Source organism: Cupriavidus sp. GW822-FHT03E04 (assembly GCF_058801495.1).
This window is the reverse complement of sequence record NZ_JBXANI010000046.1, coordinates 1-49,842: the sequence shown is the minus strand read 5'-3', so window position 1 is coordinate 49,842 and position 49,842 is coordinate 1. Positions and strand designations below refer to the sequence as shown.

The window sequence follows — 49,842 nt, the reverse complement described above, 5'->3', positions numbered from 1 at the left end:
GCTTTCTTCTCGTTAGTCTTCTTTGCCGACGCAAAGAAGAGTGACCGGCAGCCCCCGCAGGGGGATGTCGTATGGCTCTTGGGTCCAAAAACCAACGCCGTACAAAGAAAAAGCGAAAACCCCAAAACAGCGACCACCGCCCCCCCTCCCCCTACCCCCTAATCCCCCTAATCTTCCACCGATACGCCAACTGCGGCCGCGTAATCCCCAGCAACCGCGCCGCCTGACTCATATTCCCATTGGCGCGCTGCATGGCCGCCTCCATCAACACCGTCTCCACATCGCCCAGCGCGAGCTGCTGCTCAGCCATATGATCGAGCAAGCCATGCACGGCGGCCTCCCGCAGTTCGGGCAAGGTGCCCTTGACGCCAAGGCGCGGCGCGGTGTCCATGCCAGGCGGCGCGCTGGTCGGCAGGAACAGGTGGTCCGCTGATATCTGCCCCCCGTTGCTGGCCAGGATCACGCCACGCTCGATCACGTTCTCCAGCTCGCGCACATTGCCCGGCCAGTCATAGCGGCGCAGCTCGGCCAGCGCGCGGTCAGTGATGCCGACGATCTTCTTGCCGTGGCGCGCGCCGTAGCGGGCCACGAAGCGCTCCACCAGCAGGCGGATATCGTCGAGCCGCTCGCGCAGCGGCGGAATGGTGACGGGGTAGACGTTGAGCCGGTAATACAAGTCCTTGCGGAAGGTGCCCTGCTTCACGGCCTCGGCCAGGTCCACGTTGGTGGCCGCCACCAGCCGCACATCCACCTTGCGCGGCTCGGTGCCGCCCACGCGCTCTACCTCGCCCTCCTGCAGCACCCGCAGCAGCTTGGACTGCGCCGACGCCGACAGCTCGCCCAGCTCATCCAGGAACAGGGTGCCGCCATGCGCCCGCTCGAAGCGGCCCGGGCGCGACTGGTGCGCGCCCGTGAAGGCGCCCTTCTCCACGCCGAACAGTTCGGCCTCGATCAGCTCATCGGGAATCGCGGCGCAATTGACCGCGATGAAGGGCTTGTCGGCCCGGGCGCTCACGCCGTGCAACGCTTGCGCAAAGCGCTCCTTGCCAACGCCGGTCTCGCCCAGCAGCAGCACCGTGACGCTGCTCCCGGCGGCGCGTTGCAGCAAGCCCCAGGCAGCGCGGAACTCGGGCGAGCCGCCGACCAGGTCGGCTGGCTTGTCGGTGCTGCGCTGCAAGGCACGCAGGTGCTCGACCTCGCTTTGCAATTCCAGGATGGTCTCGATCACCGGGTCGGGCTGGTAAAGCGCCAGCACTTCGGCGCCGTCCTCCCACGCCTCCAGCGGCTTGCCGACGATGCGGCAGTGATCAGCGCCGCAGGCAATGCACTCGACCTCGCGGTAGAGGATGGTGCGGCCCATCAGGGCCGAGGTGTAGCCCGTGGCGTAGCCGATCTGCATCCAGCAGGCAGGCGCGTCGACAATGCCGAACAACTGCCGGTGCACGTCGCCTTCGAAGGAGTCCTCCCACAGGAATTCGCCGTCGTAGATGCCCGCGGCGATGTCGATGTCCACCTTGACCGGCGTCACCCGCACCACGCCTTCGATGGTGTGCAGGCAGGGCCCGATCTCGAGCAGGCCAAAGTCGCTGTCGCCCGGGCGCAGCTTCTTGGCCAGCTCCGCGTCGCGCATGCCGGAATGAAAGCCCATGCGCATGAACAAGCCGCGCGCGCGCTCCATGCCTAGGGTATCCACCAATTCCTTGCGCAAGGCGCCCAGCGCCGCGGTATGAATCAGGATCATGCGCTGCTCGTCCAGCCAGATGGAACCCTCCTCCATGGCAAAGCGCAGGCGCCGCGCGAGATGGGCCAGGCCGTCGCGCATGGTGGCCGAAAACTTGTCGGTTGAACTGCTCATTGTCTCCTCTCTTGGCGGCCAGGACACCCTCGGCGCGCGTGCTTTTCCTAGCACTGCACGCACATTATGTGCCATCCGCGCCCACCGGCCCCACGTGCGCCTGTCATGCCGGCGCAATGTCGCCTATGCTTTCCTTGACAGGGATCCCCGGGGCTATTGCACCGCACCACAAACTATGGAAAAAACCGCATTTGTCTTTGCAGGCGGCGGCAGCCTCGGCGCCATCGAGGCCGGCATGCTGCGCGAGCTGGTGGCGTGGGGCGTCAAGCCCGACCTGGTGATCGGCGCCTCGGCCGGCGCCATCAACGGCGCCTACTACGCCTGCAACCCGCATGTGGCAGGCACCAACCAGCTCGAGACGCTCTGGCGCGGCTTGCGCCGGGCCGAGGTGATGCCGTGGTCGTGGCGCAGCCTGTTTGGCATGCTGCGCGGACAGCGCGCCCACCTGGTCGACTCCGCCGCGCTGCAGCGCCTGCTGTCGCGCCACTTTGGCGATATTGCACTGGAGCGCGCTGAAGTGCCGCTATACGTGGTGGCCACCGATATGGCAACCGGCGCGGAGGTGGTGTTGTCCTCCGGCAGCCTGGTCCAGTCGGTGCTCGCCAGCGCAGCCATCCCGGGCGTGTTTCCGCCGGTGTCGCTGGGCGGGCGGCAACTGATAGATGGCGGCGTGGCCAACAACACGCCGGTGTCCACCGCCATCCGCCTGGGCGCCACACGCGTGGTGGTGCTGCCGGCAGGCTTTGCCTGCGCGCGGCGGCGCGAGCCGCGCGGGCCCATCGACCATGCCTTCAACGCGCTGTCGCTGCTGGTGGCGCGCCAGCTGGTGCAGGACCTCGAGCGCTGGGCCGATCACGCGCATATCTCGGTGGTCCCGCCGCTGTGCCCGCTCGACGTCTCCCCCTACGACTACACCCAGTGCGGCACGCTGATAGACCGTGCCGCCGCGGCCACGCTGGCCTGGCTCAACGCCGGCGGACTCGACAGCCGGCACATCCCCGGCGCGCTGTCCCCGCATTCGCACGACGAAGCCAACCCGAGCTGCGACTACGATCCGCACCAGGCGCACCCCGCGCACCCGGCACAAGGGTCCGACCATACGCATCAACCCCACGCCGGCCACACGCACGCTTGCGCCCCGCAGTAAGCTGGCTTTGGCATTGGCGAATTGCAAGGCCGGCCGATCCGGCGAATGATGCGGGATCTCAATCCTCCGGGTGGCAAGCACATGAGCGCAATTCTCGACGGCATCAAGGTACTCGACCTGACGCGGGTGGTAGCCGGCCCATGGGCCACGCAGAACCTGGCCGACATGGGTGCCACCGTCTACAAGATCGAGAAGCCCGGCGACGGCGACGACACCCGCAAGATGGGCCCGTTCCTGACCGATGCGCAGGGCGCGGCCACCAACGACTCCGCCTTCTACCTGGCCTGCAACCGCGGCAAGCAGTCGCTCACCATCGATATCTCCCGGCCCGAGGGCGCCGAGCTGGTACGCCAGCTGGCCGCCCGTTGCGACGTGGTGGTGGAGAACTACAAGGCTGGCAGCCTGAAGAAATACGGCCTGGACTACGAGTCCATCCGCGCGGTGCGCCCCGATGTGATCTATTGCTCGGTCACCGGCTTCGGCCCCGATGGCCCCTACGCAGCGCGCCCGGCCTATGACTTCATCCTGCAAGGCATGGCCGGCCTGATGAGCACCTGCGGCCAGCCGGACGGCAGCCCTGGCGGCGAGCCGATGCGCACCGCCATCCCCATCACCGACATCCTCACCGGCCTGTACGCCACCGTCTCCCTGCTAGGCGCGCTCTACCACCGCCAGGCCACCGGCGAAGGCCAGTACATCGATGCCGCCATGCTCGATGCCTCGGTCGCCGTCAATGGCCACCTGGCGCTGGGCTACCAGATGACCGGCAAGCTGCCCCGGCGCGCCGGCAACAGCAACCCCGTGGCCGCGCCCTCCGAAGTCTTTGCCTGCCGCGACGGCCACCTGATCATTGCCTCCGGCAACAACGGCCAGTTCGCTGCGCTGTGCAAGCTGCTCGGCATGCCCGAGCTGGCCGCCGATCCGCGTTACATGCAGAACGCCAACCGGGTTGCCAACCGCGATACGCTGCGCGAGACGATTGCCGAGCGAGTGGCCACCTGGAACGCGGCCGACCTGCTGGCGTCGCTGGAGCGCGCCGGCGTGCCGGGCGGCCCGATCAACGAGCTCGACGAAGTGTTCGAGGATGCGCAGGTGAAGCATCGGGGCTTGCTGGTGCAACTGCCGCACGGGCGCGGCGTGAATGCGCCGAGCCTGCGCAGCCCGATGCGCTTCTCGGCCACGCCCGTGGCGATGCGCTGCCCGCCGATGCTGGGCGAGCACACGGATGCGGCCCTGCGGGCGGAATTGGGCTTGAGCGACGAGGACGTTGCGGGCTTGAGGGAGCGGGGAATCCTGTAGTTGGCCGCTCGGTTGGCCATTCGGTTGGCCGCTCGGTTGGCTGCCTTGCGTGCGGCGCGCAACGCCCGGAATTGACGCGCCCCGGGAACGGGTACATCCTCTGGACATACTCTTCCCATTAGCGGAGCAAGCCATGACCTCAAACGAATTCGCATCGTTCAAGGCACACTTGTCCATGTTGCTGCGCGACCTCCCGGTCGGGACCACGGCGGACCTCGCCGACGTGGCGGTGGCGGCGTACTGGGATGGCACGCGGATCGTCGGCACCTACCTGCGCGACGGCGGGCACCTGGACGAGGCCTTCGACTTCGACGAAAACGCCTGGGAGAACTGGCACGACGACTTCGTCGGCTGGCTGGCCACGCCGAGTTTCACGCAGCGCGATGAACTGAGGGCTTCGCTGGCAGGCGCGGGCTGACGAGCGCAGGCGCGCTCGCGACCGGGCATGCGACCGGGTTCGCGACCGCGCTTACGACCGGGCTTACGACCGGGCTTACAACCGGGCTTACAACAATACGCACCGTCCTCCAGCCGGAGGACCGGCGCCACCATCGCACTGCGAGCCCATCCGACGCATGCCTTACTTCGGCTGCGACACCACCCGCAGATACGGCTTGAGCGTCTTGAAACCCTGCGGGTATTTCTTCTTGGCGTCGTCGTCGGAGACCGAGGTGGGGATGATCACGTCTTCGCCCGGCTTCCAGTTCACTGGCGTGGCTACCGTGTGCTTTGCATTCAGCTGCAGCGAATCCAGCAGCCGCAGCACTTCGTCAAAATTGCGGCCGGCGCTCATCGGATAGACCAGCATCGCCTTGACTTTCTTGTCCGGCCCGATCAGGAACACCGAGCGCACGGTGGCATTGTCCACGGCAGTGCGCGGCCCGCCACTCGCGTTCGGATGGATCATGTCGTAGAGCTTTGCGACCGTGAGGTCGACGTCGCCGATCATGGGATAGTTGACGGCGTGGCCCTGCGTCTCCTCGATGTCCTTGACCCACTTCTGGTGGTCCGCGACCGGGTCCACGCTCAGGCCGATGATCTTGGTGTTGCGCCGGTCGAATTCCGGCTTGAGCCGGGCCATATAGCCCAGTTCCGTGGTACAGACCGGGGTGAAGTCCTTCGGATGGGAAAACAGGATGGCCCATTTGTCCCCAATCCATTCGTGGAAACTGATTTTCCCCTCCGTGGTATCGGCAGTGAAATCGGGCGCTTCGTCACCGATGCGAATCGACATGTTCAACCTCCATGGGATTAAGTGGGGGCGAGACAATGACCGGCATGGTAGCGGCTGTCGTCCCGACGCTGCCGTGACTTTCGGCGCGCTAGGCTCAGTATAGTGGGCTGTGACGCTGCGCAAAGGTGGATACGAGAGGTAATGCAAGCGCGCCTCCAGTACCATGCGCCACACGCCCGGCAACCGATCTCGCGTACTTCGTGAATCACCTGCGCCAGCCGGATATTCCGTTGCGGCATTGCGCTAACGATCCAGCGCGCCGCGTACAGCCGCCTCGAACCTGGGATCCAGCACCGCGCCCACATTGAAGCGCGACCACGGCGATGTCGCCTCGGAGTCCACGCGGAAGACGCGGCCCGGGGCGATCACGACCTTCTGCGGCAGCAGCCTCTGCGCCAGCACCAGCGAGTCGTCCACGTTCGGCAACGCCCCCCACAGGTACAAGCTCTGCCCGGTCCGCGCAAAGATGCGCGCATCCAGCCGCTCGAACAGCGCCAGCGCCTTGTCGGTGGCCTCCGCCAGGCGGGAGCGCAGCTTGGTGATGTAGCGCTGGTAGTGCCCTTCGCTGAGGATCACATCGACGGTGCGCTCGCAATACTCCGAGCTGCTCACGTGGATCAGCGCCTTGAGATCGGCGAGATCGCTTGCCAGATCCGCGCCGCAGGCAATGAATCCCACCCGCAACGCGGCGGAGACGGACTTGGAGAAGCTGCCGATATAGATGGTCCGCTCCAGCTGATCCAGCGCCGCGAGCCGGGGCAGCGTGGTGGGCTTGAAATCCGCCAGCGCATCGTTTTCCACCAGCAGCAGGTCGAACTTCTGCGCCAGCTGCAGCACGCGGTAGGCCTTGGCGGCGGAGAGGTCCGAGCCGGTGGGGTTGTGCGCGACGGACTGGGTGAAGAACAAGCGCGGCCGTTCCTGGATCAGCAACTGCTCCAGCGCCTCCAGGTCAGGCCCATCGGCAAGGCGCGGCACGCCGACAATCCTGACGCCAGCCAGCTTGAGCTTGCCGAACAGCGGGTAATAGCCGGGATCGTCGACCAGGACCGTCGCGCCGGCCGGCAGGAAATACCGTATCACCAGGTCGATGGCATCGTTGGCGCCATGCGTCAGGACGATCTGCCGGGGATCGGCGCCGATGCCAAGGTCGCCCAGCTTGCGCACCAGGTGATCGCGCAGGGGCCCGTAGCCGAAGCGGTTGCCGTAGCGGAACAAGGCGCCCAGGCCGGTGCGCACCACCTTGTGGTGGTACTTGTCCAGGCGCGCTTCCGCTAGCCACGCCACCGGCGGAAACCCATCGCCCACCGCCAGCACGTCCGGGCTGCTCTTCAATTGCTCGCGCATCAGCCAGACGATGTCCATCGCGCGCCGCAGCGAACCGGCATCTTCGTCCCGCGGCGCTTTGGCGGGCCGCGCGAGCACGAAGTAGCCCGCGCCGCGCCGGGGTTCCACCAGGGCGCGCCCCACCAGGATCTCGAACGCGGCGACGACCGTGTTCTTGCTGTACCCGTGCAGCTGCGCCAGCTCCCTGAGCGAGGGCAGCTTGTCGCCGGTGCGGTAAGCGCCTTCGACAATCTGCCGCTCGATGGCATCGGCCAGCACGGTGGCAATCGAGGGGGATCTGGGGTTCGTCATCGGCTTGTGCTCCGGAAGGCTGGATCAAACTGTCCTGCCCAACTGTACCTTTTTATGCTGGTACAGTGTACCTAAACTGTCTCCATTCCAAACCCACTCACGGAGACACCGATGGTGACCGATTCTCGCCTGCCCAATTTCCGCGCCATGACGCCTGCCCAGCGCCTGGCCTACGTAGGCGATGCCGCCGCCTTGTCGGCGCACGACATCCGGCTCGTGGCCGAGCCCGGCGCCCTGAGTGTCGAACTCGCCAACGGCATGATCGAGAATGTGATCGGCACGTTTGAGCTGCCATTTGGCGTCGCGGGCAACTTCCAGGTCAATGGCCGGGATGTGCTGGTGCCGATGGTGGTGGAAGAGCCGTCGGTGGTGGCCGCGGCCTCGTTCATGGCCAAGCTGGCGCGCGAATGCGGCGGCTTCGAGGCTTCCAGCACAGGTCCGCTGATGCGGGCGCAGGTGCAGGTCCTGGGCGTCACGGACCCTTACGGCGCCCGGCAGGCCTTGCTGAAGCAGCGGGCGGCGATCCTGGACGTGGCAAACAGCCGCGACAAGGTGCTGATTGGCCTTGGCGGCGGCTGCAAGGACATCGAGGTCCATGTCTTCCCCGATACGCCGCGCGGGGCCATGGTTGTGATCCACCTGATCGTGGATGTGCGCGATGCCATGGGCGCCAACACGGTAAACACCATGGCCGAAGCCGTTTCGCCGCTTGTGGAGAACATCACCGGCGGCTCCGTGCGGCTGCGCATCCTCTCCAACCTGGCCGACCTGCGGCTGGCGCGTGCCCGCGTGCGGCTGACGCCGGCGGTGCTCGCCACCCAGGAGCGCAGCGGCGCCGAGATCATCGAGGGCGTGATCGACGCGTATACCTTTGCCGCCATCGACCCCTACCGGGCCGCCACGCACAACAAGGGAATCATGAACGGCATCGACCCCGTGATCGTGGCGACCGGCAATGACTGGCGCGCGGTCGAGGCCGGCGCCCATGCCTATGCCTGCCGCGGCGGGCGCTATACGTCCCTGACGCACTGGGAGAAAGACGCCAGCGGCGCCCTGGTCGGCACCATCGAAATGCCGATGCCGGTGGGTCTCGTCGGGGGTGCCACCAAGACGCATCCGCTGGCACGCCTGGCGCTGAAGATCCTCGACGTCAAATCCGCCCAGGAACTCGGCGAGACCGCGGTCGCGGTGGGCCTGGCGCAGAATCTTGGCGCGCTGCGGGCGCTGGCTACCGAGGGCATCCAGCGCGGCCACATGGCGCTGCATGCGCGCAATATCGCGCTGGTGGCCGGCGCCACCGGCGACGAGGTCGACCGCATTGCAAAGCGCATGGCCGAGGAGAAAGACGTGCGCACCGACCGGGCGGTAGCGTTGCTGGCGGCGCTCAGGAGCAGGTAAGCAGGAACATGCGGCACAGCCGCGGCGAACAACAAGAACCAGAGCTGGCATCGACGCGCGCAAGCATGCAAGCACCGGGATGCCAGCCACATCCGGAGACATGTCAATGAACACACAGCAAGCGCCCTCGGCGCGGCGTCTCGTCGAGGTTTGGGGAGACACCGCGGATACCCGGCACCTGGCGTGGTCCATCGCCATCGGGGCCGTGGTCAGCCTGACGGGATTCCTGCTCGCCAGCCGCGTGCTCAACGGGCTGGTCAAGACACCGGAGCTGGCGCGTGCCTACGCCATGCTGGCCGGCCTGGCAGGCTGCCTGCTCGCGGGCCTCATCTGCGCCTGCCTGTTCCGGCCCAAGCGGGAAGTGATCGAAGGCGAGGCCGCCGATCCGACCTGGCGCGAGCAAGTGCTGGACAAGCTCGCGGAGGAAGCCGGCGGGCTCGGCGCCATCGCGGACCTTCCCGCGCCCGTGGTGCAGGAGCTCAAGGAGCTGCAACTCTTCGAGCTCTTCGCCGCGCGCGAGCGCCGCAACGGCGTGCCGCAGCCGGCGCAGGACGTGGCGCTCTCCACGCTCTCCACGCCCACCACACACACCACGCCCGTCAGTCCCCGGTCCAACCTGGCTTGAACGCCGGCCCACGGATATCCAGGATATCGAAGGCTCATCATGATCGAATCTGCACTGCTTACCCACATCCTCATTGCCGCCGGCATGGGGCTGGCCGGCGCCGTCGTCTTTGCGGCGATCGGCCTGATCTCCGGCACCGATGAAACCACCACGCTGGCGCCGCTGACGCTGCTGGTGGTGTTGCTGGGCGTGCCGCCCGAGGGGGTCTTCACGTTCTTCCTCGCCGGCGCCGTCGCCAAGCACATGACCCACGCCATCCCGACCGCGCTGCTCGGCATCCCCGGCGACACGATGGCCACGCCGCTGCTGCAGGACGCCAACCACCTGCGCAACCTGGGCGTGCCGCATATCGCGCTGCGCAAGATGATCTCGGGCGCGCTCATCGCGGCGTTTATCGCCGTGCCGCTGGCGGTGCTCTTCGCCGTCCTGCTCGCGCCGTTCGGCTCGGCGATCACCAAGGCCGCGCCGTGGATCTTCGTGGTGGCCGCCGTGATCATCGCCTACAGCTCCGCCGGCAGGTGGGCTTCGGTGGCCACGCTGGTGCCCTTTGTCGTGGTCATCGTGGCGTTGCAGACGCTGACGGCGAAGTTCGGCGTCAAGCTCAGCATCAGCTACTTCCTGGGCATCGCCATCGGCCCACTCATTGCGGATCTCTTCTCCTCCATCTCCCCGGTGGATCGCCCGCGCATGCAGCGGGACCGCGTGCGCACGTTCGCGCTGGCGCCTGACGTCAAAGGCTGGTCGGGGTACTTCCCCAATCCGTTCAAGGTGCTAGATCGCAGCCAGGTGAAATGGACCGTGGCCACCGCCACCGTGTCGAGCGCGACGTTCGTGTTCAGCCCGGTCGCCATGACCGTGGTCCTCGGCGAGATCGTGGGGGCACGGGTCAAGCACGCCTATCACCGCCTGACCACCGTGCTCAGCGCACGCAATGGCATCACGGAAGCCACCTATATTGCCGAGGCCCTGATCCCGCTCATCGCCTTCGGCTTGCCGCTCAGCCCGGTTGCTGCCGGCCCCGCCGCGCCGCTGTTCAACGCGCCGCCCGTCTACACCGTGGACGCCGGCGCCGGCCAGACCCACAACCTGCACAACCTGCTGAACCACTGGGAGTTTCTCGGCTACGGGCTGCTGGCCGTGCTGCTAGCCGCGCTGGTGTCCTACCCGTTTGCCATGAACTACGCGCGCAGCGCCGCCCTGTTCGTGTCGCGCAAGGTGTCGCATGAAGCCATCATCGCCACCTTCGTCGGCCTGATCCTGGTCATCAGCGTCTGGGAAGGCCAGTTCCTTGGCCTGCTGGTCATCCTGACCATGGGCTTGCTGGGCGGGCTGCTCTCCAGGGCGATCGGCTTCAATACCGGCGTGCAGTTCATGGGCTACTATACCGCCGTGCTGACGGTGCCCGCGCTGCTCAAGCTGATCGGCTAGCCCTGAAGGACCAAAGGACCAAAGGGCCAAGGCGGCGCGCCATGACGACGGCGGCCTCTGCCACCCGTCACTCGACGTGGATGCCGCCCTTCTTTACCACCTCGCCCCAACGCCCGGCCTCTTCCTTGATGAATGCCTGGAACTGGTCGGGCGTCCCGCCCACCGGATCGATCCCGTACTCGATCAGGCGCGCCTTTACCTCCGGCTGGTGCAGCACCGCATCCATCTCGGCCGAGAGCTTTGCCAGCACCGGCCTGGGCGTCCTGGCGGGCGCGATCAGGCCGATCCAGCTGCTGGCCGTCACCGCCGGATAGCCGGCCTCGGCCATGGTCGGCACATCGGGCGCGGCCGGCCAGCGCGTGGCGCTGGTGATCGCCAGCGCCTTGAGCTTGCCGGCTTTCACCTGCGGCATCATGGTCTGCACGGAATCGAAGATCATCGCCACCTGCCCGGAGAACAGGTCCGGCAACGCCGGCGACACGCCCTTATAGGGCACGTGGGTCATCTTGATGCCGACCGCTTGCGAGAACAGCTCGCCGGCCAGATGCGCGCCGGAGCCGTTGCCGCTGGAGGCGTAGGTCATCTTGTCGGGATTGGCCTTGCCCCAGGCCACCAGCGCCTTCACGCTGCCGGGCGGCAACTGGGCGCTGGACACCAGCAGCAGCGGGATGCGCCCGATCTGGCTGACGCCCGTGAGGTCCTTGACCGGGTCGTAGCTCATTTTGGGGTAGAGGCTGGGGTTGATGGCATGCGCGGCCACCACCACCAGCAGCGAGTAGCCGTCGGGCGCGGACTTGGCCACATTGTCAGAGCCGATCATGCCGTTGGCGCCGGGGCGGTTCTCGACCACCACGGGCTGGCCCAGGCGCTCGGCCAGCTTTTGCATGACCAGCCGCGTCACGGCGTCGGACACGCCGCCCGGGGTGTAGGGCACCACCACGCGCACGGGCTTTGACGGATACGGCGCCTCGGCGCGCGCCGTGGCGCTCAGGCCGCACGCCAGCGCGGCGGCGATCAGGCATGCGTTCATCCACAGGCCACGGGCACGGGGCTCCCTCTCCCACAAGTGGGAGAAGGGAGCAAACCGGCCATATCGCAGGTTTGTCAGCAAGCCGGGGGTCATGGGGTTTTTCATGTCTGCTCCATCAGGTCGGGATGGCTTCGGTCCGCCGTGTTTGCCTGGCGGCCGATGCCATGGAATGGCAGCCGCCGGTCTACGCCCAGTCTTGCGGCACCGTGAGCGGAAAATCGAGCAGCATTTGCGCGTAGCTCTTGCCGAGCGGGTCGGAGCGCAGGCTGGCCACGCCCCCGCCGCCCAGCGCGCGGTGCAGCAGGAAGTTAAGGGCGTGCAAGCCCGGCACCTCGAAGCATTCCACCTCGCCCTCGACCAGATGCGCAAAATACCCGCGCACCGCGGCCGGGGTGAGCTGCTCGCGCAGCAGTGGCAGATACGCTGGCTGGCGGGCGATCACGGCGATGTTCTCGTCGTCGCCCTTGTCGCCGCTGCGCGCATAGGCCAGCGTGACCAGCGGCACGGTGACGCGCGGCCCGCCGGGAATGGCGGGCGCCGGCACCACCGCCAGCGCGGCCGGCGCCGTCAGATCGCCCACGACGGCGGCGCAGGCAAGCGCCTGCGTCTGGCCGTCCAGCGCGACCTGCATCCGTACTTCCGCCTTCGGCACCAGGAAGGAGAACACCTTGACCACCGGCTGGATATCGACACGGCCGGCGAAGGATGACCGGGTGCCGGCGGCCATCGAGGTGCCCGCCGACGAGCCTTCGCGCTGCAGGAAGCGCAGCGCCTTGGCCTGCGCATGGCGCGCGCCGATGCGCAGCACCACCTCGCGAGTGGGCAAGACGCGGGCGTGCGGGCCATATTGCGACTCGCAGCCGAGCAGTTCCACCACGGTGCTGCTGTAGTCCGCCAAGCCGTTGGCGGCCAGCATGGCGCGGGTGCGCGCCAGCAGCGCGTCGGCGGTGCGGCGGGCCTTGGCGGGTGCGTCGATACCGCGGATCGCCATCATCAGGCTGAGCTGGTAGCCGTCCTGCCAGGTGCCGTTGGCCTTGTAGCTCGCGCCGGGGGCGCGGCCACGGGCGCCATGCACGCGCACCTGCCCGGGGGCCAGCAACGCCGTGCGCACCATGCGGAAGTCGCAAGTGACGTCAGGCATCAGGTAGTTGCCGGGGTCACCCACCTCGTACAGGACCTGCTCCGCCACGGCCGCGGGATCGACCAGGCCGCCGGTGCCCTCGGGCTTGGAGAGCACGAAGCTGCCGTCCTGCGCGCAGTCGATCACCGGGTAGCCGATGCGGTCCCAGTCCGGCACGCGCTGCCAGTCGGTGAACAACCCGCCGGTGGCCTGCGCCCCGCACTCGATGACGTGGCCGGCCAGCGTGCCGGCGGCGAGCCGGTCCCAGTCGTGCCATTGCCAGCCGAACTCGTGTGCCAGCGCGCCGACCACCACCGCGCTATCGACGCAGCGGCCCGTGATGACGATATCGGCGCCCATCGCCAGCGCGCGGGCGATGCCTTGCGCGCCGGTGTAGGCGTTGGCGGACATCAGCTCGGCAGGCGGCGTGGCGCCGGTATGGAGATCGGTAAGGCCCGCGGCGCGCCAGCCCTCGAAGGCGGGCAGTACATCGTCGCCGCTGACCACCGCCACCTTGGGTGCCAGCCCTTGCCGCGCGGCGGCGGCCATCACCGCGTCGCGGCAGGCCTGGGGGTTGAGGCCGCCGGCATTGGCAATCACGCGGATGCCGCGCGCCAGGATCTGGCCGAGGTGCGGCGCCATCGCGGCCTGCACGAAGTCCGTGGCGTAGCCCAGCGCGGGGTCCTTGGCGCGGGCGCGCGCCAGGATCGACATGGTGGTCTCGGCCAGGTAGTCGTAGACCAGGTATTGCAGGCCCGGAACGGCCAGCAGTTGCGGCGTGGCGATGGCGGAATCGCCCCAGAAACCGGAAGCGCCGCCTATGCGCACGGTGCGTGCCGTATTGGGTGTGCCGTTTGTGGTGTTCATGCTTGCGCACCTGCGTCCACCTTCACCAGCAAACTACCCGCGCGCGCCTGCCCGCCCTCCCGGGCATGCAGCTGCGCGATCACGCCGTCGAACGGCGCGACGATGGCGTGCTCCATCTTCATCGCCTCCAGCACCACCAGCACCTGGCCCGCCTGCACCGGCTCGCCCGCTGCCGCCTTCACGGCCACGATGCGCGCGCTCAGCGGCGCCAGCAGCTCGCCGGCGCGCTCAGCGGCGCCGGGCTTGCGCTTTTTCTGGCGCGGGTCCAGGCGTGCGAAGCGCCATGCGCGGCCCGCGCTGAACAGATGCACGGCACCGCCCTCGGTGGCGAACAGCAGCGGCAACGCCATGCCGTTGCACTCCACCAGCGCGCTGCCTTGTTCCTCGTCGGCGCGCAGCACGCGGACGCGGACGATCTCGGCGGACGTGCCGCCCTCACCCTCACCCTCACCCTCACCCTCACCCTCGCCCCCGCGCACCACCACCTCCCAGCCTTGCGCGACGGCACGCAGATCCACGCGCCACTGCTGCTCTCCCGCCTGCAAGCCAAGGCTGCAACCCGGCGCCACCAGTGCGGGGCGCGCCGATGCCGCCAGCAGCCCGGCTGCTGCCAGCGCCGCGCAGGCCACCTGCGCCACCGCTGGCCGCGTTGCACGCAGTGCCGCCTGCATATGCGTGTCGACGAATCCTGTATGCACCTGGTTGACCGCAAAGGCCTCGTGCGCCAGGCAATCGGCAAGAAAGCCCTGGTTGCTGGCCACGCCCAGCAGCACCGTCTGCTCCACCGCGCGCAGCAGCTTGCGGCGTGCTTGCTCGCGGGTGGCGCCATGGGCCACCAGCTTGGCCACCATCGAATCGTAGTGAACCGGGATCTCCCCGCCCTCCTGCAGCGCATGATCCACCCGCACATCGTGCCCCGCGCCCGGTGCGCGCCAGCGCAGCACCGGGCCGCCTTGCGGCAGGAAGCCGGCGGCCACGTCCTCGGCGGTCAGCCGCACCTCGATGGCGTGGCCGCGCAGCGCGACCTGCTCCTGCGTGACCGGCAGCGGCTCGCCCGCTGCCACGCGCAGCTGCCACTCGACCAGGTCAAAGCCGGTGATGGCTTCGGTCACGGCGTGCTCCACCTGCAGGCGCGTGTTCATTTCCATGAAGTAGAAATTGCCGTCGCCATCGAGCAGGAACTCCATGGTGCCCGCGCCCACGTAGCCAATGGCCTGCGCGGCGCGCACCGCCGCGTCGCCCATGTGGGCGCGCAGCGCGGGCGATACCGCCGGGGACGGCGCCTCCTCGACCACCTTCTGATGGCGGCGCTGCACCGAGCAGTCGCGCTCGCCCAGGTGGATCACATGGCCGTGCGTATCGGCAAAGACCTGGATCTCCACATGGCGCGGCGCGATCACCGCGCGCTCCAGGATCAGCTGGCCGGAGCCGAAGGCGGCCGTAGCCTCGGAACGGGCGCTTGCCAGCGCGCCGGGCAAGGCATGGGCGTCGTGCACCAGGCGCATGCCGCGTCCGCCGCCGCCGGCCGCGGCCTTCACCATCAGCGGAAAGCCGATGGGCGCGGCGGCCTGCAGTAGCGCGGCATCATCCTGCGCCTCGCCCTGGTAGCCGGGGATGCAGGGCATGTCCGCGGCCAGCATCAGGCGCTTGGCCTCGGCCTTGTTGCCCATGGCGCGGATGGCGGTGGCAGGCGGGCCGACGAAGACCAGGCCCGCCTGCGCCACCGCGTCGGCGAACTCTGCGTTCTCCGCCAGGAAGCCGTAGCCGGGATGCACCGCATCCGCGCCGCTGCGGCGCGCCGCCTCGATGATGGCGGCGATGTTCAGGTAGGACGCGCGCGGCGCGGCGTCGCCGATGCGCACCGCCCGGTCGGCGTACGCCACGTGCGGGCCATGGCGATCGGCCTCGGAGTAGACCGCCACGGTGGCAAGGCCAAGGCGGCGCGCCGTGCGCATGATGCGCATGGCGATCTCGCCGCGATTGGCGACGAGCAAAGTGTGGAAGGGTCGGCTGGTAGCGGACATGAGGCGTCTCGGGATGCGGAGTATCTGGATAAGGTTGTGTGCGTTCAGCCCTGCGTGGCCTGCGCCGCGCGCACGGCGGCGGCGTCAAAGCGCACCACCCACGCGGCATCGCGCTTGTCGCGAAAAGCCTGGATGCCTTCGGCGCCTTCGCTGCGCATGCATTGCGCGAACAGGTGCGAGGCTTCGTCCAGCAAGGCGCCCTGCGCAACCTGTCCGGCGCGCGCCACCAGCGGCTTGAAGGCGCGGTTGGCTTGCGGCCCGCAGCGGCAGATGCGCGTGAGCCACTCGGCCAGCAACGCATCGAGGGCGGCGCTGTCCTCGGCCAATGCATCGGCCAGCCCCAGCGCCACCGCCGTGTCGCCGTTGACGCGCTCGCCGGACAAGCCGAGGCGCCGCGTGGCCGCCGCGCCGATGCGCGCCACCACGAAGGGCGCGATCTGCGCGGCAATGATGCCCAGCGACGTTTCCGACAGAGCAAAGCGCGCGTCGCGCGTGGCCAGCACGATATCGGCGGCGCAGCTCAGTCCCATGCCGCCGCCCATGGCCGCGCCCTCCACCGCCGCCACCACGGGCACGGGGAGCGCTGCCAGGCGCTGCATGAAGTAGCCGAACTCGCGGTTGCGGCTCGCCACCGGATCCTGCGGCGCATCGCCCGCGTCCAGCCTTGCCTTGAAATTGCCGACGTTGCCGCCTGCGCAGAAGACGCCGCCGGCGCCGCGCAGCACCAGCGCACGCACCGTGATGTCGGTCTCGGCGCGCTCCACGGCGCGCGCCAGCGCGGCGACCACTTCCGGCGCTAGCGCGTTGCGCGTGGCGGGCACGTTGAGGGTGACGAACAGCACGCCCTGGGCGTCACGCACGATCACGACGTGGGCGTCATTGGCGAAATTGCCGGCATCTGTATTGACTGCGTTGGTCATGGCTGGAGAGATGAGAAGACTTGGAACAGCAGGCGATGGCGGGCGGTCAGCCTTTTGTCATCAGCCCCATCTGCTTGGCGATCACGGTCAGCATCACCTCGTCGGCGCCGCCGCCGATGGAGCCGAGCCGGAAATCACGATACGCGCGCGAGGCATGGTTGTCCCACGTGTAGCCCATGCCGCCCTGGAACTGCATGCACCAGTCGGCCACCTCGCGCGACAGCCGCCCGGCCTTGAGCTTGGCCATGGACGCCAGCTCCACCACGTCGCCGCCGTCGATGTAGGTCCTGGTCGCCATGTAGACCAGCGCGCGCAGGGCTTCCATCTCGGTCTTGAGCTCGGCCAGCTTGAACTGGATGAACTGGTTGTGCAGCAAGGGCTTGCCAAAGGCGATGCGCTGGCGCAGGTAGTCGGCGGTTTCCTCGATCAGCGCGTTGCAGGCGAGCCGGCGCGCCGCGCCATTCAGGCGTTCTTCCTGGAACTGCTTCATCTGGTAGATAAAGCCCATGCCCTCTTCGCCGATGCGGTTGCGCACCGGCACCCGCACTTCGTCAAAGAAGATCTGCGCGGTGTCCGAGCACCACATGCCGAACTTCTTGATCTTCTGCACCTCGACGCCGGGGGTGCGCTTGCCGCCTTGCTTGAGCGGCACGATGATCAGCGACTTGTTCTTGTGCACCGGGCCATCGGAGGTATTGCACAACAGGCAGATCCAGTCAGCCTGGGTGCCGTTGGTGATCCACATCTTTGAGCCGCTGATCACGTAGTCGTCGCCATCGCGGCGCGCGCGGGTCTTGAGCGATGCCACATCGGAGCCGGCACCGGCCTCCGACACGCCGATCGCCGCCACCGCCTCGCCGGCGATGGCCGGGGCCAGGAACTCGCGCTTGAGCGCATCGGAGCCGAAGGCCGTCAGCGCCGGCGTAGCCATGTCGGTCTGCACGCCCACCGCCATGCCGATGCCTTGCGCATGCACATAGCCCAGGGCCTCGGCAGCCGCCACCGCGTAGGAGAAGTCGAGGCCAAGGCCGCCGTACTCCACCGGCTTGGTGATGCCAAGAAAGCCGAGCTCGCCCATCTGCTTGAACAACGCGTGCGCGGGGAAGATCTCCGCGGCTTCCCACTCGTCGACATGCGGATCGATCTCGGCCGACACGAAGCGGCGGATGCTGTCCATGATGTTGCGATGGTCTTCGGTGTATAGCATGTGGGAGGTCTCCGGTTTTCTTGTCAGTGTGTTCGCGGCGCGGCGATCAGAACCGCGCCACGCCAAATTGCATGGCACGCGGCGCGCGCGCTTCGGCCTCGCGGGCGGTAGCCAGCACGAAGGCCAGCACGGCGCGGGTGTCGCGCGGGTCGATCACGCCGTCGTCCAGCAACAGCCCGCTGGTGACGAAGGCGCTGGCCTGGCGCTCGAAGTTGGCGACGATCTCGCCGGTCTGCTGCGCCAGGCGCGCTTCGTCCACCGCCACGCCCTTGCGCTCGGCCTGCTGGCGCGCCACGATCTCCAGCGTCATGGCAGCCTGCTCGCCGCCCATCACCGCGGTGCGCGCGTTGGGCCACGAGAAGCAAAAGCGCGGGCGAAAGCCCCGGCCGCACATGCCAAAGTTGCCCGCGCCAAACGATGCGCCACAGTGGATCGTGACCTGCGGCACCGTGGAGTTCGACAGCGCCTGGATCATCTTGGCGCCATGCTTGATCATGCCGGCTTCTTCCGAGGCGCGGCCGACGATAAAGCCGGTGGTGTTCTGCAGGAACACGATCGGCGTGCCGCTCTGGTTGCAGGCCTGGATAAACTGCGCGGCCTTGGTCGCGCCCGCCGGGTCGATCGGGCCGTTATTGCTGATAAAGCCCACGGCATGGCCCTCGATGCGGCCACGGCCGCAGACGGTGGCCGTGCCATAGTCCGGCTTGAACGCAAGCCACGCGGAGTCGTCGGTGAGGCGGCCGATGATCTCCAGCATGTCCACGGGCTTCTTCACATCCAGCGTCATCACGCCATCGAGCTCGCCCGCGTCCAGCCGCGGCGGCTGCGCCGGCTGGGGCTGGCGCGGCGCCACGGCCGGCCAGTCCAGGCTGGCCACCACGTCGCGCGCCAGCGCGATGGCATGCTCGTCGTCCTCGGCCAGGAATTCCGCCAGGCCGCTGACGGTGGCGTGCAGGTCGGCGCCGCCAAGCTCCTCGTCGGTGGCGATCTCGCCGGTGGCGGCCTTGAGCAGCGGCGGCCCGGCCAGGAAGGCACGGGCGCGGCCGCGCACCATCACCACGTAGTCGGACAAGCCCGGCATATAAGCCCCACCCGCGGTGGACGAGCCGTGCACCACGGTGATCACCGGCAGCCCGGCAGCGGACAGGCGCGCCAGGTTGTAGAAGATGCCGCCGCCGCGCACGAACTTGTCTACGCGGTACTTGCGCAGGTTGGCGCCGGCCGACTCCACCAGGTGGATGAACGGCAGGCGGTTTTCCAGGGCGATCTCCTGGCAGCGCATCAGCTTGAGGTTGCCGCCCTCGGTCATGGCGCCGGCATCGATGCCGGAATCGGTCGCCACCACCATCGCGCGCACGCCCTGGACAAGGCCGATGCCGGCCACCAGCGAGCCGCCGGGGATGGAGGTGTCGTGATCGGGATCATCCATGCCGTAGCCCGCCAGGTTGGCGATCGGCAAGAAAGCGGTAGCGGGATCCAGCAAGCGCGCCAGGCGCTCGCGCGGCAGCAACGCACCACGCCTGGCGAAGGACGGGCGGGCACGTTCGGAAGCGGCAACGGCGCGCTGCTCCAGCGCGCGCAGCCGCTCGATCAGGGCTTGCATGCCAGCGCGCTGGCATGCAAAGGCGGGACTGGCGGGATCGATCCGGGACTCGATGGGAAGCATGGCGCTGGGCATTGGACAAGGAATGCATCGATTCCAAACCACCCGCGGTGGCACGACAAGCGCAACATGGTGATTTGTGCATAATGTGCACAAACTCGTCTTTGATGCACCTCCGGATGCTGCCTGTGCCCGCCCTGCCTACGCCCTCGTCCCCGCCCTCCCCGCCCTCCCCGCCGTCTCCAGCCATCCCCGGCGTCCAGAGCCTGGACCGCGCGTTTACCCTGCTCTGCCTGCTGGCCGAACACCACGAGTCAGGCCTGACCCTGCCGCAACTGGTGGCACAGACCGGCATCGACCGCACCACGGCCCACCGCATGCTGCGCTACCTCACCCACGCGGGATTCGCCGTGCAGGACGAGCCGGGCAAGCGCTTCCGGCTGGGCATGGCAGCCATGGCGCTGGGCCTGCGCACCATGAACCGCTCGCCACTGGCCAGCGCCTGCGCCACGCGCATGAAAGCGCTGGCGCGCAAGACCGGCGATACGGTGTTCCTGATCGTGCGCATCGGCGACCATGGTTACTGCATGCACGCCGAGGAAGGCAGCCACCGCGTACAGCATTTCCATCTGCTCAACGGGAGCACCCGCCTGCTGGGCCAAGGAACTGCCAGCATGGCGCTGCTGGCCAAGCTCGACGATGAGGAGATCGTCGCGCACTATGAACGGCATCGGGCTGAGTACGAGGGGAGCGGACTTAGCCTGCTCAAGCTGCAGCGCGGTGTGGAGCGCAGTCGCAAGCTGGGATATGCGCTGGCTGGCGCGGGGGGCGTGGCGGGGGTGGGGTATGCGTTTGCGTTGCCTTTTGCCGGGGAAGCGGCGATCAGTATTGTGTCTACGGCTTCGCGGATGCCGGTGGCTCGGCGGCATGAGATTGGGGGGATGATTAGGGGGGTGTTTGGGTGAGTTTTGGTTTTTGGGGGGTTGGTCGCTGTTTATTTCGTCGGCGTTGGCATCTTGCACCCACGAGCCATACGACATCGCTCTGCTGGGTTGGTCGCTGTTTCTTTGTACGGCGTTGGTTTTTGGACCCAAGGGCCGTACGACATCGCCCTTGCTTGGTTGGTTGCTGTTTCTTTGAGCGGCGATGGTTTTTGGACCCAAGGGCCATACGACATCCCCCTGCGGGGGCTGCCGGTCACTCTTCTTTGCGTCGGCAAAGAAGACTAACGAGAAGAAAGCCGACCCTGCCGGGAGCAGAGCAATCAGGCTTATGTGGGCTGTGGTTGCGTCGTACGGCCCGGAGTGTTGGCTAGCGTGTTCTGCCGGCCCGAAGGGCATCGTTTTTGCATGACCCATGGGTTACGTCGTGCGGCCCCTGACCTCGTTTGCGGTGCCCGTTCCCACATCTGCCGTTCGCGGGGCGAAGTGCTGCGCCGTTTCGGGTGTGGCCGGTTTCGTGGTTTTGTCTCGGAGGACGAGCGCCGTGGGTGCGAGCGCGGCCCTCGCGCACGGGACACGGTGCCCACCACGAAACCAGAGGGGGGGAAGCAAGATGCCGCTCGCGCCGGTACGGCAGGGCATCACATGCCCTGGCGCCCGCCGCCAGAGACAAAACCACGAAACCACCAAGGCAGGCAGGATCGTGGTGCTGCGCACCGCGAACGGCAGATGCCCGAATGCTCACCGCGCAAAGCAATCAGGGGCACCACCACGTGACCATTGGGTCATGCAAGTGCGATGCCCTTCAAGCCGGTATGGCAAAGGCCAGCCAACACTCCGGGCCGTACGACGAAACCACCGACCCACATAAGCCTGATTGCTCTGCCCCCGGCAGGGTCGGCTTTCTTCTCGTTAGTCTTCTTTGCCGACGCAAAGAAGAGTGACCGGCAGCCCCCGCAGGGGGATGTCGTATGGCTCTTGGGTCCAAAAACCAACGCCGTACAAAGAAACAGCGACCAACCCCAGCAGAGCGATGTCCTATGCCCCTTTGAGGGTGCAAAATGCCACCGCCGACAAAAAAAACAGCAACCAACCCAGCAAAGCAATATCACCTTCCCCTGCCGCAAATAAAAAAAACGCTAAAATCACCAACCACCGAAATATCGGGCAATTGCACTGCATGCGAGGCCACAGGAAGCCCCCCTTCCCCCAACCATCCCAGGCAGTGCCACAAAAAAACAAACAAATAATCAAGTGAAGGGAGAAGTCATTGTGGGAATGATGGGTCACGAGTTGCGTGGCGTGCTGGCCGGCCTGGCATGCGGGATGAGCCTCCTTGCTTCCGGCAGCCTGCTGGCGCAAGGCAGCGAGAGCAAGGAAAAGGAGATGGAGGCAGCCTGGCAGGCAGCGCAGTCCAGCGCCCAGGCGGGTCCGGCCACGGTGAAACTGGGCGAACAGGCCACACTGAAGCTGCCGGCCAAGGAAGTCTTCATTCCCCAGCCGGCCGCCGGCAAGCTCATGCACGCCATGGGCAACCTCACCGATGAGCGGCTGCTCGGCCTGGTGCTGCCCACTGGCGACGACGACTGGATGGTGGTGGCCAAGTACGAGCCCTCGGGCTACATCCGCGACGACGACGCCAAGGACTGGAATGTCGACGATCTCTTCAAATCGCTCAAGGAAGGCACGGAAGCCGCCAACGAGGAGCGGGAGAAGCGCGGCATCCGCGGGCTTGAGATCGTCGGCTGGGTGGAGCGGCCCCACTATGAGGCGGCCAGCCATCGGCTGATCTGGTCGATGTCGGCACGCGAGAAGGGCCAGCCGGCCGATGCCCCGCAATCCGTCAACTACAACACCTATGCGCTCGGGCGGGAAGGCTACGTCAGCCTGAACCTGATCACCGCGCGCGACCAGGTCGACGCCAACAAGCCCGTGGTGCGCACGTTGCTGTCCAACCTCGACTTCTCCGAGGGCAAGGCCTATGCGGATTTCAATTCCAGCACGGACAAGGTGGCGGAATACGGGCTGGCCGCGCTGATCGGCGGGGTAGCGGCGAAGAAGCTGGGCCTGCTGGCCATCCTGGCGGCGTTCTTCGCCAAGTTCGCCAAGGTGATCATGCTGGCAGTGGCGGGCATCGGTTATTCCGCCACCAAGTGGTTCAAGCGCAAGCCGTCCGGTCCCGCAGAGCCGAAGTGAAGCCGCATTCCCGCCCTTCGGCGACGGAGTTGTACCCATGACCAAACTGCTGCTCCTGCTCATGGGCGGCCTGAAGATGGGCAAGCTGCTGACCACGGGCGGCACCATGCTGCTGTCGATCGGCGCCTATGCGCTGATCTTCGGCTGGCGCTATGCCGTCGGCTTCGTGCTGCTGATCTTTATCCACGAGACGGGCCATTTCCTGGCCGCGCGCCGCCGCGGGCTGGCCGTGGGCGCGCCCACCTTCATTCCGTTCGTCGGGGCCTGGGTCGAACTCAAGGACCAGCCGGTCGACGTCGAGACCGAGGCCTATATCGGGCTGGCGGGGCCGGTGGTTGGCACCCTGGGCGCGCTGGCCTGCTATTACATCGGCCGCGGCACCGGCAGCGGCCTGATGCTGGCGCTGGCCTATGCGGGCTTCTTTATCAACCTGTTCAACCTGATCCCGCTCTCGCCGTTCGATGGCGGGCGCGTCACCGCGGTGCTGTCGCCGCGCATCTGGTTCCTTGGCGTGCCGGTGCTGGTGGCGATGTTCCTGTGGCGCCCCAGCCCGATCCTGATCCTGGTGGCGCTGCTGGCGGCCCCGCAATTGCTCAAGGCCTGGCGCTACGATCCGCGGGCCCCGGAGAACCGCGCCTATTACACCATCAGCGCGGAAATGCGCCTGACCTATACGCTGTACTACCTCGGGCTGGTGGCGTTCCTGGCGGTCATGAGCCATGACCTGCACGGCATGCTGGGCAGCCTGCGCGCCAGCGGCATGGGCGCCTGAGCGCCCGAATCCAATCGCCCGAATCCAATTCAACTTGAATACCAAGACAATGAGAAGCAAAACGCTTTACCTGAAGGGCGCGGTCCTGTTGGCTGTGGCAACCATTCCAGCCGTGACCCTGGCGCGTGACTACCGCCAGCCGGGCACGCTCGGCGAAGGCGCGCAGGTGCACCGGTTCGTGCTGCGCGATCCGGCCACCGACCGGCCCCTGCCCGAGGCCCGCTACCGCTTGTTCCTGCCGGGCCAGCGGATCGCAGGCGTCATGCCAAAGCCGAACGAGCAGGACAGTGTGATCTTCGGCATCACCGACAAGCAGGGCAATACCGTGTCGGTGCGGCTGCCTAAGCGCTATCCAAAGGGCAAGTGGATCCTCAACCCGATCATCGGCGAAGGGGATTTCGGGGAGTCGTTTTTGCTGCGCGGCGAGACCAGCAATCATCCCATGGGCGGCCTGCCCTATGTGCTCGACCTCAAGGACGGTTTCCTGTTCTGCAACAGGACGGATAGCCGCGGCTATACCTACTATGCGCAGAGCCACAAGGCCCAGACGATCAGCCTGGACTATGAGTTTGGCAGTATGGATGCGGCCCAATATGCCTGGTGCAAGCGCCAGTCCGAGACCATCGCCGCCCTGCCCGCCAGCGCCGGGCCGGCGGTCGTGTTCCGGCAGATGCTGGCCAGCTACGAGGCCGGCAAAGACGAAATCAGTGCGGATTTCCAGGCGCGCGTGCGGCGCAAGCTGATCGACCTGGCGATTGCCGGCCGGGACGACAGGCAGTTGGATATCGCGCTTGGCCTGGCGCCGCTCGCCAAGGAGAACCTGAACGAGGTTGGCTATGCGCTGGTCGACGCGAACTGGATGGTCGGGCGCGGCATGGCGATGATCGACGAGGCGCTGGTTCACTCGCCGGACGACCCATTTATCCTCGACAGCAAAGGCTGGGCACTGTTCCGCCTGGGCCAGCCGGAGAGGGCGCTCGGCTATATGGAGCAATCGCTGGCCGCTTTTGGCGAGGGCACCGAGGGCAACCTGGGCGCACGCGTGGAAGGCCTGGTGCACAAGGGCGAAACGCTGTGGCAACTGGACCGCAAGGACGAGGCACGCGCCGCGTTTGCAATGGCGACTCACCTGTCGCCCGATGACGAAACGCTGCTGCGCACGCTGGCGCGCCTGCAGGTGGAGCTGCCATAAGCACACCGCCCCGCGCTAAGGTCGCGGGGCGCCAAGGCAAGGCCTTCGAGCCCATGCCAGCCCAGATACTCAGCCCTGCTGGTGTTCCTTGAACTTGGCCAGCGCAATGGCCAGCGCGGCGCTCCCGATGGTCTTGACCAGCGTGGGGTGCTGCGCGTAGAAGCCGGCGATCTGGTCGACGATGCCTGGATGGACCTGCTCGGCGTGGGTGGCGATCTCCTGCACCTGCGCCGGGCTCAGCTGGCTGGCCTGCTCGGGCGTGACCTGGGTCGCGCCGGGCTGCAGCAGATTGCCCAGTGCGCCGCCTGCCGCGCCGGACAACACCGCCGGCCCAAGCGTTGCCAGCAGCTGGTTAAGCATGCCAGCCTGCTGCGCGCCGTTAGACTGGCCGAACAACTCCCCCACCATATTGCCGAAGGCCGGCGTCTGATCCGAGTGGAAAGCGCCGGCCAGCAACTGGCCAAGCGCGCCTTCCGGGGCGTTCTGCGCGATGTGGTCCACCTGCTGCTCGGGATTGCCGCCCAGGGCGGAGGCTGCGTTCTGCAAAAAGTCCATCAGGCTCATGATCGGGTTCCGTGATCTGTGTTGCGGGTGCTGCTGCTTGGTGCTTGGTGCTTGGCTCTTGCTGTTGGCGTATCGCCATCAGCGGCTCGGCGGCCTAGCTCTTCTTGCTGATCAGGTGATAGGCCAGCAGCAGGATCACCGCGCCCACCACGGCGCCGATAAAGCCTGCCGACTGCCCCGGGCGATACCAGTGCAGGGCTTGCCCGAGAAAGGTGGCCGCCAACGCGCCGCCAATGCCAAGCGCGGCCGTGAGGAAGAACCCGCTGGGGCCGTTGCCCGGGGTAATGGCGCGCGCTACGAGCCCGGCGACGAAGCCGATAAGAATGGTCCAGATCAGGTGCATGGCGTCAGGAGAAAAGAAAAAGGGGTGCGCCCCCAGCGGAGCGCACCCTGAACCCGCGCATTACTGCGCGGCGGACTTGGCCGGCGTTGCCGCCTTGGTATGCTTGGTGCTGCTGTGTGCCTTGCTCTTGTGCGCGCTCTTTTCGACCTTGGCAGGCGCCTTGGGGGCGTCGGCGGCCGGTGCCTGGGCGAAAGCACCAGCAGCGAAGAGTCCGAGGGTCAGGATGGCGAGTACCTTCTTCATGTCTATCTCCAGGTGAGGCGCGCAACTTGCGCGTTGCCTGTAAAAACGGCCCGGTGGCAGCGCGTGTTGACAGCGAAAACACAGCGCTATGTAACAGTTCGTATCCGGGTGGTGCGGATGGTGGGAAGACTAGCGCAACGCATCCGCCAACAGCACGCCAGTCACAATCGTTTGCAATTCACGCCTGCGGCATAATGCCGGCAGAAAACAAAACAAACAGAACAACAAGAAGAACAACAAGAATACGAACAGGACGACAACCCTCCGATGACCACTTCCGCCGCCGGCCGCGCCCGGCTCGACTGGGGCACGCTTGGCCTGCTGACATTCCCGCCGCTGAGCTGGGCCGGCAACGCCATCGTCGGCCACTACGCCGCCGGCGCCATCCCGCCGATCACGCTGAACTTTGCCCGGTGGGCGCTGGCCGGGCTGCTGCTCGCGCCCTATGTCTGGCGGGGCGTGCGCGAGCATGCCGCCACGCTGCGCCAGCATGCCGGGGTGATTGCCGCCATGGGCATGCTCTCCGTCTCGGTCTACAACGCCATGCAGTACCTGGCGCTGACCACATCGTCGCCGATCAACGTGACGCTGATCGGCGCTTCCGCCCCGATCTTCCTGCTGATCATCGGCGCGCTGTTCTTCCGCGAGCGGGTGCGCGGCTGGCATGTGGTGGGCGCCCTGCTATGCCTGGCCGGCGTGGGCGTGGTGATGCTGCGCGGGGATCCCGGGCGGCTGGCCCAGCTGGATTTCGTGGCCGGCGATCTGTTCATGCTGGCGGGCACCATCACCTGGAGCGCCTACACCTGGCTGCTGCGCAAGAAGCGCCCGGACTTGCCGCTGGCCGTGCTGCTGTTTGCGCAGATCGTGGCGGGCGTGGCGGCCTGCGTGCCGTTCGTCGCGTGGGAGCTGCTGTCGGGAAGCGTGCCGATTCACTGGAACGGCAAGGCGCTCGGCATCCTGGTGTATGTGGCAACAATCCCCTCGCTGCTGGCCTACTTTGCCTGGGACCGTGCCATTGCCCGCGCCGGGGCGCAGTTGCCAGTATTCTTCTTCACGCTCACACCCGTCTTTGCCGCGCTGATGTCTTCCGCCCTGCTGGGCGACTGGCCGCGCTGGTATCACGCGGCCGGGCTGGGCGCCATCGTGGCCGGCATCTGGATCGCCAACCGGCGCTGAATGCCGCCAAGGCCGCCTAGGCCGCGATCGCCGGATCCAGCCGGAACACCGCCACCGAACGCTCCATGCGCTGGGCTTGCTCCTTGAGCGCATCGGCTGCGGCGGCGGCCTGCTCGACCAGCGCCGCGTTCTGCTGCGTGACCTGATCCATCTGCGTCACGGCCTGGTTGACCTGGGCAATGCCGCTGCTCTGCTCCTGCGACGCGCGGCTGATCTCGTTCATCATGACGGTCACGCGCTTGACCGCGGCGACGATGCTGTCCATGGTGGCGGTGGCATCCCCCGCCAGCGCCGAGCCGGCCTCGACCCGCTGCACCGACTGCGAGATCAGCGTGCGGATCTCCTTGGCGGAGCTGCCGGCGCGCTGCGCCAGGCTGCGCACCTCGGTGGCCACCACGGCGAAGCCGCGCCCGTACTCGCCGGCGCGCGCCGCTTCCACCGCGGCGTTGAGCGCCAGGATGTTGGTCTGGAACGCGATGCCGTCGATCACCGCGATGATGTCGACGATGCGTTTGGAATCGGCCTCGATCTCGCCCATGGTCCGCAGCACGCGGCCCACCGAGGTCCCGCCGGCCACGGCGATGTCGCAGGCCTCGCCCGCCAGCGCGCTGGCCTGGTCCGCGCTGCTGGCGTTCTGCCGCACGATCGCGGTGAGCTGCTCCATGCTGGCGGCCGTCTGCTGCAGCGACGAGGCCTGCTCCTCCGTGCGCTGCGACAGGTCCAGGTTGCCTTGCGCGATCTCGCCGGCGGCCACCAGCACGTTCTGCGCGCCGAGCTTGGTATCGCCGATCAGCGCGCGCCAGGTGTCCACCAGCGACAGCAGGTGCCGCTTGACGTGGCTCAGTTCGTCGCTGCCACGCACCTCCAGCGTGATGGCCAGGTCGCCGGCGTTGATCCGGTCCACCATGCCGGCCACTTGCTGCACGTCGGCGCGCATGCCGTGGCTGAAGCCGGCGAACAGGTAGAACGCCGCGCCCACGGCCAGCAGGGCGACCCCGGCCAGCACCTCGAGCTGCAGCATATCGGCAGCGATGCGCTGCTCCAGCATGTCGCGGGCAATCCCTGAAAACGCCTTGTTGACCGAGGAGACCGCGTTGATGGCCGCCGTCGCCTCGTCAAAATAGGGCTTGGCCTCGATGGCGATGCCGCCGCTGCCGAGCATCTTTTCCTTCAGCGTGCGGTAGAAGGTATCCATCGCGGCCAGTTGCGCGAGCGCGCCTTGCACCCGCGGGCGATACGCCGGGGCGCCGCGCATCACGCGGTCGATGTCACGCCGCACGGATTCCAGCCCGTCCTGGATCTGCTCGCCCAGCGCGGCCAGCTCGGCTTGCTGCGCCGCGTCAGAGTATCCGCCCTGGCTGATGATGGCCGCGCCCCTGCCGCGCGCCAGCGCGCTCAGCTCGGCCAGCTTGGGCATCTGCCCCACCATCAGCGTCACCAGGTAGTACGAGCCGCTGTCGGGATCGAGCGTGAGCGAAGAGCGGTCGGCCACATCGCCGATAAACAGCCGCGTCTGCTTGACCAGCGCGCTGTGCATGTCGAACAGCGCACCGGCTGTGGCGTTCAGGCCCGTTTCATGCATGCGTTGCCACGACTGCTCCAGCTTGCGTGCGTCAGGCATGACATCGAAGCGCGCGGCCTCGCCGGCTTGTTTCATTAGCTCGCCAAGGTGTGCGGCGGCCTTCGCATCGGCGCCGTCAAACGTCGCGCGAAACGCAATGTTGCCAGCGAGCACGGCATTGGCCGCGCCGCGACGGACCTGCGTCTCGCGCATGAAATCGAGCGCGCGGTCGACAACGGCAAGGCCGCTCAGTTCGTCCTGCGAGGCGCGGATCGTCTGCACCGACAGGCTCAGCACCGCATAGAGCGCACCGCCAAGCGGGATCAGGAACAGGATGGCCAGCAACAGCAGCTTGCGGGTGATGGTAAGGCGCGCCATCAGGCGCACGGCGGGGGAGAGAATAGTGGCCACGAAGATCCCAGAGAATCGCTTGCATGCGTCTTGTATCGGCCGGCTAAACGCTGACTGAAGCGCGTTTTCGCGGCTTTTTTCGCATGCACAAGGGCGGGGCTGAAAAGGCACAATGCGGGTGCAGAATGCCCGCTAAACGGGCGTAGAACCAGAGCGTGCACGCAAGGAACGGAGATCAGGCTGACACAAAACAGACGCAAAACCGACGTACAACGAAGGGATCGCGAACGCAGCACGGCGGGCGGGCAAAGATCAGAAGAAACACCTGAACCAATGCCGCCTGGCGCTGTCTTTCCGTAGTCGGTTCTGCCCCAGGCAGGCCGAGCAATCAGGATGTTCAACCCCAGGAGATGGCGATGTTAAGCCCCCACGAATTTGCCACCTTGCTGCTGGTCCACGATGTACAGGATCGACTGGAACTCGATCCCGTGGACCTGGAAGCACTGCTCGAACGCGGCCTCGTGTCGCTGGAAGAATGCGCGGCCGACCGCTGGTGCCCGCGCATCACCGAGCACGGCTACGCGCTGCTGCGCGCGGTCGGCTGGCAGGGGGAGATGAACCGGGCACGGCGTAGCGAAGCGCGCGGGCACGAGGCGCCCGCGCAGTAACGCGGTTACGTAATCACGCCCCAATCGCGCCTCACTCACGGCCCGCTCACGGCCCGCTCACGGCCCAATCGCGCCCCAATCGCGCCCTAGTGAAAATCGCGGCTGGACACCATCAGGCGGCCCAGCAGCGGGCTCAGGTCCACCAGTTCCTGCGCCACCAGATGCCTGACCTCGCCCTGGCGCTGCCACGTGCCGATCACCCCCAGCAGCTTCGCGCCCAGCACTTCCTTGCGCTGGCGCTCGATCAGGTCCGGCCACAGGATCACGTTGATGGCGCCGGTCTCGTCCTCGATCGAGGTAAAGATGGTGCCGCCGGCCGTGGATGGCCGCTGCCGCACCGTGACGATGCCGCAGGCACGCACCTGCCGGTTGTTGCCGCAGCAGGACAAATCCTGCGCCGTGGCGTAATGCATCGCGGCCAGCCGCGGCCGCAGCAGCGCCAGCGGATGCGACTTGAGCGACAGGCCCGTGCTGGCGTAATCGGCCGCCACATCCTCGCCCAGGCGCGGCGCGGGCAGCGATAGCTCGCCCTCGGGCGGCGGCGCCTCATAGAGCAGGTCGTGATGCGCGGCCTGCAGCGCCGCGGCGCGCGCCTGCCAGCGCGCCTGGCGGCGATGCCCGGCGAGGCTGGCCAGCGCATCTGCGGCGGCCAGCGCGTCGATGTCGTGCCGGTCCAGCCGCGCGCGCAGCACCAGGTCTTCCACGCTGGCGAACGGCGCCTCGGCGCGGGCCAGTTCGATCCGCCCGGCCGCCGCCTCGCGCATGCCGTTCACGCGGTTCAGGCCAAGCCGCACCGCCGGCTGGGCGCGCTGGCGCGCGCGCGCTGGCGCACCGCTGGCCGCATGCTCCAGCGTGCTTTCCCAGCCGCTCACCGTCACATCCACCGGATACGTGCGCACGTGGTGCCGGCGCGCATCCTGCACGAGTTGCGACGCCGAGTAGAACCCCATCGGCTGGCTGTTGAGCAGCGCGCACAGGAAGGCCGCCGGATGGTGGCACTTGATCCACGCGCTGATATAGACCAGCTTGGCGAAGCTGGCGGCATGGCTTTCCGGGAAGCCGTATTCGCCAAACCCTTCGATCTGCTTGCAGATGGCCAGCGCAAAAGCCTCCGGGTACTTGTTGCGGGTGAGCGCCCTGACCAGCGCATCCTGGTGCTGTTTCAGGTCGCCCTTGCGCCGCCACGCCGCCATGGAGCGGCGCAGCTGGTCGGCCTGCCCCGGCGTAAAACCGGCGGCGTCGATGGCCAGTTGCATCACCTGCTCCTGGAAGATCGGCACACCCAGCGTGCGGCCCAGCACCTTCTCGATGACGTCGTTGTGGTACGCCGGCGGCTTGCCGGTGCGCCGCACCTGCTCGCGCCGCTTCAGGTAGGGATGCACCATGCCGCCCTGGATCGGGCCGGGCCGCACGATGGCCACTTCCACCACCAGGTCGTAATACTTGCGCGGCAAGAGGCGCGGCAGCATCGACTGCTGCGCACGCGACTCCACCTGGAACACGCCGATGGTGTCGGCGGCGCAGATCATGTCGTAGGTTTGCGGATCGTCCTTGGGCACGTCTTCCATCCGGTACGGCGCGCCCGAGCGCGTGGGGATCATCGTCAGCGCGCGGCGGATGGCCGAGAGCATGCCAAGCGCCAGCACGTCCACCTTCAAGAGGCCCAGCGATTCCAGGTCGTCCTTGTCCCACTGGATCACGCTGCGGTTTTCCATGGCCGCGTTCTCTATCGGCACCAGCCGCGACAGCTTGTGCCGCGCAATCACAAAGCCACCCACGTGCTGCGACAAATGGCGCGGAAAGCCGCGCAGTTGCGTGGTCAGGCTGGCCCACTGCCGCACCGCCGGCGCGTCCGGGTCCAGCCCATACTGCGAAATGCGCTCCAGGAAGGTCTTGCCGCCATCCCACCATGCCTGCCCCTTGACCACCTGCTCGATCACGCTGGCATCGATGCCCAGCGCCCGGCCCACGTCGCGCAGCGCGCTGCGCGAGCGATAGGTGATCAGCGACGCCGCCAGCGCGGCGCGGTGGCGGCCGTATTTCTCGTAGATGTACTGGATGACTTCTTCGCGCCGCTGGTGCTCGAAGTCCACATCGATGTCCGGCGGCTCGTCGCGCTCGCGCGAGAGAAAACGGCCGAACAGCAGGTTGGCATCCTTGGGATCGACCTCGGTGATGAACAGGCAATAGCAGACCAGCGAATTGGCTGCCGAGCCGCGGCCCTGGCACAGGATGCCGCGGCCGCGGGCAAAGCGCACGATGTCGTGCACGGTGAGGAAGAACGGCTCGTACTGCTTTTCGCGGATCAGCGCGAGCTCCTCCTTCAGCTGCTTGCGCCATTTGGGCTTGAGCCCTTTGGGGAAGCGCCGCAGCACGCCTTTCATGGTCTCGCGGCGCAGGTAGCTGAATGGCGTCTCGCCCGGGGGCACCAGTTCCTCCGGGTACTCGTAGCGCAGCGACGCCAGCGAGAAGTCGCACATGGCGGCAACCCGCAACGTCTGCGCCAGCGCCTCGCGCGGGTACAGGCGCGACAAGCGCTGGCGCATGCGCAGGTGCTGCTCGGCATTGGGCGCCAGCGCCATGCCGCATTCGGCCAGGGGCTGGCCCACGCGGATCGCGCTCAGCACGTCCGACAGCGGCTTGCGCGAGCGCACATGCATGGTCACCGCGCCGGATGCCGCCAGGGGCACGCCGGTCAGCGCGGCGGCTTGCTCCAGACGCAGCCGGTGCGTGGCATCGGCATAGCCCTGCAATTGCTCGAGCGCGATCCAGCCGCGCTCGCCAAACGTCTGCCGCATCCATTGGGCTTGCCCCAGCAGCTCGCCGGGGTCCGGGCAATACGAAGGCAGCAGCAGCGCCAGGCAATCGGGCATGCCGCGCAGGTGGGCCTGGTCCGGCTGCGGCGCGGCGATGTCGTCGGGATGCAGCGCGTAGGCGCCCTTTTGCACGCGCGTGCGGCCCAGCGTGATCAACTCGCTCAGGTTGCCAAAGCCTTCGCGATTTTGCGCCAGCAGCACCAGCCGCAGCACGGGCCGGCCCGCGTGGTCGGTGAGCGTGAAGCGGCTGCCGATCAGCAGGCGGAAATCCTGCGCGGCACGGGCCAGGGCAAGCAGGCGATCATGCCGGCGCAGGCGGGCCTGCAAGGCTTCATCAGCGCTCCCGGTGGCAGTGGCGTCCGGCGCGGCGGGGCATTCGCCATCCCCTTGATGTTCGCCGTCTTCGTCGCCGCCCTCCTCCGGCTCCTCCGCTGCCTCGTCCTCATCCTCCTGCAGCCCGGCGGCCAACCGCGCCGCGCTGCGCTCGGCCGCATCGCGGGTGCGTTCGCGCAGGTCCTTCAGCGCATGGTGCGCGCGGGCCGTGCCCGCCACCGAGCACTCGTCGGTCAGCGCCAGGCCGCGGTAGCCGAGCGCAAACGCGCGCTCGATCAGCTCGACCGGATGCGACGCCCCGTCCAGGAAGGTGAAATTGGAGATGCAATGCAGCTCCACATAGTCGGGCAACGCCGGCAGCAGCGCGGAAAGCGCCGGCGGCAAAGCGGAGAATGAAGGGTTGGCTGGCTGGCTCGACATGGCAAGGATTCAGGCAAACGCTCGGGCAAACACTCGGGCAAACACTCAGGCAAACAAGCCATGCAGGAACCAGCGGTACTCGCCGCTTTCCTCACGCCCGGGGCGCTGGCGATAGACCCAGCAACGCAGCCCGTCCGCCCGTTGCGCAACGAAGTAATCGCGCGTGGCCAACGCGCCGTCCCACCAGCCGGATTCGATGCGCTCCGGCCGCGAGAGCAACGTCAATGGCCCGCCGTGACAAGGCCGATGGCGCTGCACAGTCAGTGCCACGGGTTGCGCCATCAGCCACAGCGGACGCTCCGGCATGCCCGCCGGGGCACGCTGCGGCTCGCGCGGCGCGCGCGCAGGCATCTCATCCACCGGGCACCAGCGGTTGGCGCGCTCGGGCCGGTGGTCGGCCAGCGGCTGCGGTTGCAGCACGTTCTCCCGGCCCAGGCGCGCCATCAGCGTATCGAGCACGCGGCCCAGCTCCGCCGGCGTGCCGCCCGGCTCGGGAAACAGCGCATCGCTCTGCGCCACGCAGGCCTGGACCGACTCCACCACCAGCAGCAGGCTCACCGCCGGCACGCGGAACTGCACCTTGTCCAGCCGCTCCTGCAACAGCTTGGACAAATGCGCCGGATCGCGGCTGGGCTGCGCCAGGCTGATCGTCACCGGCGTTGCCTGCGTCTCGGCGCCCAGCCGGTAGCGCTCATGCTCCAGCCGCAGCACCAGATGCGTCACGCCCGCCTGCTGCAGGGCCAGCCAGCCGGCCAGCGCCAGCAGCAAACGCTGCGCGCCCGCCATCACGCCCTGCACGGATTCGGTCCGGCCTGGCAGCTCCATGCGCTGCGAGAAGGTCGCGGGCGCGCTGAACCACGTAAAGCGCACCGGCACCTCGCCATAGGCCTGGTCCAGCCGCGCCAGCAGGTCCGGCCCCAGCCGGCGCCGCAGGCCGGCACGCGGCAGGCCCCGCACCTCGCCCACGGTCCGGCAGCCGATGCCATCGAGCCAGCCATCGTCCGCCAGCCCTTGCAACATGCCCACCGGCAGCCGGTCCAGCAGCCGCGCCATGCGCTGCGGCCCCACCGCGCGCCGCGCCGGACGCACCAGCCCGCCCCGGCGATCCCGCCGCAGCGGCTGCGCCGCCAGCCACGCCGCCCCGAAGGCCGTCGGCCCGCAGCCCAGCTGCAGGAACACCCCCAGCCGCCGCACCCGCGCATACACCGCCCGGCACAACGCAAGATGGCCGCCAAACAACCGCAGGCTGGCCCCGGCATCGATCATCACGGTAGCCACCCCGGCATCGGGATGCACCGTGACATGCGGCGTGAAATGCAGCAACGCCAGCGCCAGCGCCGTCATCACCTGCGCCTCGGCCGCCGGCTCGCGCTGCAGTTGCACCACCTGCGCCGACAACGCCTGCACGCCGCCCCGCCGCATCCCCGCCTGCACCCCCAGCGCCACCGCCGGGCCGTTGGCCAGCACCACCCGCTCGCGCTCCATCACCGCCACCGGCACGCTGTGGTGCAGCAGGCCAGCGCAGGCGCGGAGCGCGGCGGGCTCAGGCCAGTTCGGCTGCAGCGCGTCCAGCGACAGGCGCGGCAGATGCACCGCGATCCAGTACGACATGGGCTTGCTCTCCCGCAACGGCTTGGGAAACCGGGGCATTCAGGGGGACCGGCATCGACGGGGCCGGCGCCGCCGCAGGCGGCGTGGCCATGGCCGGCACCGCCACCATCTCGCCCAGCGGCAGCACCAGCGGCGTATCGCGCACCGGGCCGCGCCGTTTGTGGAACGTGACCGACACGGCATTGCCCGGCGCCGGCGACAACAGCAGCCGCAGCACCGCCGGCGACGACTCGCGCAGCACGCTGGCCGGCCGGCACGCCCACACCACGGCGTCTCCTGCCTGCGCCAGCACCTGCAAGCGCCGCAGCGCCTCGGGACGCGCCGTGGGCAGCCACACCATCACCCCGCCAAAGGCCTGGCTGCGCAGCACCTGCTCCGCCGCCCACAGCACATCCGCCTGCGCCGCGGCCCGGCCCGCGCCAGCGGGCGGGCGCACCCAGTACAACTGGCGCGCCGGCAAACCCCATTCGGCCAAGCACGTTGCATTGGGCTGGTGCGGCGGCCCGATCAGCGCCATCCGGCGCTGCGCCGCGGCCAGCGCCAGCAAGGCCGGGCGCAGCAGCCGCAACTCGCCCACGCCGGGGTCGGCCAGCAGCAGCTCTGTGAGCGCGCCCACCGGCCAGCCACCGCCGGGCAACTCGGCCGAGAGCGCGTCATGGCCGGTCGGCAAGGCCGGCACGCTGCCCGCCCGGCCCAGATGGCCAAGCTGCCCCGCCCGCCACAGGCCGGGATAGCGTTGCTCCAGTGCGTCCAGCGCCCCCTGCCGGTCGGCCACGGGCGGCTGCGCCAAAGGCGAATCGCCCGATGTATCGGGCGATAGGGGAAAGAGTTCGGCGATCATGTGATGCGTGCGGCTCAGTCCGAGGGGACTGACAGGAAGTTTCCGGGTACTGTATGTTTATACAGTACCACGGATGCGCGCAAGGGTGAAGCAATGGGGATGCCGAACCATGGAAATTGATCATGGTTAGCGGCGCCGTGCTGCATCGGTGGCATGAGAATATGCTGCCATCGCAATGACTTCCCGCCATGATGACGATCGCTCGCCTGCTCTGCTTCCCGCTGATTGCCTTGCTCGCCGTCAGCGCAAGCGCTGCCGCTCCCGACGAAGAATCCCTGGGCAGGGCCGAGGGCTATCCACCGGCTCGCAGCCTGAAGCAAGCCTACACGGAGCCCTATCTCGTCGGTTCGTTCAGCGCGATGGACAGCTTCAATCCGGCCTGTGCGCTCGCTCCGGCAGACGATCCGCTTGCGCTGAAGAAGGCCGCCATCGAGACGCCGTTCAGTTACCGCTTTCGTGGCCGCCAGCTGACACTGGACGACTACATGCAGCGACAGCGTGCCACTGGACTTCTGGTCGTGAAGGACGGCGAGATTGTCGCGGAACGCTACAACTACATGCGCAGCGCCGACATGCGGATGCTCTCCAACTCGATGGCCAAGACCATTACCGCGCTGGCGATCGTCAAGGCGCAGGAAGAGGGCTTCATCCGCTCGCTGGATGACACCGCCGAGACCTACGCGCCCCAACTCAAGGACACGCTGTACGGACAGACCCGAATCGTGAATCTGATGCGCATGTCCTCGGGCGCACGGTTTATCGAGGACTACTCGGAGCACGACGATCGGGCCAGGTTCAACGATGCCGTGCGCCGGGTTGGGGTTGCTCAGGCCGCCCGGCTGATCACGGCGCGCAGCGATCCCGAAGGGCAGCGCTTCAACTATGCCGGGGCCCAGACCCAGATCCTGGGGCTGGTGTTGCGCGGCGCCACGCGCCGCACGCTCTGTGACTACGTCGATGAGAAGCTATGGAAGCCGATCGGCGCCCAGGCGCAGGCGACCTGGCTGGTGAACCCGGCCGACCAGGACGTGTTCGCGCAAGGCGCCTTTAACGCCACGCTGCACGACTACGCCCGCCTGGGCTTGATGATGGCAACCGATGGGCTGGTGAGGGGCACTGCCGTGGTATCACGTGACCACCTGCTCGCGATGACGGACGCAACACGGCAACCCGAAGCATTTCGGCCAGGGCACATGCAGTACCACGGCAGCACCTACTACGGTTATGGCCTGCAGACCTGGATCCTGCCCGGCAGTCACCGCCGCTTTGCCCTTCTGGGTGTCTACGGGCAGGCCATCTTCGTAGATCCCGCATTGAACCTGGTGGTGGTGCATACCGCGGTCGGCAAGGATGCCGCGGGCGACGCGAGCGGCGCCCACCTTGGCGCGGAACGCGATGCGCTGCTGCGTGGCATCGTATCGGCCTATGGCGACTGGTAGAAACGTGGATTGCCCCGGGTGTGCGCCTTGGGTCGACCGTTGTCGCGGACCCGGTCAATGCAGCAGGGCATCTTCAAAAGCCATCTGCTCCGCCACATCAAACAGCGCCCCAAGGCTCGCCGTCCCCGCGGCCGCCATCCCGTCATCGCTGCCCGCCCCCCGCACGGCATCCAGGCTGCGCCGCATCCCGGCTACCGCCGCGCCCGGCAACAACGTGGTCAGGCTGACCCGGCGAACCCCCAGTTCGCGCAGCCGCTCCAGCGAAACATTCGCGGCCGACGGGCTTGGCGCCAGCCCGGTCCCGGCGCTCAGCGTCACCGGGATATCCAGCGCGCGCACCAGCCGGGCGATATCGTCCTCGGTGCGCGGCGCAATGGGCAGCAGCATATCGGCGCCCGCCGCCTGATACGCCCTTGCCCGGAGGATGACCTGCTCGGTGGTTTCGCAGGCAAATGCGTCCGTGCGGGCAATGATCATGAAGTTGCTGTCGCGCCTGGCGCGCTGCGCGGCGTCGATCTTGGCGAGCATCTCGCCAAGCGGCGCCACGTCCTTGGCCGCCGCCGAGCCCCAGCGCCTTGGCACCACCTGGTCCTCGATGTTCAAGCCGGCCGCGCCGGCTTCCTCGAACAGTTCCACGGCGTAGTGGACACCGCGCGGGTTGCCATAGCCGGCGTCCGCATCGGCGGTGATGGGAATGGATGAGGCGCGGGTCAGCCGCCGGCAGTGCTCCACGCATTCCGTCAGCGTGAGCAGGCCGATGTCCGGCACGCCCAGCAGGCTGTACGACAGCATGGCGCCGCTGATGCAGGCGCTCTGGTAACCCGCCTGCTCCACCAGCCGCAGGCTGAAGATATCGTGGACGGCAGGCGCCACGACGAACGATTCCCGTTGCAGCAGCGTGCGCAGGGATGCGGCCTTTTGAACCGGGGCAATACGTGGCATGGACTTAGGATCGCGAGGATAGGTGGGAAATCATGGGGATGGTCACTCCTTGGGCATGCCGTCGGCCAGCTTGCGCATCATGGGCTTGCGCGCGGCGATTTCCCGGGCCCAGTCGTCTCCCGGCAGGTAGGCCAGCACCGGCGCATCGTTGCCGGCCTTCTTCAGGTACTCCGGATCCTTGAGGGTCGCCCGGATGGCCGCGCGCAGCTTCTCCACGATGGCTGGCGGCACGCCCGCGGGCACCGCGATCCCCCGCTCGGCCGGCATCACATCGTCAAAGCCTTGCTCCCGGGCCGTGGGCACGTCGGGCAGCGAAGCGGCTCGCGTCTCCCCCATCTGCGCGATAATCTTCAGCGGCACGGCCTCCTTGCCCGCATCCTGCAGCTCGCCCGTGGTGACCGCCGCAAAATCGATATGCCCGCCAAACAAAGCCGTCTTGGATTGCGCCGTCCCGTTATAGGGGATGTCGGTGACCTTGACGCCCGCCACGTTCTGCAATTGCAGTAGCGCCAGGTGCCCGTTCGTCCCGACCCCGTTGTGACCGAAAGACAGCGACGCCGGCTTCTTCTTCAACGCCGCCACCACATCCTTCAGGTTGTTGTACGGGCTATCCTTGCGCGTCACCAGGATGGTCGGGTCGCTCAGCACCCGGGCGACCAGCCGCAGCGCGGCCGGATCGAAGCTGGTCTTCCGGTACAGCGGCGAGAACGCCATGGCCGGCAGGTTGACCACGCCAACGGTGTAGCCGTCCGGCGCCGCGCGCATCAGGCTGAGGCTGGAGATCTCGCCGGCGGCGCCGGGCTTGTTCTGCACCACCAGGCTGGCGTTTGCGCCAAGGTAGCGCTGGATGAACGGCGCCATCGTGCGCGCCATGGTATCGGTGCCGCCGCCGGCGGCAAACCCGACATAGACCTGGATGGGATGATCGCTGGGCCATTCCGCCTTGGCCGGCGTCGCCGCCAGGCCCGTTGCGAACAGAAGCAACGCGCCCAGCGTGTGGATTGCGTGATGCGCCTTGCATGCCTTGAGCCCGTGCCGCATGATCTTTCCCTCTCCCAGCCGATATTGACAATGGCCAGACGATACGTACCTCCCGCGCGGGAAGAAAGCGACAAATCCTCACGTCCCCCGGTGAGATTTTGGAATGACCGCACGCGAGCCGGGCATCAAACGCACTGCCGGGCCAAGGCATCGCCATGACACTCAAGCAGCTGGAAGCGTTCTACTGGGCCGCAAAACTCGGCAGTTTTTCTGTCGCCGCCGCGCGGCTGCATGTCACGCAGTCGTCGCTGTCAAAGCGCATCGCCGAGCTGGAAGACGATCTGGGAAAAGCCTTGTTCGACCGTACCGGGCAACGCTCGGTGATCACCGACGCGGGCGAGCGCCTGCTTGAGCATGCCGCCCAGATCCTCGACATCGAAAGCCGCATCCGCGCGGACCTGGACATGGCAAGCGCGCTGCGCGGGAGCTGCCGCTTCGGCATCAGCGAGCTGGTGGCGTCCACCTGGTTTCCGAGCCTGGTCGCGCGGGTGCGCGAACTGCACCCGAACCTGGTGCTGGAGCCACAGGTGGACCTGACGCTCAACCTGGAGCGCAAGCTGGAGCGCGGCGAGCTGGACTTCGCGATCATTCCAGGCCCCTGCACCTCGCCCAACCTGTCGCAGGAGAAGGTCGGCGAGCTGGCGTACAAGTGGATGGCGGCGCCACAGCGGCTGGCTGGCGGCACCGTCCTCACGCCCCGGCACTTCACCGAGCATCCGGTGATCATGCTCAGCGCGGAAGCGGGCCTGACGCAGGCCTTCGAGAAATGGGCGGCGGAGCAGAAGCTGGAGATTCCCAGGGCGCTGGTTTGCAACAGCCTGTCGGCCCTGATTGCCATGGTGATGGCGGGCGTGGGGATCAGCTTGTTCCCGCAGTCCTATGTGGAGCCGTTTGTGCGCGCCGGCAAGCTGGCGGAGCTGACGAGCACGCCGGCGCCGCACAACCTGTCCTACTATTTCCAGTGGCGCACGGGGGACACGCGTGCCGTGGTCCGGTCGCTGAAGGCGATCACGATGGACGAGGCGGATTTCTCCGTGAGCTCGCCGTTATGGCCGGAAGCTGGGAAATCGAGAAAGCAAGGGCCGGGCGCACGGCAAAAGTAGCGCGATCGCTGGCGACAGGGGCGCGCCAGCCAAGCGCGCGCGCCCCGCCCCCGCCTCAGTCCAGCGGCCGTCCGGGCCGGAACCCGTCCCGCAGTTCCCGCTTGAGCACCTTCCCGATCGCACTGCGCGGCAGCACATCCACCAGTTCCAGCACGGCAAGCCGCTGCGTCTTGCCAACCTGCTCGTTGGTCCAGGCCATCAAGGCATCATCAGACACCGTGGCACCATCGCGCCGAACCACAAAGGCCACCGGCGTTTCGCCCCATCGCTGCGAGGGCACGCCAACCACCGCGCAATCCAGCACGTCCGGATGCTGCTGCAGGATCCCTTCGAGATCGCTGGGATAGATGTTGAATCCGCCGCTGATGATCATGTCCTTCTTGCGGTCCATCAGCGTGAGGAAGCCGTCATCGTCGAAGCGGCCAACGTCGCCGGTGCGGATAAAGAGCTTGCCGGTGGCGTCGCGCCATTCGGCCGCGGTCGTCTTCTCCGGTTGCTTGTGGTAGCCGGCCATGATGGCGTTGGAATGGCCGACGACTTCGCCGATCTCGCCCACGGGCACTTCATTGCCATCGTCGTCGATCAGGCGGATGTCATGGCCTTCCATGGGCTTGCCCACGGTGTGGAGCTTGCTGGGGAACTCGTGCGCGGCCAGCACGCAGCTGCCGCCGCCTTCGGTCATGCCGTAGTACTCCACCAGGCCGCCGGGCCAGCGCTTGAGGATTTCTGCCTTCAGCGCGGCGGAAAGCGGCGCGCTGGTGGAGAACTTCATCCGGTACGACGACAGGTCGTAGTCACCGAAGTCCGCGCGCGCCATCAGGCGCTGGTATTGCACCGGCACCAGCATGCTGTGCGTGACGCGGTGCTGCGCGGCCAGTTGCAGATAGCGCTGCGCGTCGAACTTGGGCATCAGCACGGCGGTGCCGCCGAGCGCCAGCGTGGGGATGAAACTCACGAGCGTGGTGTTGGAGTACAGCGGCGTGGAGATCAGCGTGACGGCGTCGGGGCCGTAGCCGCCGGATTCCTGGACACGGCGGATCTGGTTCCAGCGCAGGGCGTGCGCGTGCACGATGCCCTTGGGCGTGCCGGTCGTGCCCGAGGAATAGATGATGTTGAACACCTGTTGCGGCGCGATGGCATGCGCTTGCGGGCGGCTGCCGTGCGGGGCCAGCCAGGCTTCGAACGCGAGGCCGGCGGGGGCGTCGGCCAGCCCGATAAGGCGGGCCTGGATACGATCCTTCACCGGCGCGATCTCGCGCAGGACATCCGCGTCGACAAAGAACACCCGCGCGTCGGAGTCTTCGACCATGCCGGCCAGGCTTGCCGGCGTGGAGGACGGGGCGAGCGGCACCAGGGCAACGCCGGCGCGCAGGCCGCCGATCAGGATGGCGGCGTATTCGATGGACGCTGCCGCGCAGATGGCGAGCGAGGCGCCCGGCTGCAGGCCGTCGCGTTGCAAGGCGGCGGCGACGCGGTCGGCCAGCGCGTCGAATTCGGCATAGGTAAGCGTGCCGCGGCTGTCGACGACCGCGACATGCCCGGGCCGCTCTGCGGCGTGCAGGCGGACGCAGTCCGCGAGGTTGCCAATCGGCTGCGTCAGAAGTTCTGTGATGCCCATAGGAAGGTCCTGTCTCCATTTGGCGTCGCGATCAACCGGTCCGGGGGACCGCCTTCGCGCGCGAATCTATCGTCTTGAACGTCCGGGGCAGCGGCGTTCATCCCGTGGGCCTGTCGGTATTGCCGCAGGCCGGGGTAGATTTTCGCATGGACACGGCAAGGCTGCCCCACACCGGTGGGACAGCCCGCACTAACAGGTAACTACGAGGCAACTACGCAGGTCATTTCAGCCCGCAACCTGGCTCAAAGCGGCCCGCCTTCCCCGATCCAGTAGGGGTTGCGGCCATAGTACTCATGCAGCGTGGTGCCCCATTGAGGATCCGCCATGGCCGGCCAGCTGTCCTTGTCGAAACCCGGGGCATCCTTGATGCGTTGCGCGGTCACGCCGATGCGGAAGCACTTTTCGTCGGTGTCCAGGGTCAGCGCGCCCCAGGGAATGGCGTGCAGCGTGTCGCCCATGCCGAGGAAGCCTCCGCTGGTAAGCACCGCGTACGCAATGCGGCCACCGCGCACGTCGAGCATGATTTCGGAGATCTTGCCGACATGTTCGCCGTCCGAGGAATAGACCTTGTTGCCGTCGAGCGTCGATGCGCCCATGACATCGGGGCCCGGGCCATCGCCCACACCGCGGCCGACAATGGCCGCGCCCCTGCTGCCGGCAGGCATGCCGGGATTGAGTTGTCCCATGTTCGTCTCCTGAAAAAGGGTGGTGCCAGAGAGCGCGCAACGAACGTGCCAAGCCGTTGGGGCAGGCGGCGTCGCGGCGTGGGCTTTGGCATCACGGGAAGAATTACAAAAGCCGGTAACTTTCTTTCCGTTCCGACCCGTGCTGACCGGTGCTGACCCGCGCTGTTGCCGCAACGAGCGTCCGTTGCCGCATGGCACGAAAACTGCGCCTGGACCCTGCCCCCAAACACACTTCAGGAGAACCCACATGGAAACCATTGGCAATGGACAATCGTCGGCGCAGGACGAAGCCTCGCGTATCGCCGGCAAGGTTGGCACGGCAACCTCGAACGTGCTGGATGCCACCAAATCCGCCGGCCGGCAGATCGGCGCTGTCGCGCGGGACGAAGCTTCCGGCCTCAAGCGGGAGCTGGACGAGTTGATCGCCCGCCTGCCTTCCCTGTCAGCCGCCGCAATGGAAGAGGCCAAACAGGACTTCCTGCACAAGATGGCCACGACCAAGGAGGCGGCCAAGGGCATCTCGGACAACGTGCGCCAGCAGATCACGCAGCGCGCGGAGGACACCGCGGCTTATGTCAAGGCGCAGCCGCTGCGGTCCATGGGCATGGCGGTTGGCGTAGGCATCATCCTGGGCCTGCTGATGTCCCGCAGTGCTGGCCGGGATCGAGACTGAAGCGCACCAAGGCGGACACAGGCGCGCACCGGCTTCCTGGCGAGGCCGGGCAGCCCTGTGCTGCCGCCGCGCCTGCGTTTGTAAGCCAATTGCTGACGCCGGATTCCTCGTCCGCCGATGCGCATTTACCGTCTTTCCGACTTCGCCGCGCCCCGCTCCCACCTAGCATGGAATCAAGGGCCCAGCCCCGAAAGCAGCTAACGGCGAACGGCGAATGGCTAACGGAACCGGGAGAGCGGAAATGCAATCAGACACCACCAACCTGCATGCGATCGTGGCCAAATGGATTGGCCCTGCCGAGGGCCGTCCGGTGCGCGTTGCGCGCTTCGGCAGGATGTGTACCGGCCGGGTGCCTTATGTCGGCGTGAAACGCGAGGCCGACATGCTGTTCTTCTTCCGCCACGGCGACGGCTCGTGGTGCGTATTCCCGCCGGTTAACCAGGGGACGGCGGCGCGCAGCGCCTAACCGCCTCCGGTTCCCCGCCTTACGTGACGCTCTATGTCACGCTTTATGCCATTCACGCAGACGGCTCATAGTCCACCTGGTGCCGTGCAATGCGCAAATCACCCAGCTCCTCCTTCACCCGCAGGTGCTCCGGGTGGGTGGCGTATCCCTCCAGCGCCGTCTGCGATTCGAACTCGGAATACAGGACCACGTCGCAGGCGTAGTTGACCTTGCTCGAGTCCACGCCGACTTCCAGATGGCGCATTCCGGGGATCCGGCCGCGAAGCCCTTCGAACGCAAGCTTGAGCCGCGCCACGGCGTCTTGCTTGTCGACTTCGGTTTCTCCGCGCAGGTTCCACATCACGATGTGTTTGACGATGGACACGATTTCTCCCTTTGCCGATCCTGGCGGATCTTGGCTGATTTTCCTGATGTTCTTGATGACCTTGAAGTTCTTGACGCCAACGTCAGGCCGGCGGGAAACCGGCCTTCTGCGGCCACAAGTTGCTAAAACCATGCACGGTCGACTGCCCATAGACGCCGGCCTGCGTGAAGGGCTCGCCGGCCAGCCACGCCTTGGCCTCGGCGAGCGACGGAAAATCGATCACCAGCAGGCTGCCGGCCATGGTGGTGCCGTCCTCGGCCAGCAGCGGGCCCGCAAAGGCGATGCTGTCGGCCTTGGCGCCGAGATAGACCTTGTGCTCCGGGCGCACGCGGGTGCGCAGTTCACCGGTGCCGGGCTTGTCGAGAAGATGGAATACGAACAGCATGAGGCCTACCTCCGGGACGGCGCCGGCGCTGCCGGTACCGGGTTGAGAATGAAATCGAAATCCAGCGTGTAAAAGGGCGTGGCCGATGGCGTGCCATCCGGGGCGGTGCCGGCTTCGTGCCGCACCCAGTCCCCGATGAGTGAGCTGCGCACGCCGAAGACCGCGTCGGAATCCAGGTATTCGCCGCCCTCGCGGAACACATGGGTGATGAGCGTCTCAAACCCCGGCGCCGAGATCATGAAGTGCAGGTGCGCGGGACGCCACGGATGGCGGCCCATGGCCTCGAGCATGCGGCCCACCGGGCCGTCGTGCGGAATCGGGTAGCACTCGGCGACGATCGACTTGAAGTGAAAGCCGCCGCTCTCGTCGGCTGTCAGCGTGCCGCGGCCCTGGTGGCCATCGAGCCCCGCCTGCTGCACATCGTAGAAGCCTTCCGAATCCGCCTGCCAGACTTCCAGCCGCGCGTTCGGCACCACCTCGCCCGTCACGCTCTTGACCTTGCCGCTGACGTAGCACGGCTCGCCGGTCATGCCGTTGGCTACGTCGGCGCCCAGTTCGTACTCTGGCGCGTCGTCCACGTAGAACGGCCCGAACACGGTGGCCTCGGTGCAGCCGCGCGGCTTCTTGTGGTTCTGCGCGGTGACCAGCGTGGACAGGCCAAGCGTGTCGGACAGCAGGATGAACTCCTGCCGGCTGCCGGTGCAGGTGTGGCCGACTTCAGTCAGGAACTTGATGCCTTCGGCCCATTCGGCCTCGGTGAGATGCACCTCACGGGCAAAGGCGTGGAGATGCTGGACCAGGCTGGTCATAATCTCCTTCATCCGCCCGTTGGGCATGTCGGCATGCCGCGCCAGCACGGCCTGCGTGATGGTCTCTTCGTCTAGGTTGCGCATGATGCGTGGTCTCTTGTGGTCTCTTGTGGTCGTTCTTACGGACGGTCTTGCGGACATCGGGATCAAGCCTTGGTGGCATCTTCCCAACGCGGGCAGGCACGCTTGCTCACCGGGATGTCGATCGACTGGTAGTTGGTCTTGTCCACCACCGTGGCCGGCAGCACGATGCTCTGCGTGACCGGCATGCCGCGCAGCTTGCGGATGGCGGCGGTCATGCCCAGGCAACCCTGGGCAAATCCATTGTAGTCACCGGTGGCGAGCATGGTGCCAGCCTTGATCGCGTCGATGGCCTCCTGCGTGCCGTTGATGCCGGACACCAGCGCCTTGCGGTTGGCGCCCTGCAGCGCCTCGATGGCGCCGATGGCCATGGCGTCGTTGGCAGCAAAGATGCCGTCGATCTGCGGGTACGACTGCATCAGGTTCTCCATCACCTGCAGGGCCTGCAGGCGTTGGTAGTTGGCCGGCTGCGAGGCTACCAGCTTGATGCCGGGGAAGGCCTTGAGCGCGTCGTGCATGCCTTTGACGCGGTCGATATTGGTCAACGAGCCCTTGATGCCTTCCAGCAGCACCACATTGCCCTTGCCGCCCATGGCCTTGAACAGGTGCGTGGCGGTCTTCAGCCCCAGGTCGTAGTCGCTGGCGCCGACGAAGGAGACAAAGTTGCCCACGTCGCTCTTGTCGGTCACGTTGACTACCGGGATGTTGGCCGCGTTGATCTTCTTCACGCCCGGCCCCATGGCCTTGTAGTCCACCGGGACGAAGACGATGGCGTCGGCCTTCTTGACGATCACGTCCTCGATCTGGCTCATCTGCTCCGGGATGCTGTCCGGCTTGGTGGGGATGTAGTGGGTGACGCGCGCGTTCATGCTCTTGGCCGCGGCGTCCGCGCCCTGGCGCACGACCTGGAAGAACGGGTTGGTCTGGTTCTTGGTGAACACCGCGATGCGCTCGCCGTCCGCGTGGGCCGGCGCGGCCAGGATGCCGAGGGCCAGCAAGCCGGCCAGTTGCTTCAGGTTACGTACGTTCATGTTGTCTCCTTTGTCTTTCATGAAAAGCTGCCACCTCAATTGACGACCTTGTTTGACGACCTTGTTTGACGACCTTGTTTGACGACCTTGTTTGACGACCTTGTTTGACGACCCTGATTGGCGACGTCGAGCTAAGACTTCACGCCCAGCCGCTTGCGCGACAGCGTATCCAGGAATACCGCCAGCACCACGATCACGCCCGTCACCAGCGGCTGCCAGTTGGCGCTGACGGTGAGCAGGTTCATGCCGTTGAGCACCAGCGTGAGGATGATGGCGCCGACCAGCGTGCCGGAGACCCGGCCCACCCCGCCGAACAGCGAGGTGCCGCCGATCAGCACCGCGGCGATGGCGGGCAGCGTCAGCGCCTCGCCAATGTCGCCTTCGGCCGAGTTGAGCCGCGCCAGGAACACCAGGCTGGCGATGCCGGCCATGGCGCCGCTCACCAGGTACACCAGCACCAGCCGCCGCTTGACCGGCACGCCGGAGAGCCTGGCCGCGACGGGATTGGCGCCGATGGCGTAGATCTCCTGGCCATAGGTGGTCTTCTGCGACATGGCGGTGCCCGCCACCAGGAACGCCAGCATCAGGTAAACCGGGATGGGCACGCCCCACAGGTAGCCGCTGCCGATCGCCCGAAACGCTGGTGGAAAGCCGTGGATGGTCTCGCCCGCCATGAACCAGTAGGTGACGCCGTGCAGCACCCACAACATGCCGTAGGTGGCAATGAATGGCGGGATGCGCAGCATGGCCACCAGCAGGCCGTTGGCCAGCCCGATCAGCGCGCCGGTGCCCAGCCCCGCGCCCACGCCGAGCATGGTGGAGCCGGTGGCCTTCATCACGGTGGCCGCCACGCAGGCCGACATGGCCACGTTGGCGCCCACCGACAAGTCCAGCCCGCCGGTCAGGATCACCAGCGTCACGCCCGACGCCAGCAGGAACAGCAGGCTGGCCTGGCGCAGCACGTTGAGGATGTTGCCCAGCGTCAGGAACGCGTCCGACGCCACCGCCAGCAGCAGGCACAGCAGGCCCAGCGCGAACAGCCGGTAGGCAAACGAGCGGGCATCCGCCGAGAGTGGCGGGAACAGAGTCGCCGTGTTCATGCTTTCCCCTTGAACGATTCGATCAGCAGCACCACCAGCACCAGCAGCCCGATGGCCGCCACCTGCACCGACGACTGCACGCCCACCAGGTTGAGCCCGTTGCGCAGCACGCCCACCGCCAGCACCCCCAGCACCGTGCCGGGCAGCCAGCCGTTGCCGCGGTCGAAGGTGGTGCCGCCCACCGCCACCGCGGCGATGGCATCGAACTCCAGCCCGATGGCCGCCGTGGGGTGCCCGGCATTCATGCGCGCCGTGAGCAGCAGCGCGGCCACGCCGGCCATCAGCCCGCCCAGCGCATAGACGGCGATCAGATAGACATTGATGCGCACGCCGGAGAACTTGAGCGCCTCCCGGTTGCCACCCAGCGCGAACACATAGGCGCCAAAGCGGGTGTGGTAGAGCAGCCAGTGGAACAGGCCGTAGAACACCACCGCGATCCAGATCGGGAGCGGCACGCCCAGCAGTTGCCCGGCGTAGATCAGCGGAATCGCCTCGCCGATGCCGGTCACGCTCTGGCCATCGGTGGCTACCAGCGCCAGCCCCTGCGCGGCGCCCAGCGTGCCGAGCGTGGCCACGAACGGCGGGATCTCCAGCCACGACACCAGCGCGCCATTGAGCAGCCCGAACGCCAGCCCGGTAAGCAGCGCCGCGCCCAAGGCCAGGGGCAGCGATTCCGTGGCCACCATCACCATCGCCAGCACCACGCCGCATAGCGTCAGCACGGCGCCCATCGACAGGTCCAGCCCTTCGGTCATGATGATCAGCGTCATCGGCAAGGCGATCAGCAGCAAGATCGTGGATTGCGCGCCGATGTTCAGCAGGTTCTCCACGCTCAGGAAGCCCGAGCCCGTCGCGCTGAAGCCCAGCGAAAGCAGCAGCAGCACCCAGACCGATCCGGGCACCTTGCCGATGGACAGGCCGAGCGGCCGCGGTAGTGCGTTGGTATCAAGCATCGTTCATCCCCAGTTGCAGAATGCGTTCTTCGGTCATCTCGGCGTGAGCGACTTCGCCGGCGATGCGCCCGCCGCGCATGACATAAGTGCGGTCGCAGACATTGATGATCTCCGGCAGTTCGGAGCTGATCAGCAGCACGCCGGCGCCCTGCTTCACCAGGCTGTCGATCAGGGCAAAGATCTCGGCCTTGGCGCCGACGTCGATGCCGCGCGTGGGCTCGTCGAAGATAAACAGCTTCGCTTCGGCAACCAGCCATTTGCCGATCACGATCTTTTGCTGGTTGCCCCCGGAGAGAAACTGCGCCAGCTGGTTGCCGTCTGGCGTGGCAATGCGCAGCCGCGCGATCTCGCGCTCGGCCAGCGCCTCGGCCTTGTCTGCGCGATACCAGCGCGCGGGAAACGCGCGCCGCAAGCCGGCCAGCAGCAGGTTGTCGCGCACCGTGCGGATCAGCGCCAGCCCCTCCGATTTTCGGCTTTCCGGAATCAGCGCGGCACCCAGCTCACGGGCGCGGTCCGGGCCGCCGGCCAGACGCTTGCCAAAGATGTGGATTTCGCCCTGCTGGATCGGGTCCGCGCCAAACACGGCGCGCGCCACCTCGCTGCGGCCCGAGCCCACCAGCCCGGCCAGGCCCACGATCTCGCCGGCGCGCACCTGCAGGTTGATATCCGCGATGCCGCTGTCCGCGCTGACGTTGCGCACATCCAGCGCCACTTCGCCCAGTTGCGCGCTGCGCTCGCGGCTGTAGCTCATGTCGACCTTGCGCCCGACCATGCGCGCCACCAGCTCGTCCGGGGTGGCGTCGCCGGGCAGGCAGGCACCTACCTTGCGGCCGTCGCGCAGGATGGTGATACGGTCGCCCAGCGCAAAGACCTCCGCCATGCGGTGCGAGATATAGATCATCGACACGCCATCGGCCTTGAGCCGCGCGATCACGGCGAACAGCTTCTCGGTCTCGCGGTCGGACAGCGCCGCGGTGGGCTCGTCCAGCACCAGGATGCGCGCGTTCTGCGACAGCGCCTTGGCGATCTCCACCATCTGCTGCTGGGCCACGCCCAGCGCATGCACCGGCGTGCGGGTGCTCACCTCCATGCCCAGGATATCGAGGATGCGGCGCGCTTCGGCGTGCATCCTGGCGGCGTCGACGGAGCCGGGAATACGCCCGCGCGGCTCGCGGCCCAGGAAAATGTTCTGCGCGATGTCCAGGTAAGGCACCAGCGAGAACTCCTGGAAGATCACCGCGATGCCGAGGCGCATGGTATCGGCCGGGCTAGCGATCGCCACCGGGCTGCCGTCGTGATAGAACTCGCCGGCATCGGCCACGTAGACGCCGCACAGCACCTTCATCAGCGACGACTTGCCGGCGCCGTTCTCGCCCAGCAGCATATGCACCTCGCCGGGGTAGATGGCGAACGACACATCGTCCAGCGCCTTCACGCCGGGGAAGTTCTTGCAGATGCCGCGCATCTCGAACAGCGGCGTGATTTCGGTGATTGCGTTCATGATGTGGGCCTGAAGATCTTGCCGGCGCCGATGCCGATGCCGTGCGGGGCGAGTTGTCGATGCATGTGGTCTCCTTCTTATCGTTGGTATCGTTGGTATCGTTGGTATTGTTGGTGGCTTCCTGGCGCTGGCGGCACGTTGATGACGGCAAAGGCAACTGCAGTTTCACCACCCCTGCGGGGCGGCGACCTACTTTCTTGTCTTGCCAAGAAAGTAGGCAAAGAAGGCGC

43 protein-coding genes are annotated in these 49,842 nt (G+C 67.2%); 16 read left to right on the top strand and 27 right to left on the bottom strand.

The window, feature by feature from the left end:
* Positions 1–151 precede the first annotated feature (151 nt).
* Positions 152–1,855, bottom strand: a complete 1,704-nt coding sequence (gene poxR, locus AC1RQC_RS38710) for a phenol degradation transcriptional regulator PoxR (RefSeq protein ID WP_492376361.1) — start codon at positions 1,853–1,855, stop codon at positions 152–154.
* Positions 1,856–2,030: 175 nt separating this feature from the next.
* On the opposite strand from poxR, the gene AC1RQC_RS38705 reads away from it, so the two are divergent.
* The 3 genes from AC1RQC_RS38705 to AC1RQC_RS38695 all read left to right on the top strand — a co-directional run bounded on the left by AC1RQC_RS38705 (position 2,031) and on the right by AC1RQC_RS38695 (position 4,719).
* Entirely contained in the window at positions 2,031–3,002 is a 972-nt protein-coding gene (locus AC1RQC_RS38705) for a patatin-like phospholipase family protein (RefSeq protein WP_492376362.1), read from the top strand.
* A gap of 81 nt (positions 3,003–3,083) precedes the next feature.
* Positions 3,084–4,301, top strand: coding sequence for a CaiB/BaiF CoA transferase family protein (locus AC1RQC_RS38700; protein ID WP_492376363.1), 1,218 nt, complete (start codon positions 3,084–3,086; stop codon positions 4,299–4,301).
* A gap of 133 nt (positions 4,302–4,434) precedes the next feature.
* Positions 4,435–4,719: a hypothetical protein gene (locus tag AC1RQC_RS38695; protein ID WP_492376364.1), complete on the top strand. Its 285-nt coding sequence runs from the start codon at positions 4,435–4,437 to the stop codon at positions 4,717–4,719.
* Between the two features lie 162 nt (positions 4,720–4,881).
* On the opposite strand, the gene AC1RQC_RS38690 is transcribed toward AC1RQC_RS38695, so the two are convergent.
* Together AC1RQC_RS38690 and AC1RQC_RS38685 are read right to left on the bottom strand one after the other, a co-directional pair.
* On the bottom strand, positions 4,882–5,535 hold the full coding sequence (locus AC1RQC_RS38690) for a peroxiredoxin (protein WP_006158821.1): 654 nt from the start codon (positions 5,533–5,535) through the stop codon (positions 4,882–4,884).
* Positions 5,536–5,778: 243 nt separating this feature from the next.
* Complete coding sequence (locus AC1RQC_RS38685; RefSeq protein WP_492376365.1) at positions 5,779–7,170, bottom strand: aminotransferase-like domain-containing protein; 1,392 nt, start codon at positions 7,168–7,170, stop codon at positions 5,779–5,781.
* A gap of 111 nt (positions 7,171–7,281) precedes the next feature.
* Between AC1RQC_RS38685 and AC1RQC_RS38680 the strand changes: the two genes are divergently transcribed.
* The 3 genes from AC1RQC_RS38680 to AC1RQC_RS38670 all read left to right on the top strand — a co-directional run bounded on the left by AC1RQC_RS38680 (position 7,282) and on the right by AC1RQC_RS38670 (position 10,621).
* Entirely contained in the window at positions 7,282–8,568 is a 1,287-nt protein-coding gene (locus tag AC1RQC_RS38680) for a hydroxymethylglutaryl-CoA reductase, degradative (protein WP_492886645.1), read from the top strand.
* 106 nt (positions 8,569–8,674) lie between these two features.
* Positions 8,675–9,193, top strand: coding sequence for a hypothetical protein (locus tag AC1RQC_RS38675; RefSeq protein ID WP_492886643.1), 519 nt, complete (start codon positions 8,675–8,677; stop codon positions 9,191–9,193).
* 39 nt (positions 9,194–9,232) lie between these two features.
* The gene (locus AC1RQC_RS38670; RefSeq protein WP_492812536.1) at positions 9,233–10,621 is read left to right on the top strand and encodes a tripartite tricarboxylate transporter permease; all 1,389 of its coding nucleotides are present in this window, start codon (positions 9,233–9,235) and stop codon (positions 10,619–10,621) included.
* A gap of 67 nt (positions 10,622–10,688) precedes the next feature.
* On the opposite strand, the gene AC1RQC_RS38665 is transcribed toward AC1RQC_RS38670, so the two are convergent.
* From AC1RQC_RS38665 to AC1RQC_RS38640, 6 genes are all read right to left on the bottom strand, one after another.
* Positions 10,689–11,651: a tripartite tricarboxylate transporter substrate binding protein gene (locus tag AC1RQC_RS38665; protein ID WP_492376374.1), complete on the bottom strand. Its 963-nt coding sequence runs from the start codon at positions 11,649–11,651 to the stop codon at positions 10,689–10,691.
* A 184-nt stretch (positions 11,652–11,835) separates the two neighbouring features.
* A complete protein-coding gene (locus AC1RQC_RS38660) occupies positions 11,836–13,638 on the bottom strand; it encodes an acyclic terpene utilization AtuA family protein (protein WP_492812538.1) in 1,803 nt (600 codons plus the stop codon).
* On the bottom strand, positions 13,635–15,662 hold the full coding sequence (locus AC1RQC_RS38655; protein ID WP_492886641.1) for an acetyl/propionyl/methylcrotonyl-CoA carboxylase subunit alpha: 2,028 nt from the start codon (positions 15,660–15,662) through the stop codon (positions 13,635–13,637). The genes AC1RQC_RS38660 and AC1RQC_RS38655 overlap by 4 nt, the downstream gene beginning before the upstream one ends.
* 44 nt (positions 15,663–15,706) lie before the next feature.
* Positions 15,707–16,582: an enoyl-CoA hydratase/isomerase family protein gene (locus AC1RQC_RS38650; protein WP_492886639.1), complete on the bottom strand. Its 876-nt coding sequence runs from the start codon at positions 16,580–16,582 to the stop codon at positions 15,707–15,709.
* Between the two features lie 46 nt (positions 16,583–16,628).
* Entirely contained in the window at positions 16,629–17,789 is a 1,161-nt protein-coding gene (locus AC1RQC_RS38645; RefSeq protein ID WP_492886637.1) for an acyl-CoA dehydrogenase family protein, read from the bottom strand.
* A 46-nt stretch (positions 17,790–17,835) separates the two neighbouring features.
* Complete coding sequence (locus AC1RQC_RS38640; RefSeq protein WP_492886635.1) at positions 17,836–19,455, bottom strand: acyl-CoA carboxylase subunit beta; 1,620 nt, start codon at positions 19,453–19,455, stop codon at positions 17,836–17,838.
* Between the two features lie 125 nt (positions 19,456–19,580).
* On the opposite strand from AC1RQC_RS38640, the gene AC1RQC_RS38635 reads away from it, so the two are divergent.
* The 4 genes from AC1RQC_RS38635 to AC1RQC_RS38620 all read left to right on the top strand — a co-directional run bounded on the left by AC1RQC_RS38635 (position 19,581) and on the right by AC1RQC_RS38620 (position 24,493).
* The gene (locus AC1RQC_RS38635) at positions 19,581–20,357 is read left to right on the top strand and encodes an IclR family transcriptional regulator (protein ID WP_492387174.1); all 777 of its coding nucleotides are present in this window, start codon (positions 19,581–19,583) and stop codon (positions 20,355–20,357) included.
* Between the two features lie 1,302 nt (positions 20,358–21,659).
* Complete coding sequence (locus AC1RQC_RS38630) at positions 21,660–22,529, top strand: DUF2167 domain-containing protein (protein ID WP_492828151.1); 870 nt, start codon at positions 21,660–21,662, stop codon at positions 22,527–22,529.
* A gap of 37 nt (positions 22,530–22,566) precedes the next feature.
* On the top strand, positions 22,567–23,301 hold the full coding sequence (locus AC1RQC_RS38625) for a site-2 protease family protein (RefSeq protein ID WP_492886633.1): 735 nt from the start codon (positions 22,567–22,569) through the stop codon (positions 23,299–23,301).
* A gap of 49 nt (positions 23,302–23,350) precedes the next feature.
* Positions 23,351–24,493: a tetratricopeptide repeat protein gene (locus tag AC1RQC_RS38620; protein ID WP_492886631.1), complete on the top strand. Its 1,143-nt coding sequence runs from the start codon at positions 23,351–23,353 to the stop codon at positions 24,491–24,493.
* 69 nt (positions 24,494–24,562) lie between these two features.
* On the opposite strand, the gene AC1RQC_RS38615 is transcribed toward AC1RQC_RS38620, so the two are convergent.
* The 3 genes from AC1RQC_RS38615 to AC1RQC_RS38605 form a co-directional block, all read right to left on the bottom strand.
* A complete protein-coding gene (locus AC1RQC_RS38615) occupies positions 24,563–25,057 on the bottom strand; it encodes a hypothetical protein (protein WP_174423971.1) in 495 nt (164 codons plus the stop codon).
* A 94-nt stretch (positions 25,058–25,151) separates the two neighbouring features.
* Entirely contained in the window at positions 25,152–25,400 is a 249-nt protein-coding gene (locus AC1RQC_RS38610; protein ID WP_017230370.1) for a GlsB/YeaQ/YmgE family stress response membrane protein, read from the bottom strand.
* 60 nt (positions 25,401–25,460) lie between these two features.
* Positions 25,461–25,643 (bottom strand): hypothetical protein, encoded by a 183-nt coding sequence (locus tag AC1RQC_RS38605; protein ID WP_492815016.1) that lies wholly within the window; start codon positions 25,641–25,643, stop codon positions 25,461–25,463.
* A 267-nt stretch (positions 25,644–25,910) separates the two neighbouring features.
* On the opposite strand from AC1RQC_RS38605, the gene AC1RQC_RS38600 reads away from it, so the two are divergent.
* Complete coding sequence (locus AC1RQC_RS38600) at positions 25,911–26,819, top strand: DMT family transporter (RefSeq protein ID WP_492815014.1); 909 nt, start codon at positions 25,911–25,913, stop codon at positions 26,817–26,819.
* A 16-nt stretch (positions 26,820–26,835) separates the two neighbouring features.
* Here the strand turns inward: AC1RQC_RS38600 and AC1RQC_RS38595 are convergent, their stop codons facing one another.
* The gene (locus AC1RQC_RS38595; protein ID WP_492886629.1) at positions 26,836–28,791 is read right to left on the bottom strand and encodes a methyl-accepting chemotaxis protein; all 1,956 of its coding nucleotides are present in this window, start codon (positions 28,789–28,791) and stop codon (positions 26,836–26,838) included.
* Positions 28,792–29,147: 356 nt separating this feature from the next.
* Here AC1RQC_RS38595 and AC1RQC_RS38590 point away from each other — a divergent pair, with 356 nt between their 5' ends.
* A complete protein-coding gene (locus tag AC1RQC_RS38590; RefSeq protein WP_492372849.1) occupies positions 29,148–29,399 on the top strand; it encodes a hypothetical protein in 252 nt (83 codons plus the stop codon).
* Positions 29,400–29,485: 86 nt separating this feature from the next.
* Here AC1RQC_RS38590 and AC1RQC_RS38585 read toward each other — a convergent pair whose 3' ends face one another.
* From AC1RQC_RS38585 to imuA, 3 genes are read right to left on the bottom strand one after another with little or no spacing between them, the layout of a single operon-like run.
* Complete coding sequence (locus tag AC1RQC_RS38585) at positions 29,486–32,968, bottom strand: error-prone DNA polymerase (protein WP_492886627.1); 3,483 nt, start codon at positions 32,966–32,968, stop codon at positions 29,486–29,488.
* Between the two features lie 45 nt (positions 32,969–33,013).
* Positions 33,014–34,579 (bottom strand): Y-family DNA polymerase, encoded by a 1,566-nt coding sequence (locus AC1RQC_RS38580; protein ID WP_492372851.1) that lies wholly within the window; start codon positions 34,577–34,579, stop codon positions 33,014–33,016.
* Complete coding sequence (gene imuA / locus AC1RQC_RS38575) at positions 34,512–35,420, bottom strand: translesion DNA synthesis-associated protein ImuA (protein ID WP_492828161.1); 909 nt, start codon at positions 35,418–35,420, stop codon at positions 34,512–34,514. The genes AC1RQC_RS38580 and imuA overlap by 68 nt, the downstream gene beginning before the upstream one ends.
* A gap of 188 nt (positions 35,421–35,608) precedes the next feature.
* On the opposite strand from imuA, the gene AC1RQC_RS38570 reads away from it, so the two are divergent.
* Complete coding sequence (locus AC1RQC_RS38570; protein WP_492828162.1) at positions 35,609–36,859, top strand: serine hydrolase domain-containing protein; 1,251 nt, start codon at positions 35,609–35,611, stop codon at positions 36,857–36,859.
* A gap of 54 nt (positions 36,860–36,913) precedes the next feature.
* On the opposite strand, the gene AC1RQC_RS38565 is transcribed toward AC1RQC_RS38570, so the two are convergent.
* Together AC1RQC_RS38565 and AC1RQC_RS38560 are read right to left on the bottom strand one after the other, a co-directional pair.
* Entirely contained in the window at positions 36,914–37,801 is an 888-nt protein-coding gene (locus AC1RQC_RS38565; RefSeq protein ID WP_492886624.1) for an isocitrate lyase/PEP mutase family protein, read from the bottom strand.
* Between the two features lie 42 nt (positions 37,802–37,843).
* Positions 37,844–38,842, bottom strand: a complete 999-nt coding sequence (locus AC1RQC_RS38560) for a tripartite tricarboxylate transporter substrate binding protein (protein WP_492886622.1) — start codon at positions 38,840–38,842, stop codon at positions 37,844–37,846.
* A gap of 155 nt (positions 38,843–38,997) precedes the next feature.
* Between AC1RQC_RS38560 and AC1RQC_RS38555 the strand changes: the two genes are divergently transcribed.
* Positions 38,998–39,945 carry a LysR family transcriptional regulator gene (locus AC1RQC_RS38555; protein ID WP_492886620.1) on the top strand — a complete coding sequence of 316 codons (948 nt, stop codon included), beginning with the start codon at positions 38,998–39,000 and terminating at the stop codon, positions 39,943–39,945.
* A 55-nt stretch (positions 39,946–40,000) separates the two neighbouring features.
* Here AC1RQC_RS38555 and AC1RQC_RS38550 read toward each other — a convergent pair whose 3' ends face one another.
* Positions 40,001–41,563 carry a class I adenylate-forming enzyme family protein gene (locus tag AC1RQC_RS38550; RefSeq protein WP_492886618.1) on the bottom strand — a complete coding sequence of 521 codons (1,563 nt, stop codon included), beginning with the start codon at positions 41,561–41,563 and terminating at the stop codon, positions 40,001–40,003.
* 242 nt (positions 41,564–41,805) lie between these two features.
* A complete protein-coding gene (locus AC1RQC_RS38545; RefSeq protein WP_416050540.1) occupies positions 41,806–42,249 on the bottom strand; it encodes a PRC-barrel domain-containing protein in 444 nt (147 codons plus the stop codon).
* Between the two features lie 247 nt (positions 42,250–42,496).
* On the opposite strand from AC1RQC_RS38545, the gene AC1RQC_RS38540 reads away from it, so the two are divergent.
* Positions 42,497–42,922, top strand: a complete 426-nt coding sequence (locus tag AC1RQC_RS38540) for an ElaB/YgaM/YqjD family protein (protein WP_492372858.1) — start codon at positions 42,497–42,499, stop codon at positions 42,920–42,922.
* 241 nt (positions 42,923–43,163) lie between these two features.
* On the top strand, positions 43,164–43,388 hold the full coding sequence (locus AC1RQC_RS38535) for a hypothetical protein (RefSeq protein ID WP_492814994.1): 225 nt from the start codon (positions 43,164–43,166) through the stop codon (positions 43,386–43,388).
* A 52-nt stretch (positions 43,389–43,440) separates the two neighbouring features.
* Here AC1RQC_RS38535 and AC1RQC_RS38530 read toward each other — a convergent pair whose 3' ends face one another.
* The 7 genes from AC1RQC_RS38530 to AC1RQC_RS38500 all read right to left on the bottom strand — a co-directional run bounded on the left by AC1RQC_RS38530 (position 43,441) and on the right by AC1RQC_RS38500 (position 49,612).
* Positions 43,441–43,752: a Dabb family protein gene (locus AC1RQC_RS38530; RefSeq protein ID WP_144410011.1), complete on the bottom strand. Its 312-nt coding sequence runs from the start codon at positions 43,750–43,752 to the stop codon at positions 43,441–43,443.
* 82 nt (positions 43,753–43,834) lie between these two features.
* Positions 43,835–44,137, bottom strand: a complete 303-nt coding sequence (locus AC1RQC_RS38525; protein WP_492372860.1) for a YciI family protein — start codon at positions 44,135–44,137, stop codon at positions 43,835–43,837.
* A gap of 5 nt (positions 44,138–44,142) precedes the next feature.
* On the bottom strand, positions 44,143–45,030 hold the full coding sequence (locus AC1RQC_RS38520) for an intradiol ring-cleavage dioxygenase (RefSeq protein ID WP_492828167.1): 888 nt from the start codon (positions 45,028–45,030) through the stop codon (positions 44,143–44,145).
* Positions 45,031–45,092: 62 nt separating this feature from the next.
* Entirely contained in the window at positions 45,093–46,058 is a 966-nt protein-coding gene (locus AC1RQC_RS38515) for a sugar ABC transporter substrate-binding protein (protein WP_492372862.1), read from the bottom strand.
* Positions 46,059–46,189: 131 nt separating this feature from the next.
* Positions 46,190–47,158 (bottom strand): ABC transporter permease, encoded by a 969-nt coding sequence (locus AC1RQC_RS38510; protein WP_492372863.1) that lies wholly within the window; start codon positions 47,156–47,158, stop codon positions 46,190–46,192.
* Positions 47,155–48,111: an ABC transporter permease gene (locus AC1RQC_RS38505; RefSeq protein WP_492814987.1), complete on the bottom strand. Its 957-nt coding sequence runs from the start codon at positions 48,109–48,111 to the stop codon at positions 47,155–47,157. The genes AC1RQC_RS38510 and AC1RQC_RS38505 overlap by 4 nt, the downstream gene beginning before the upstream one ends.
* The gene (locus tag AC1RQC_RS38500; protein WP_492886617.1) at positions 48,104–49,612 is read right to left on the bottom strand and encodes a sugar ABC transporter ATP-binding protein; all 1,509 of its coding nucleotides are present in this window, start codon (positions 49,610–49,612) and stop codon (positions 48,104–48,106) included. Before AC1RQC_RS38500 ends, AC1RQC_RS38505 begins: the two co-directional genes overlap by 8 nt.
* Positions 49,613–49,842: the final 230 nt, after the last annotated feature.

What these genes read in the sequence shown, in the direction of transcription:
- AC1RQC_RS38610 (WP_017230370.1), bottom strand. Translation starts at nt 25,400, where the DNA reads ATGCACCTGATCTGGACCATTCTTATCGGCTTCGTCGCCGGGCTCGTA.
- AC1RQC_RS38630 (WP_492828151.1), top strand. Translation starts at nt 21,660, where the DNA reads ATGAGCCTCCTTGCTTCCGGCAGCCTGCTGGCGCAAGGCAGCGAGAGC.
- poxR (WP_492376361.1), bottom strand. Translation starts at nt 1,855, where the DNA reads ATGAGCAGTTCAACCGACAAGTTTTCGGCCACCATGCGCGACGGCCTG.
- AC1RQC_RS38625 (WP_492886633.1), top strand. Translation starts at nt 22,567, where the DNA reads ATGACCAAACTGCTGCTCCTGCTCATGGGCGGCCTGAAGATGGGCAAG.
- AC1RQC_RS38510 (WP_492372863.1), bottom strand. Translation starts at nt 47,158, where the DNA reads ATGAACACGGCGACTCTGTTCCCGCCACTCTCGGCGGATGCCCGCTCG.
- AC1RQC_RS38645 (WP_492886637.1), bottom strand. Translation starts at nt 17,789, where the DNA reads ATGCTATACACCGAAGACCATCGCAACATCATGGACAGCATCCGCCGC.
- AC1RQC_RS38605 (WP_492815016.1), bottom strand. Translation starts at nt 25,643, where the DNA reads ATGAAGAAGGTACTCGCCATCCTGACCCTCGGACTCTTCGCTGCTGGT.
- AC1RQC_RS38695 (WP_492376364.1), top strand. Translation starts at nt 4,435, where the DNA reads ATGACCTCAAACGAATTCGCATCGTTCAAGGCACACTTGTCCATGTTG.
- AC1RQC_RS38705 (WP_492376362.1), top strand. Translation starts at nt 2,031, where the DNA reads ATGGAAAAAACCGCATTTGTCTTTGCAGGCGGCGGCAGCCTCGGCGCC.
- AC1RQC_RS38650 (WP_492886639.1), bottom strand. Translation starts at nt 16,582, where the DNA reads ATGACCAACGCAGTCAATACAGATGCCGGCAATTTCGCCAATGACGCC.
- AC1RQC_RS38520 (WP_492828167.1), bottom strand. Translation starts at nt 45,030, where the DNA reads ATGCGCAACCTAGACGAAGAGACCATCACGCAGGCCGTGCTGGCGCGG.
- AC1RQC_RS38555 (WP_492886620.1), top strand. Translation starts at nt 38,998, where the DNA reads ATGACACTCAAGCAGCTGGAAGCGTTCTACTGGGCCGCAAAACTCGGC.
- AC1RQC_RS38680 (WP_492886645.1), top strand. Translation starts at nt 7,282, where the DNA reads ATGGTGACCGATTCTCGCCTGCCCAATTTCCGCGCCATGACGCCTGCC.
- AC1RQC_RS38620 (WP_492886631.1), top strand. Translation starts at nt 23,351, where the DNA reads ATGAGAAGCAAAACGCTTTACCTGAAGGGCGCGGTCCTGTTGGCTGTG.
- AC1RQC_RS38560 (WP_492886622.1), bottom strand. Translation starts at nt 38,842, where the DNA reads ATGCGGCACGGGCTCAAGGCATGCAAGGCGCATCACGCAATCCACACG.
- AC1RQC_RS38590 (WP_492372849.1), top strand. Translation starts at nt 29,148, where the DNA reads ATGTTAAGCCCCCACGAATTTGCCACCTTGCTGCTGGTCCACGATGTA.
- AC1RQC_RS38550 (WP_492886618.1), bottom strand. Translation starts at nt 41,563, where the DNA reads ATGGGCATCACAGAACTTCTGACGCAGCCGATTGGCAACCTCGCGGAC.
- AC1RQC_RS38565 (WP_492886624.1), bottom strand. Translation starts at nt 37,801, where the DNA reads ATGCCACGTATTGCCCCGGTTCAAAAGGCCGCATCCCTGCGCACGCTG.
- AC1RQC_RS38535 (WP_492814994.1), top strand. Translation starts at nt 43,164, where the DNA reads ATGCAATCAGACACCACCAACCTGCATGCGATCGTGGCCAAATGGATT.
- AC1RQC_RS38500 (WP_492886617.1), bottom strand. Translation starts at nt 49,612, where the DNA reads ATGAACGCAATCACCGAAATCACGCCGCTGTTCGAGATGCGCGGCATC.
- AC1RQC_RS38655 (WP_492886641.1), bottom strand. Translation starts at nt 15,662, where the DNA reads ATGTCCGCTACCAGCCGACCCTTCCACACTTTGCTCGTCGCCAATCGC.
- AC1RQC_RS38670 (WP_492812536.1), top strand. Translation starts at nt 9,233, where the DNA reads ATGATCGAATCTGCACTGCTTACCCACATCCTCATTGCCGCCGGCATG.
- AC1RQC_RS38585 (WP_492886627.1), bottom strand. Translation starts at nt 32,968, where the DNA reads ATGTCGAGCCAGCCAGCCAACCCTTCATTCTCCGCTTTGCCGCCGGCG.
- AC1RQC_RS38505 (WP_492814987.1), bottom strand. Translation starts at nt 48,111, where the DNA reads ATGCTTGATACCAACGCACTACCGCGGCCGCTCGGCCTGTCCATCGGC.
- AC1RQC_RS38570 (WP_492828162.1), top strand. Translation starts at nt 35,609, where the DNA reads ATGATGACGATCGCTCGCCTGCTCTGCTTCCCGCTGATTGCCTTGCTC.
- AC1RQC_RS38700 (WP_492376363.1), top strand. Translation starts at nt 3,084, where the DNA reads ATGAGCGCAATTCTCGACGGCATCAAGGTACTCGACCTGACGCGGGTG.
- AC1RQC_RS38515 (WP_492372862.1), bottom strand. Translation starts at nt 46,058, where the DNA reads ATGAACGTACGTAACCTGAAGCAACTGGCCGGCTTGCTGGCCCTCGGC.
- AC1RQC_RS38525 (WP_492372860.1), bottom strand. Translation starts at nt 44,137, where the DNA reads ATGCTGTTCGTATTCCATCTTCTCGACAAGCCCGGCACCGGTGAACTG.
- AC1RQC_RS38615 (WP_174423971.1), bottom strand. Translation starts at nt 25,057, where the DNA reads ATGAGCCTGATGGACTTTTTGCAGAACGCAGCCTCCGCCCTGGGCGGC.
- AC1RQC_RS38660 (WP_492812538.1), bottom strand. Translation starts at nt 13,638, where the DNA reads ATGAACACCACAAACGGCACACCCAATACGGCACGCACCGTGCGCATA.
- AC1RQC_RS38540 (WP_492372858.1), top strand. Translation starts at nt 42,497, where the DNA reads ATGGAAACCATTGGCAATGGACAATCGTCGGCGCAGGACGAAGCCTCG.
- imuA (WP_492828161.1), bottom strand. Translation starts at nt 35,420, where the DNA reads ATGATCGCCGAACTCTTTCCCCTATCGCCCGATACATCGGGCGATTCG.
- AC1RQC_RS38675 (WP_492886643.1), top strand. Translation starts at nt 8,675, where the DNA reads ATGAACACACAGCAAGCGCCCTCGGCGCGGCGTCTCGTCGAGGTTTGG.
- AC1RQC_RS38690 (WP_006158821.1), bottom strand. Translation starts at nt 5,535, where the DNA reads ATGTCGATTCGCATCGGTGACGAAGCGCCCGATTTCACTGCCGATACC.
- AC1RQC_RS38665 (WP_492376374.1), bottom strand. Translation starts at nt 11,651, where the DNA reads ATGAACGCATGCCTGATCGCCGCCGCGCTGGCGTGCGGCCTGAGCGCC.
- AC1RQC_RS38580 (WP_492372851.1), bottom strand. Translation starts at nt 34,579, where the DNA reads ATGTCGTACTGGATCGCGGTGCATCTGCCGCGCCTGTCGCTGGACGCG.
- AC1RQC_RS38685 (WP_492376365.1), bottom strand. Translation starts at nt 7,170, where the DNA reads ATGACGAACCCCAGATCCCCCTCGATTGCCACCGTGCTGGCCGATGCC.
- AC1RQC_RS38600 (WP_492815014.1), top strand. Translation starts at nt 25,911, where the DNA reads ATGACCACTTCCGCCGCCGGCCGCGCCCGGCTCGACTGGGGCACGCTT.
- AC1RQC_RS38640 (WP_492886635.1), bottom strand. Translation starts at nt 19,455, where the DNA reads ATGCTTCCCATCGAGTCCCGGATCGATCCCGCCAGTCCCGCCTTTGCA.
- AC1RQC_RS38545 (WP_416050540.1), bottom strand. Translation starts at nt 42,249, where the DNA reads ATGGGACAACTCAATCCCGGCATGCCTGCCGGCAGCAGGGGCGCGGCC.